The 44,044-nt window shown below is 72.0% G+C and carries 32 protein-coding genes and 2 pseudogenes (1 of these 34 running past the window's edge); 16 read left to right on the top strand and 18 right to left on the bottom strand.

Annotated features, from left to right (window positions below):
* Positions 1 to 57 precede the first annotated feature (57 nt).
* On the bottom strand, positions 58 to 1,248 hold the full coding sequence (locus ACFWVP_RS25755) for a glycoside hydrolase domain-containing protein (protein ID WP_384500095.1): 1,191 nt from the start codon (positions 1,246 to 1,248) through the stop codon (positions 58 to 60).
* A 117-nt stretch (positions 1,249 to 1,365) separates the two neighbouring features.
* On the opposite strand from ACFWVP_RS25755, the gene ACFWVP_RS25750 reads away from it, so the two are divergent.
* On the top strand, positions 1,366 to 2,544 hold the full coding sequence (locus ACFWVP_RS25750; RefSeq protein WP_384500094.1) for a DMT family transporter: 1,179 nt from the start codon (positions 1,366 to 1,368) through the stop codon (positions 2,542 to 2,544).
* Here ACFWVP_RS25750 and ACFWVP_RS25745 read toward each other — a convergent pair.
* Complete coding sequence (locus ACFWVP_RS25745; protein ID WP_384500093.1) at positions 2,514 to 3,833, bottom strand: peptidoglycan DD-metalloendopeptidase family protein; 1,320 nt, start codon at positions 3,831 to 3,833, stop codon at positions 2,514 to 2,516. The genes ACFWVP_RS25750 and ACFWVP_RS25745 overlap by 31 nt on opposite strands.
* Positions 3,834 to 4,057: 224 nt before the next feature.
* On the opposite strand from ACFWVP_RS25745, the gene ACFWVP_RS25740 reads away from it, so the two are divergent.
* From ACFWVP_RS25740 to ACFWVP_RS25730, 3 genes are all read left to right on the top strand, one after another.
* Positions 4,058 to 5,161, top strand: a complete 1,104-nt coding sequence (locus ACFWVP_RS25740; protein ID WP_384500092.1) for a LacI family DNA-binding transcriptional regulator — start codon at positions 4,058 to 4,060, stop codon at positions 5,159 to 5,161.
* Positions 5,162 to 5,466: 305 nt separating this feature from the next.
* Positions 5,467 to 5,844, top strand: coding sequence for a hypothetical protein (locus ACFWVP_RS25735; RefSeq protein WP_384500090.1), 378 nt, complete (start codon positions 5,467 to 5,469; stop codon positions 5,842 to 5,844).
* Positions 5,845 to 6,113: 269 nt separating this feature from the next.
* On the top strand, positions 6,114 to 6,422 hold the full coding sequence (locus tag ACFWVP_RS25730; RefSeq protein WP_384500088.1) for a UBP-type zinc finger domain-containing protein: 309 nt from the start codon (positions 6,114 to 6,116) through the stop codon (positions 6,420 to 6,422).
* Between the two features lie 955 nt (positions 6,423 to 7,377).
* Here ACFWVP_RS25730 and ACFWVP_RS25725 read toward each other — a convergent pair.
* The 5 genes and pseudogenes from ACFWVP_RS25725 to ACFWVP_RS25705 all read right to left on the bottom strand — a co-directional run.
* Complete coding sequence (locus ACFWVP_RS25725; protein WP_384500102.1) at positions 7,378 to 8,511, bottom strand: S1 family peptidase; 1,134 nt, start codon at positions 8,509 to 8,511, stop codon at positions 7,378 to 7,380.
* A gap of 388 nt (positions 8,512 to 8,899) precedes the next feature.
* Entirely contained in the window at positions 8,900 to 10,414 is a 1,515-nt protein-coding gene (locus tag ACFWVP_RS25720) for a carboxylesterase/lipase family protein (RefSeq protein WP_384500087.1), read from the bottom strand.
* Positions 10,415 to 10,543: 129 nt separating this feature from the next.
* Positions 10,544 to 12,028 carry a UDP-N-acetylmuramoyl-L-alanyl-D-glutamate--2,6-diaminopimelate ligase gene (locus ACFWVP_RS25715; protein WP_384500085.1) on the bottom strand — a complete coding sequence of 495 codons (1,485 nt, stop codon included), beginning with the start codon at positions 12,026 to 12,028 and terminating at the stop codon, positions 10,544 to 10,546.
* 365 nt (positions 12,029 to 12,393) lie between these two features.
* Complete coding sequence (locus tag ACFWVP_RS25710) at positions 12,394 to 12,852, bottom strand: hypothetical protein (protein WP_384500104.1); 459 nt, start codon at positions 12,850 to 12,852, stop codon at positions 12,394 to 12,396.
* Positions 12,853 to 13,069: 217 nt separating this feature from the next.
* Positions 13,070 to 13,390, bottom strand: a pseudogene (locus ACFWVP_RS25705) (MFS transporter); the annotation flags it as partial.
* 215 nt (positions 13,391 to 13,605) lie between these two features.
* Between ACFWVP_RS25705 and ACFWVP_RS25700 the strand changes: the two are divergent.
* From ACFWVP_RS25700 to ACFWVP_RS25675, 6 genes are all read left to right on the top strand, one after another.
* A complete protein-coding gene (locus ACFWVP_RS25700; protein WP_384500083.1) occupies positions 13,606 to 14,079 on the top strand; it encodes a DUF5709 domain-containing protein in 474 nt (157 codons plus the stop codon).
* A gap of 121 nt (positions 14,080 to 14,200) precedes the next feature.
* A complete protein-coding gene (gene gndA, locus ACFWVP_RS25695; RefSeq protein ID WP_384500082.1) occupies positions 14,201 to 15,643 on the top strand; it encodes an NADP-dependent phosphogluconate dehydrogenase in 1,443 nt (480 codons plus the stop codon).
* 94 nt (positions 15,644 to 15,737) lie between these two features.
* The gene (locus ACFWVP_RS25690; protein WP_384500080.1) at positions 15,738 to 16,502 is read left to right on the top strand and encodes an encapsulin; all 765 of its coding nucleotides are present in this window, start codon (positions 15,738 to 15,740) and stop codon (positions 16,500 to 16,502) included.
* 46 nt (positions 16,503 to 16,548) lie between these two features.
* Complete coding sequence (locus ACFWVP_RS25685) at positions 16,549 to 17,925, top strand: diaminopimelate decarboxylase (RefSeq protein ID WP_384500078.1); 1,377 nt, start codon at positions 16,549 to 16,551, stop codon at positions 17,923 to 17,925.
* A gap of 50 nt (positions 17,926 to 17,975) precedes the next feature.
* Positions 17,976 to 18,443, top strand: a complete 468-nt coding sequence (locus tag ACFWVP_RS25680) for a MarR family winged helix-turn-helix transcriptional regulator (RefSeq protein ID WP_384500100.1) — start codon at positions 17,976 to 17,978, stop codon at positions 18,441 to 18,443.
* Entirely contained in the window at positions 18,440 to 18,868 is a 429-nt protein-coding gene (locus ACFWVP_RS25675; RefSeq protein WP_384500077.1) for a hypothetical protein, read from the top strand. Before ACFWVP_RS25680 ends, ACFWVP_RS25675 begins: the two co-directional genes overlap by 4 nt.
* Positions 18,869 to 19,249: 381 nt before the next feature.
* Here the strand turns inward: ACFWVP_RS25675 and ACFWVP_RS25670 are convergent, their stop codons facing one another.
* Positions 19,250 to 19,606, bottom strand: coding sequence for a GNAT family N-acetyltransferase (locus ACFWVP_RS25670; protein WP_384500075.1), 357 nt, complete (start codon positions 19,604 to 19,606; stop codon positions 19,250 to 19,252).
* Positions 19,607 to 19,644: 38 nt separating this feature from the next.
* Positions 19,645 to 20,070: an aspartate 1-decarboxylase gene (gene panD, locus ACFWVP_RS25665; protein WP_384500073.1), complete on the bottom strand. Its 426-nt coding sequence runs from the start codon at positions 20,068 to 20,070 to the stop codon at positions 19,645 to 19,647.
* Between the two features lie 643 nt (positions 20,071 to 20,713).
* Here panD and ACFWVP_RS25660 point away from each other — a divergent pair.
* The 4 genes from ACFWVP_RS25660 to ACFWVP_RS25645 all read left to right on the top strand — a co-directional run bounded on the left by ACFWVP_RS25660 (position 20,714) and on the right by ACFWVP_RS25645 (position 24,423).
* On the top strand, positions 20,714 to 21,028 hold the full coding sequence (locus ACFWVP_RS25660) for a hypothetical protein (protein ID WP_384500071.1): 315 nt from the start codon (positions 20,714 to 20,716) through the stop codon (positions 21,026 to 21,028).
* A 38-nt stretch (positions 21,029 to 21,066) separates the two neighbouring features.
* On the top strand, positions 21,067 to 21,483 hold the full coding sequence (locus ACFWVP_RS25655; RefSeq protein WP_384500070.1) for a tail fiber domain-containing protein: 417 nt from the start codon (positions 21,067 to 21,069) through the stop codon (positions 21,481 to 21,483).
* A gap of 462 nt (positions 21,484 to 21,945) precedes the next feature.
* Complete coding sequence (locus tag ACFWVP_RS25650) at positions 21,946 to 23,079, top strand: cellulose binding domain-containing protein (protein ID WP_384500068.1); 1,134 nt, start codon at positions 21,946 to 21,948, stop codon at positions 23,077 to 23,079.
* A gap of 249 nt (positions 23,080 to 23,328) precedes the next feature.
* Positions 23,329 to 24,423, top strand: coding sequence for a lytic polysaccharide monooxygenase (locus ACFWVP_RS25645; protein ID WP_384500066.1), 1,095 nt, complete (start codon positions 23,329 to 23,331; stop codon positions 24,421 to 24,423).
* A 266-nt stretch (positions 24,424 to 24,689) separates the two neighbouring features.
* Here ACFWVP_RS25645 and ACFWVP_RS25640 read toward each other — a convergent pair whose 3' ends face one another.
* Entirely contained in the window at positions 24,690 to 25,802 is a 1,113-nt protein-coding gene (locus ACFWVP_RS25640) for an alkene reductase (RefSeq protein WP_384500064.1), read from the bottom strand.
* A 117-nt stretch (positions 25,803 to 25,919) separates the two neighbouring features.
* Between ACFWVP_RS25640 and ACFWVP_RS25635 the strand changes: the two genes are divergently transcribed.
* Complete coding sequence (locus ACFWVP_RS25635; protein WP_384500063.1) at positions 25,920 to 26,273, top strand: ArsR/SmtB family transcription factor; 354 nt, start codon at positions 25,920 to 25,922, stop codon at positions 26,271 to 26,273.
* Between the two features lie 382 nt (positions 26,274 to 26,655).
* Here ACFWVP_RS25635 and ACFWVP_RS25630 read toward each other — a convergent pair.
* The 6 genes and pseudogenes from ACFWVP_RS25630 to ACFWVP_RS25605 form a co-directional block, all read right to left on the bottom strand.
* A pseudogene (locus ACFWVP_RS25630) lies at positions 26,656 to 26,876 on the bottom strand (transposase); the annotation flags it as partial.
* An 83-nt stretch (positions 26,877 to 26,959) separates the two neighbouring features.
* On the bottom strand, positions 26,960 to 27,727 hold the full coding sequence (locus tag ACFWVP_RS25625; RefSeq protein ID WP_384500061.1) for a thioesterase II family protein: 768 nt from the start codon (positions 27,725 to 27,727) through the stop codon (positions 26,960 to 26,962).
* 116 nt (positions 27,728 to 27,843) lie between these two features.
* Positions 27,844 to 28,488: a response regulator gene (locus ACFWVP_RS25620; RefSeq protein ID WP_384500059.1), complete on the bottom strand. Its 645-nt coding sequence runs from the start codon at positions 28,486 to 28,488 to the stop codon at positions 27,844 to 27,846.
* Positions 28,452 to 29,696 carry a sensor histidine kinase gene (locus tag ACFWVP_RS25615; protein WP_384500099.1) on the bottom strand — a complete coding sequence of 415 codons (1,245 nt, stop codon included), beginning with the start codon at positions 29,694 to 29,696 and terminating at the stop codon, positions 28,452 to 28,454. The genes ACFWVP_RS25620 and ACFWVP_RS25615 overlap by 37 nt, the downstream gene beginning before the upstream one ends.
* Positions 29,697 to 29,812: 116 nt before the next feature.
* Positions 29,813 to 32,323 carry an FtsX-like permease family protein gene (locus ACFWVP_RS25610; RefSeq protein WP_384500057.1) on the bottom strand — a complete coding sequence of 837 codons (2,511 nt, stop codon included), beginning with the start codon at positions 32,321 to 32,323 and terminating at the stop codon, positions 29,813 to 29,815.
* Positions 32,323 to 33,126, bottom strand: a complete 804-nt coding sequence (locus ACFWVP_RS25605) for an ABC transporter ATP-binding protein (RefSeq protein ID WP_384500055.1) — start codon at positions 33,124 to 33,126, stop codon at positions 32,323 to 32,325. Before ACFWVP_RS25605 ends, ACFWVP_RS25610 begins: the two co-directional genes overlap by 1 nt.
* 638 nt (positions 33,127 to 33,764) lie before the next feature.
* Between ACFWVP_RS25605 and ACFWVP_RS25600 the strand changes: the two genes are divergently transcribed.
* Positions 33,765 to 34,013: a hypothetical protein gene (locus ACFWVP_RS25600; RefSeq protein WP_384500054.1), complete on the top strand. Its 249-nt coding sequence runs from the start codon at positions 33,765 to 33,767 to the stop codon at positions 34,011 to 34,013.
* A gap of 102 nt (positions 34,014 to 34,115) precedes the next feature.
* Here ACFWVP_RS25600 and ACFWVP_RS25595 read toward each other — a convergent pair whose 3' ends face one another.
* On the bottom strand, positions 34,116 to 38,003 hold the full coding sequence (locus ACFWVP_RS25595; RefSeq protein ID WP_384500053.1) for a type I polyketide synthase: 3,888 nt from the start codon (positions 38,001 to 38,003) through the stop codon (positions 34,116 to 34,118).
* A gap of 14 nt (positions 38,004 to 38,017) precedes the next feature.
* Positions 38,018 to 44,044: the final stretch of an SDR family NAD(P)-dependent oxidoreductase gene (locus tag ACFWVP_RS25590; protein ID WP_384500051.1), read on the bottom strand. It continues 9,444 nt past the right edge of the window; 6,027 of the gene's 15,471 nt are visible here — the last part of the coding sequence; the start codon falls outside the window, past its right edge — the gene reads right to left on this strand; it ends in the stop codon at positions 38,018 to 38,020.

Raw genomic sequence — 44,044 nt, 5'->3', positions numbered from 1 at the left:
CGCCCCGGCGGCGCCCCGCCCGTCCCGCGGGGCCCCGGGCGGGGCGCCGCTGTCCGTTCAGCGCGAGGCTGTCCGTTCAGCGCAGGGCGGGTAGGCGTCGGCGGGAGCCGTGCCCCGTGCGGAGGGTTCGCTGCCCACCTCGAAGGTGAGTGAGCGGCCCGCACGGATGTCCTCGGTGGTGAGGTACGTCCTGGACTGCTCGACCCCGTCGAGCCGGGCGGACCGGATGTATCGGTCGGTGTCCGAGGTGCCGGGTGCCCGCACGGTGAAGGAGCCCCGGGGGTAGTAGCGGCGGTCCAGCGTCAGGTCGACCCGCTCGAAGACGGGCGTGGACAGGCCCCAGGTGCCGGTGCCGGACTGGACCGGGAAGATCCCGATCGACGAGAGCACGTCCCAGGCGGACATGGTGCCCACGTCGTCGTTGCCGGTCATGCCGGTCGGGCTGTCGGTGAAGAGCGTGAGCGCGCCGTGGACCACGTCGGTCGTCTTCCACGGCTGCCCGGTCGACAGGTAGGTGTACGGGGCGATCAGGTCGGGTTCGTTCCGCGGGTTGTCTTGTCGGCGTTGTAGTAGTCGTACGGTCCGTTGACCCACACCTCGCGCACGGTCTTCGCCGGGTCGGCCAGCAGTTGTCCGTAGGCGAAGAAGGAGTCGAGGCGCTCGTTCGTCGCGGCCGTGCCGCCGATCAGGCCGACGAGGCCGGGGAGGCCCTGCGACAAGCCACTGGTACTGCCAGGACGTGCCCTCGTGGAAGCCCTCGCTCTTGGCGGGGTCGGCGGGTCCAGCGAAGGCGGCGTGCTCGTCGCGGGAGCGGAAGAAGCCGTTCGAGCTGTCGAAGATCCGGTGGTGGTTCTGCGCACGCTCGCGGTAGCGACGGGCGTCGTCGTCGTGGCCGAGGTCGGCGGCCATCTCGCCGAGCATCGCGTCGGACAGGGCGTACTCCAGGGTGGCGGAGCCGCCGTGGTCGTAGTCGGAGTCGCCGGGCTTGGCGTGCGGACGGCCCTTGACGTACGGGACGAATCCGTCGGCCAGGTACTCCTTGTTGGTCTCGCGGCGGACCGCCGCGGAGTCGGGCGGGCGGAACGCCGTCGGCGTTCTTCCAGGTGCCGGAGTCGGCGAAGGGGCGGTGGAACCGGGTGACGGTGTAGAGCGTGTAGCCGGGCCGATTCCTTTCGGTTTCGGACACTCGGCGCAAGGGTGCGACAGCGCGGCGTGCCCTGGGGCGTCATCTTCTGAGGCCTGGAGCAAGGAGGACTACCGTCGGGAGGAGGACGTAGGACCGAAGAACGTACTACCGGAGCAGTACGCCGAATCGCTGCCTCAAGGACGACGACGCGGTGGCTCCGACAGGACATCGTGGTGTACATGAGTTCCCTCGCGCTCTCCGTGCTCCTGTCACTGGTCTCCGCGGTCGCCTACGCGGCCGGGGCGATCGTCCAGGAGCGCGTCGCCGCAGCCGGTGACGGCCGCCCGTACGCACCGCTGCGCAACGGCGTGTGGTGGGTGGCCGTGGCTCTCAACGGGGTGGGCGCGGTGCTGCACGTGGTGGCGCTGGCGTACGGACCGCTGAGCCTCGTCCAGCCGCTCGGCGCCCTGACGATCGTCTTCGCGCTGCCGATGGCAGCCCTGTTCGTCCGCCGCAGGGCTGGGCGGACCGCCTGGCGAGGCGCCGTCATGGCGACGGTCGGACTGGCCGGGCTGCTGGCCCTCACGGGGAGCGCCGGGTCGCACACGCTGGCGGGGCCGGAACAGCTGATGCTGGCGACCACGACGGCGGGTGCGGTGGTGGCGCTGCTCGTACTGGCCAAGGGACTGCACCGGCCGATGCTGCGCAGTGTCGTCCTGGCCACGGGCGCCGGGATCGCGTTCGGTATCGCCTCGGTGTTCACCAAGACGGTGGCGGTGGAGTGGACGTCGGGCGCGGTGACCTCGGGGCTGCCGACCCTGCTGGTGATCGCGGGCCTCGCCGCCGCGGGGCTGCTGCTGTCGCAGGCCGCGTACCGGGGCGCCGGACTGACCGCGCCGCTGGCGACGGTCACCGTGGTGAATCCCGTGGTGGCCGCGGCGGTGGGCCTGACTCTGTTCGGCGAGCAGTTCCGCTACGGCCTCACGGGCACGCTGTTGGCGCTCGCGTGCGGCGCGCTGGCGGCGGCCGGGCTGGTCCTGCTGACCACGGAGCGGGTGGGTGCGGAGCGGCGTACGGCCGAGCTAGCCGCCGCCGAGCGAGGTGCCTCGCCTGCCGGGGAGGCCGGCGCCGAGACCGGTGAGGGCCCTGACGCCGACGGTGCGCCCCGGGCGTCCGTGATGCTGCCCGGGCCGGTGCAGCGGCGGGCGGCCTCCTCCGAGGTGGAGCCGCCGGACCCGTTTCCGGCTCCGACGGCGCTTTCGCTGCCCCTGATCGCGCCGCTGCGGCACGGCGCACGGCGCGTGGAGTTCAGCGGGAAACGGCCCACGGGCGGGCCGGTGCGCCGGGGAGACTTAGCGGCCCCGGGCGCCGGACCGGACGGGGTCGTTCAGACGCTGACACCGCCCGCCCTGAGGTAGGCCAGCGGGTCGATGTCGGAGCCGTAGCCGGGGCCTGTGCGGATCTCGAAGTGCAGGTGCGGGCCGGTGCTGTTGCCCGTGGAACCCGAACGCGCGATCCGCTGACCGCTGCCGACCTGCTGGCCCTCGCGCACGTGGAGCGACGAGAGGTGTGCGTACTGGCTGTACCTGCCGTCGTTGTGCCGGATGACGACCTCGTAGCCGTACGCCCCGGCCCAGCCCGCCGAGACCACCTTTCCGGACGCCACGGCCTTCACCGAGGTCCCGGTGGGGACCGGGAAGTCGACGCCCGTGTGGTAGCCGCTCGACCACGATCCCGCCTGGTGGTACGGCGTGCCGGTCCGGGCGGAGACGGGGGCGGTGAAGCCCGATTGCGGCTTGGCGGCCTGCTTGGGCTTGGTGGCGGGCTTGCTGTCCCGCTTGGCCGCCGGCCTGCTGTCCGGCTTCGCGGCCTGCTTGTTGTCCGGCTTCGCCGCCGGCTTGCTGTCCGGCTTCGCCGCCTCGGCCTTCGGCGCCTGTTTCGGAGCGGCCTGCTCGGGAGCTGTCCGCTCGCGGGCCGTCTTCTGCGTGGCCTTCGGAACCGTGCCCGTCTTCGGCACCCCGGCGGTGTCCAGGGTCAGCCGCTGCCCGGGCAGGATGAGGTCGGGGTCCGCGCCGACCACGGTGCGGTTCGCCGCGTACAGCTTCTGCCAGCCGCCCTGGACCCGCTCGGCGGACGCTATGCCGGACAGGGAGTCACCGCGCGCCACGGTGTACGACTCGCCCGCGCCCGGCACGGACGTCGGTGACGCGGAGGCCTTGCCCGCCTTCGCGTCCGCGGCGGTCTTCCGCGTGCCGGTTTCCGGCGCGGTGGTCCTGGCCTCGGCGGGTTCGCTGCGCTCCGCCTGCGGGGCGATGTCGGGTGCGTCGCCGCCCCGGGTCAGTCCGGCCCGTACGGAACAGGTCGGCCAGGCCCCCGGACCCTGGCCCTCCAGCACCTTCTCGGCGACGGCGATCTGCTGGTCCTTGGTCGCCAGATCGGCCCGTGCGGCGAAGGTCGTCCCGCCGTACGCCGCCCAGGTCGAGCCGCTGAACTGCAGGCCGCCGTAGTAGCCGTTCCCCGTGTTGATGTGCCAGTTGCTGGTCGACTCGCACGCGGCGACCTTCTCCCACACGTCGGTCGAGGCAGCGCCTGCCGACGCCGCGGTGAGCAGCGGCAGCGCGATGCCCGCGCCGCCCGCCGTCACCGTGAGCGAGGCGCGGTTGATCCGACTGGGCTGATATCTGCGGTGCCGTCCGTTCGCGGCCATGATCCCGGCTCCCCCCACTCGCAGTGAAACGCATCGCAAGCGGCCAACTTATGGGCATGCAAAGGGTGGTGACAAGTGAACAATCGGCGCGTGCTACACATGCGCCCCGGCGCACGTCCCGTGCGACGGCGCACCCCCTTCCGGTGACACCGTGAGGAGACAGCATGGAGGACAGTGCGGAGAGCGCTCTCCGTCGGCCCTTTCCTGATGCTATAAAGGCGCCCATGACGGATGCTCTGCGATCGGCCGGTGCCGCACCCACCCTGGAGGACGTGGCGCGGGCGGCCGGGGTCTCGCGCGCCACGGTGTCGCGGGTCGTCAACGGGGTCCGCAACGTCGACCCGGCGATCCAGGAGGCCGTGCGGCAGGCCGTCTCCGTGACCGGCTACGCGCCCAACCGTGCGGCCCGTTCTCTGGTCACCCGGCGCACGGACGCCATCGCGCTCGTGGTGTCGGGCGCGGGGGCGGGGGCGAAGGACGGGGCGGGGGACGAGGAGGCCACGGGGGACGGGGCGGGGGCCGCTGACTCGGGGTCCTTCACCGCGAGGGTGTTCGCCGACCCGTTCTTCGGCCGGGTGGTGACCGGCGTCGTCAACTACCTGCGCCCGCGCGGGAGGCACCCCGTGCTGATGTTCGCGGAGACCTCACCGGCCCGCGACGAGGTGGTGTCCTATCTGCGCCAAGGCAGCGCGGACGGCGCCCTGATCGTGTCGACCCACGCGAAGGACCCCCTTCCGGGACTGGTCACGGATGCGGGACTCCCCGCCGTGCTCTACGCGCGTCCCGCCCGGCCGCTGCCGATCAGCTACGTCGATCTGGCGCACCGGGACGGTGCGGGGCTGGCCGCCGGGCACCTGCTGGCGCGCGGCTGCCGCCGGATCGCCACGATCAGCGGGCCGCTGGACGTACCGGCCGGACGGGAGAGGCTGGAGGGGTTCCGGGACACGATGGCGCGACGCGGCCACCCGTACGTACCGACTGCCGAGGGGCGGTTCACCCAGGAGAGCGGTGAGGCGGCGATGGAGCGGCTGCTGGCCGGACATCCCGATCTGGACGGGGTGTTCGCGGCGAACGACCTGATGGCGATGGGCGCCTGCCATGTACTGAGGGAACACGGCAGGCGGGTGCCCGAGGACGTGGCAGTGGTCGGCTTCGACGACAGCAGCGCGGCCTCCGCGTGCCGGCCGCCGCTGACGACGGTGCGGCAGCCGGTGGAGGACATGGCGGCGGAGATGGCCCGGCTCCTGATGGACCGGCTGGCGGCGCCGGACCGGCCGGCGACCTCCGTGATCTTCGAACCGGTGCTGGTGGTACGGGATTCGGCGTAGGGATCAGCGAGCCCGCCCCGCCGCCGAGCAGGATGCGTTCGGGGGAGGAGGTCGGCCGTAGGCGGCGCCGACGCAGGCGGCCGTCCCTGCCGGGATCGCCACGGCCCCCGGCCCGGTACGGGCCCTGCGGGGCCCGGACAGGCCGCGGGCCGGCCTGAGCCCCTCCCCCGGGCACTCGCCCGAGCCCTCGGCGCGGCGTCCCCACCTGCCCGCGTCCGGGGGCACCTGCCGCCCGGGCCGGGTCACGTCCGGAGTCCCGCCGGACGTGATCAGGACCCGGGGGGTCCGGCACATATGCTCACCGTATGGAGCAGAGCGAAGTCCTCAAGCGAGTGATCGGCATCCTCACGGAAGCGGGCGAGATGCAGCGCCAGGCCGAGGAGGACGACGGGAGCGACCCGGAGGTGGGCGGCAGTATCGTGACGAGCCTGCTCAACGAGACGATGCCGCACATCGCCATTCCCGGTGACGCGACCGTCGAGGAGATGGCCGCGCTCGTGGGCCGCGAGGTCGGCGGCGCCGTCGAGCAGTTGGTCGGTGCGTTCACCCTGGCCTTCATCGCGCTCGCGCAGATCCACGACTCGGGGCAGCAGGACGTGACCTCCGCCGATGTGCTGCAGGACCTGGCGCTGCGCGCGGAGGAACTGAGCTCGGACGACGACGGCCCGGAGGACTCCCTCTAGGGAGCCGGGCCCGCGGCGGACCACCGCGGGCGCACGGTGCGGGCTTCTCGCCGGCCGGCCATCGGTTGACACGCGGCTGCCCGGTGGGAAGGTGGAGAGAGCGTGCCAGGCCCGTACGGGAGACCGTGTGGCCCACGCTCGGGTGTGCTGCGCCGGACCGCGCCGGACCGCGAGCGGCTGCGAGGACGGTTGGACAGACGCCGTTCCCGGCCCGAACGCCTCGGCGGAGCGGCGCCGAGGGCTGCGACCGACACGAAGGAGGCTCCGCCATGGCGGGCGAACCGACGACCCCGATCTGCGGTCACCTCGACCAGGTACGGCGCGTCACCCCGGACAGCACGGACTCCTGCCCGGCATGCGTCGCGAACGGAGACACCTGGGTCCATCTGCGCGAGTGCCAGACCTGCGGACACATCGGCTGCTGCGATTCCTCCCGTAACCAGCACGCGACCGCCCACCGCACCACGACCGGTCACCCGCTCATCCGCTCCTACGAGCCGGGCGAGACCTGGTGGTGGTGCTACGAGGACCAGATCTCCTTCGACGTCGAGGGGACCCCGCCCGCCCGCGCCGCCTGAGCACCCGCGCGCGGCGCTCAGGCTGTCCTACACGTGGCCGGCCGCACGGGGCTACGCGCCACATGGCCGCACGATTCCGCGGTGGGCCGCGGAGATTTGTGGCCCACCGCGGCCTTCTGCCGCGACGACAGCGGGGGGAAGGACGGCGCGGCGGGTCCTTCGAGCGGTCGGCTCCGGTAGAGGACGCCGAACTCGTAGAGCGGGTAGCCGCCGGGCGCCCTACGATTCCTCGGCCTTCACCCACACTTCCGGCGGCCTGGGCGACGGCTACGGGCAGGGCGGCCGCACCGGCGACGACGAGGGCCGCGACGGCGAGGCGTGCGGTGGTCCGTCCGCAAACGCGACTCCACCCGGTGGAGCTGGATGGTGCACCACGAAGGCCGCCCGCCCGGTGCGCCGTGAGCCCTTACGGACGCCCGGGCGACACCTATGGGGGAGCGCTCCCCTAGACGGTGTCGGTGTCACGTCGCTGCCGAGTACATGCCAATAGTTGGCGGCCGGTGCGCCGTGCGCGAGTAGTTGGGGCCCTGTGTCGGCGGGAGGATTCAGCACTCCCCGGCGGAAGACTCGGGAGACGCGTTTCCGCCGGCCCCCTGCTCCGCACCCGCGGCCGGGCGGGCCCGCCTCGCTCGCGACAGAGAGCCCGAGGGCGGGAGGCGCGGAGGGCGGGCCGCCAAAGGTCGTACCCAAAACCCTCGGTGGACGGGGCCGGGGACACGTCACCCGTACCCACACGCCCGTGCCGACCACGCCCCGCCGGGCGAGGCGCCGGCATGACCCGGGCAGGGCTCGGGTTCGGGTTCGGGTTCGGGGCGGGGAGGACCACGAGGTCTGCTGCGACAGAGGGCTGGCCTTCTGTCGCAGCAGACCGGTCACATGCCGCCCGACCACCGGGTCACCGGGATCGGGCGTCATCGCACGTCGTGCCGGGTGGAGCGCTGAACCACCTGGAGCGTCAGGCGGTATGGAGCGTCAGCCCGTAGCGGTTGAGGATCTCGTTGACGGGCTGGTACCAGGTCTGACCGCCGCTGCTGCAGTTGCCCCAGCCGCCCGAGGTGACACCCTGCGCCTGGTCGCCGCTGATGAACGAGCCGCCCGAGTCGCCACCTTCCGCGCACACGCTGGTCTTGGTCATCTGGCGGACGGCACCCTGGCTGTAGTTCACGGTCTCGTTCTTCGCCAGCACGTTGCCGCAGTGCCAGCGCGTGGTGGAACCGGAACGGCAGATCGAGGCGCCGATCGGCGCCTCGTTGGAGCCGCGGACCAACTGGTCCGACACGGTGCCCCAGCCGAGGACGACCGGTACGGTCCACCAACCGCTGCCCACGTTCACCCAGGCGTAGTCGTTCTCCGGGAAGGACGACCCCTGGAAGTTGCCGATGGCCGAGCCGTCCCACCCCCTGACCGACGCGCCCGCCTGGCCGCAGTGCCCGGCGGTGACGAATCCGCCGTGCACCGAGAAGCCTATGGAGCAGCGGACGTTGCCGGTGTAGTACGGGTCGCCGCCGACCGTTCCGGCGGCGAAGGTCTGCGGGGCCTCGGAGGTCTGCTTGACCGTGACCGGCCCCGCCTTGCGGGCCTTCGCGACGAACGCGCGGACATCGTTGTCACCCCGTTCGGACGCGACGACGTTCACCACGACGGTGCTCGCCCGGGGGTCGACGTGCCAGCTGCTCACACCGCTGGGTGCCGGGAGTGCGTCTATCCGCGCCTTCGCCGCGTCGAGCTGCCGGGCGGTGTGGTCGACCACACGGACGTCCGCGCCGGTCGCCCGGACCGAGCGGGCCTTCGCGCCGTCGGTCACGGCGACGGTCAGCTTTCCGCTGGCCGCGTCGAACCAGGAGCCGCCGAACGAGGCTCCGGCCGCGCTCCTGGCGGCGCCCTGCAGAGCTGTCGCCGCCTTCTCGGCGGTGATCCGGGCCTCGGCCTGACTCTTCGTCAGCCCCAGGTCCTTCTGCATGGCCGTGATCAGTCCGGCGGAGGCCTTGGGTTCGGCCGCCGTGGGGGAATCGGCAGCCGAGGCCTGGGTGAGGCCGGCGGTTGCCCAGGTGCCGATGATGAGCAGTGCGGAGAGTCCGGTCCGCACCATCGTCGTGTGTCTCAAGGGAGTGCCCCTTCTGTTGTTCCAGCATCGTGGGGGTGGAACAGAAAGCGTCCGGGAGCGCGGGAGAACAGTGGTTGAGAGCGCTCTCAGAAGAGTCGCAACGGACTGTAGTCCAGTTCGATAGGCAGGTCCATGCCAATGACCGTCCGGTTGAGTAGGTGCACTCATCCCGCGACCCCGTCAGCGGTCCTACTGTCACAGGAGAGACGCGCCGGAAACACCGCGAGGAGCAGGCAGTGGCCGGATCGCGCCGTAGGCAGCCGCGAGCCGGACTCACCACCGCCCTGGTCGGACCGCTCGCCCTGCTGCTCGGTGCCTGCGGGGTGCTGAGCATCGAGGAGTTGCCGTCGGCAGCCCGGGCCGCCGACGGCGCTCAGGGTGCGAGCAGCGGGAGCCCGGCGGCACGCCACCCCGCCCGGAACGCGTCATGCGCACCGTCGGCGTCCTCGCCGGCTGCCGTGTCCCAGATCCTCACCGCGCCCGTGGAGCCGCCGACCGCCGGCCAGCCGGGGTCACCGGTGGCGGCGAAATCGGCCCACGCACGCGTCATGCGCTTCGAGAGGTCGTGGTCGAAGCCGCCCGGCGGCCCTCCGACGAGGAAGTGGACGCTCTCCTCGTCGAGGTTGCCGAAGGCGAACGGGATGTCCGCGCAGTGCCAGGCCCAGACCCGCTCCCCCGAGCCGCCACGACGGCGGGCGAACCGGGACAGGAAGGTACGGCCGCCCGCGCGGGCGTGGGTTTCGGCGAGCCTGCTGCTGTACTCGCCGAACAGCATGTCCCCGTACACGGCGAGGAACACGTCGATGACCGGGGCGCCGGGCATGAGCTCCCGGTAGGCGTCCAGCAGTGCGGGGGTGAGCCCGAAGTCCGCCGCGAAGGCATTGAGTTGTTCCTCCGTGGTGATCTTCGCACTGCTGCCGACGGCGTCCAGCAGCCAGTACTCCTCGGTGGTGTGGCAGACCAGCAGGTCCACATCGGCCGCGCCGGGCCCGGCGGCCGCCGTCAGTGGGTCCAGGGGCAGGGTGTCGCCGCCCGCGATCGGCCCGTGGACGGCCGGGTCGTAGTGGCGCTGCCCCGATGCGGGGTCGCACCGGTAGCGGTCCGCCACGGCGTCCGAGGCGTCGACGAGGGCGCCCGGGGTGGCGGAGACCAGACCTTCGTACGTGGCCGGCACACCCGCCGCGGCGGCTACCTCCCGTGTGGTGCGGGCGGCGGACTCCGGCGTGGCGCAGGCGTTCACGGCGCTGTGCGCGACGGCGCGGCGGAACAGGCCCCGGGCCCGGTCCATCGCCATCAGGCAGGCCACCGCCGTCGCTCCGGCGGACTGCCCGGCCACGGTGACGTTGTCGGCGGCGCCGCCGAACGCGGCGATGTTGTCCCGCACCCACTCCAGCGCTGCGATCTGGTCGAGCAGGCCCCGGTTGTCCGGGCAGGAATCCCCGTCGGAGCCCGGCGGGACATGACCGAACCCCTCGAAGCCGAGACGGTAGTTGAGTGTGACGACGACGAGTCCCTCGCCGGCCAGGGCGGTACCGTCGAAGTCGGGCTGCGCCGAGGAGCCGAAGACGAAGGCGCCGCCGTGGATCCACACCAGCACCGGGAGTTCCTCACCGCCGGTGCCCGGGGTCCAGATGTTGAGGCTGAGGACGTCCTCGTCGCCGGGTGACCAGCTCGGCGCTCCGGGCAGTTGTGCCGACTGCGGGGCGACGGGCCCGAAGGCCACACAGTCCCTGACACCGTCCCAGGTGGCGGCAGGGCGCGGCGCCCGGAAGCGGCCGACGCCGAACGGCGGCGCCGCGTACGGGATTCCGCGCAGCACGAGGACCCCGGGGTCGCCTGCGGTCCGTCGTCCCCGGACCACTCCCGACCTCGTCCTGAACACCGTCATCCGCGCTCCCCCGTTGCGTCTTCCACCGCCCTTCGGACGGCTCGGGGTCAGCTTTTCACCGCGCGGCCGGTCCTGGCCAACACCCGGATCGCATCCGTTGACGCACTTCCGATGTGAATCACCGGACCGTCACAGCAGCCCCTTCGCCCGGGCGATCTCGCGCACGGTGGCCATGTCGCTGAACGGAAGCAGCTCGTCGCCGACGGTCTGGTGGGGCTCGCTGCCCTTGCCTGCGATCAGCACGATGTCGTCCGGTCCCGCCTCGGACAGGGCGAAGTCGATGGCCTGGCGGCGGTCGACGCATCGTTCGAACGGGGTGCCGGTCGCCTCGATGCCGGGTGCGACCGCGTCCAGGATGGCCTCGGGGTCCTCGTGGCGCGGATTGTCCGAGGTGAGGACGCACAGGTCGGAGTGGGTTCCGGCGATCGTCCCCATCTCGACCCGCTTGGTGGTGTCCCTGTCCCCTCCGCAACCGAAGACGGTGATGACCCGGCCTCGCGCGAAGCCCCGGATGGTGCCGAGAACCTTGTCCAGGGAGTCCGGGGAGTGCGCGTAGTCCACGATCACCGAGGTGCCCTCCGCCGTCGTCAGCCGTTCGAACCGGCCCGGGATCTGCGGCATCCGTTCGAGCGCGGCGACCAGTCCGGCCAGGTCGTGGCCCAGGAGGTGGCAGGCCGCGACCGTGGCGAGGGCGTTGGCCACCGAGAACCTGCCCGGGGAGGGGATCGCCGCCGGGTACTTACGGCCGTCGTGGTGCAGTGTGAAGCGGGTGCCCGAGGCGTCCACGGCCAGGTCGGTGGCCCGGTAGTCGGCCTCCGTATCGAGGGCGTACGTGGTCACCGCGCCGGGCATCATCGCCGGGATGGAGGCGCCCACCGGGTCGTCGGCGTTGACGACGGCCCGCTCGCACAGCCCCTGGAAGAGCCGGAGCTTGGCGTCGCGGTAGTGCTCCATCGTGCCGTGGTCGTCCAGGTGGTCCTGGCTCAGGTTGGTGAAGACCCCCACGTCGACGAAGGTGCGGTCCACCCGGTGGTTCAGCAGGCCCATCGACGTGGCCTCCAGCACGACGCTGCCCACGCCGCGGTCACGCATGCACCCCAGCAGGTACTGCAGGTCGGGCGATTCCGGCGTGGTCAGCACCGACTGCGGCATCGGGATCAGCTCGTCGCCGATCCGGCTGCCCGCCGTGCCGATCACCCCGGCCTTCGCGCCCTCGGAGATCCGCAGCACGGACTCGACCATGTACGAGACCGAGGTCTTCCCGTTGGTGCCGGTGATGGCCACCACGTCCATCTGCCGTCCCGGCTCGCCGAAGTAGCGCGAGGCGACGACCGCGGCTGCCGTACGGGTGTCCGGTACGCGCACGACGCAGACGTCCGCCTCCACCGTGGGGAGCACGCAGTCCTCGTCCACGACGACCGCTGTCGCGCCCCTGGCCACGGCGGGCGCCACCGCGTCGGGACCGCCCTCCACGTGTCCGGGGACCGCGATGAACAGCGATCCCGGCACGACCCGGTCCGCGTCGAAGGTGGTTCCCGCGGTGATCCACGTCTTGTCCGGGTCGCCCTGGAGGATGTGGTGGGCCTCCCCGGCCAGCAGCTCGCTCAGCTTCAAGATGATCCCTTCGAAGGGCTCGGGCCGCGGGCGGCCGTCGCCGGAGCACAGCTACGGCGTGCGCCGGGGCTGTGGTGGTGAAGTGGAGCGCGTGCGATGTGTGACGGGTCGCGTGGGTGAGGTGCCGTGTGCCGGGCGATGCGCGTGGCGGGAGCAGCGGGACGGGGCCGTGCCCCCGTCAGGAACCGCTGAAGACCGCTAGCCGTGCCCGTGCAGGGCGGTGCGGCAGTTCGCGGGCGCGCCGAGGACGGCCTGGTGCAGGCACGTCCTGATGACATCGATGCGACCCATGGGCCGAGTGTACGTCCGGTGGGGTGGTCCGGATTCCGCTTCGGGCGGGGGTCCGCTTCGAAAGCGGTTCCGCCTCAGGGGCGTACGGCGGCTCCCCAGCGGGTGGACGCCCTGAGCAGGGAGACGGTGAACGGGTGCTCCGGAGCGGTCAGGATCCGGTCACTGTCCCCCTGTTCGACCACCTCGCCGCCGTCCAGCACGGCGATGCGCGTGGCCGGGGCGGCGGTGTCCAGGTCGTGGGTGATCAGCACGACGCAGAGCCCGTCCCGCTGCCTGATCGGTACGGCGAGCAGGTCCAGCGGGGAACGCCGGGTGACCGGGTCGAGCCCGGAGGTGATCTCGTCGCACACCAGGACCCGGGGGCGGGCCGGCCCGGGCGAGGGCGGCACGCTGGAGTTCGCCGCCGGACAGCCGGCCGGGGGTCCGGCGTACGAGGTCGTCGCCCGGTCCGAGGCCCGCCAGGGTCTGCCGGGCCTCCGCCGCGTCGCCTCCTCGCGGCCCGCGCCGCGCAGCCGTACCGCTGTGCGCGCCACGCCACCTGGTCCAGGACGGGCCGGTGTTCGTCGAAGGCGGCCCCGGCGTCATGGAAGACGTACCGCACGGCCGCGAGCTGCTCACGGCTCCGGTCGCGCAGGCTGCGGGGCAGGGCCGCACCGTCGAGCAGCACCGGGCCGGCCGCCGAGCAGCACCTGGTCCAGCACGTCGCGGCCGACGAAGTCCGTGCCGAGCAGGTGGCCGCCGCCCGAGGTGGGCTCGGAAGTCGACGAGGAGGAGGGCGCCGCCCAGGAGTGGGCCTATGAGGGCGCCGGTGGTCGCGAAGACGTTGAAGAGCGCGAACGCCTCGGCCCTTCGCTCCTCCCCCGCCTCCTGGGCGAGGTAGGTGCGGACGGCGGGGTTGAACAGGGCTCCGGCCACTCCGCTGAGCACTGAGGCGGCGAGCAGGACCGGCAGTCCGTCGCCGAGCGCGAACAGGGCGAATCCGACGGTGCGTATCGCGCAGCCGGCGATGATGACGCCGCGGGCCCCGAGCCGGTCGGCGGCCGAGCCGCCTATGAGGAAGAGGCCCTGCTGGAGGGGGCTGTCCGGCCCGACCGGACACACGCTATCGATAAACATTTTCATTGCCATCTGAAACTCCGTCACGACCGCGCGGAACCCGCCTTCCGTTGCGCCCCCGGCAGGACCGGAGTGGAATTGCGTACAGGGACCCGGAAAGGGCGCGACCAACCCCGGCACCCCGCGACGCGGCGGCAGCCCCATCCACCCCGGACCGAAAGGGACACGCCATGACCGACACCGACCGCGGGGACGACGTCTACCAGCCCCAGGAACCGGAGGCCTCGGACCCCGCCGATCTGCTCGACGTGGAGGACACCCTGGACGACACCGGGGTCACCGATGTCCTCGACGAGGGCTACTCCCCGCCCGACCGCCCGTGGGCGGTCGACGACGAGGGCACCACCGCGTCGGAACAGCACACCGGCGAGACCCTGGACAGCCGCCTGACCAGGGAGGTTCCTGAAACCACCGCATTCCCCGACGACCCCGGGGACCTGGCCGACGGGGACGGGGAGCTCTATGACACGGAAGTGGGCATAAACCGCGCCGGGCGGCTCACACAGGGTGGCGACGGCCATGTGCCGGCCACGATGACCGCCCAGGACGTCGGGATCGACGGTGCGGCGGCGTCCGCCGAGGAGGCGGCGATGCACGTGATCCCCGAGGAGGAGGACGTCTTCGGGGAAGAGCCCCTGCGCTGAACGCACCACCGGCGGCGCACATACCCCTTACCGGCCACGCGCCCCCGACCGGCCTGTCCTCGTCCGGCCACCTTCCGGCACCCCGAACCGGCACCCCCCAACAGATTGCGGGAGCACACAGATGAGCGGCACTGCGCAGATCGGCGTCACAGGACTCGCGGTGATGGGCCGCAACCTCGCCCGGAACTTCGCCCGCAACGGCTTCACCGTCGCGGTGCACAACCGCACCACCGCGAAGACCGACGCCCTGGTCAAGGAGTTCGGCGACGAGGGCGCCTTCGTCGCCGCACACACCCCGCAGGAGTTCGTCGCCGCCCTGGAACGCCCCCGCCGCCTGATCGTCATGGTGAAGGCAGGCGAGCCGACGGACGCCGTGATCAGGGAGTTCGCCCCGCTCCTGGAGGAGGGTGACGTCATCATCGACGGCGGAAACGCCCACTTCGAGGACACCCGCCGCCGCGAGAAGGAGCTGCGCGGGCGCGGGATCCACTTCGTCGGCGTGGGCATCTCGGGCGGCGAGGAGGGCGCGCTGGACGGGCCGAGCATCATGCCGGGCGGCTCCGAGGAGTCGTACGCCTCACTCGGCCCCATGCTGGAGAAGATCGCCGCGAAGGCGGAGGACGGCACGCCCTGCACCACCCACATCGGGCCGGACGCGGCCGGTCACTTCGTGAAGATGGTCCACAACGGCATCGAGTACGCCGACATGCAGCTGATCGCGGAGGCGTACGACCTGCTGCGCTCGGTCGCGGGCTACTCCCCCGCGCGGATCGCCGAGACCTTCCGCGGCTGGAACACCGGCCGGCTCGACTCCTACCTGATCGAGATCACCGCCGAGGTGCTCGCCCACCAGGACGCGGCCACCGGCAGGCCATTCGTCGACATCGTGCAGGACCGGGCCGAGCAGAAGGGCACCGGCCGCTGGACGGTGCAGATCGCGTTGGACCTGGGCGTCCCGGTGTCCGGTATCGCCGAGGCCGTCTTCGCCCGCTCCCTGTCCGGCCACGCGGACCTGCGGGAGGCCGCCCGCGGCCTGCCGGGGCCGACGGCGAAGCCGCTGGGCGAGGACGAGGCCGCGGCCTTCGCCGACCGGGTGGAGCAGGCGTTGTACGCGTCCAAGATCGTGTCGTACACCCAGGGCTTCCACCAGATCCGGGCCGGCAGCGAGGCGTACGACTGGGGCATCGACCTCGGGGCCGTGGCGGCGATCTGGCGGGCCGGCTGCATCATCCGCGCGGCGTTCCTGGACCGGATCAGGGCGGCGTACGACAGCCGGCCCGACCTGCCGGGCCTCCTCTCCGACCAGCAGTTCGCCCAGGAGATCGGTGCGGCGCAGGACGACTGGCGCAGTGTGATCGCCGAGGCCGTACGGCAGGGGGTGCCGACGCCCGGCTTCGCCGCCTCGCTCTCGTACTACGACGGACTGCGTGCCGACCGGCTGCCGGCGGCGCTCACCCAGGGCCAGCGGGACTTCTTCGGCGCGCACACCTACCGGCGTACCGACCGCGAGGGCTCGTTCCACACGCTCTGGGGCGGCGACAGGTCGGAGACCACCGCCGGCTGACGGCTGGTGCGGGGCCTCTGCGCCCGGGCCGGACCTCGGCCGGTCGGGGCGCCCGGGCCGGACCTCCCGGGGTGCGGCCGCGGGCGCGTCGTGGATGAGTGGCAGGGAGTCCTGTCCACCACACAGGCAGTGCGCGCATGCCCGACGCCGTCGCGGTCCAGCCCGTGGTAACCCGCTGACCGGCGCACTGGTCGAGGTCTCCACGACGAACCCGGCGGCGAATCAGCCGTGCGTGAGGTGCTGCCCGATCTCGCCGCGTTCGCCCGTTCGATCGGGTTCCGGTTGCCGGGTCGGCGTGTGTGACGGGCTTCGGTTCGCAGGCGTGGGACAGGCTGTCCTCCGGCCCCGCCCGGCGGACCTCGACCCCTTCCAGGAGTTGCGAGGTCCGCGCCACCGTGCTCCGGCCACCCCGGGTGACCTGCTCTTCCACGTCCGGGTCGAACAGATGGACGCGTTCACCGACATCGAGCTCGCCGACGACGTCAAGCCGGCCGACTCCCATGCAGCCCTGACCACGATCACCGACCCCGACGGGACGGAACACGGCATCCTGCGCACCGACACGCCCTTCGGCAGCTTCGAACAGGGCGCGTTCACCGAGGCCACGGAGACCTCCGGCCACGGCCACCCGGTCGCCACCCATCTGGTCCGGCTCCTGGACGAGCCGGTCCTGCGGGCGCCGGCCGTCACCGGCGGGGTGCTGCTGTCCACCCGTGGCGGCGACTTCGAACTGCGCCTGGGCCAGGACCTGTCCATCGGCTACCTGGACCACGACGCGACGAGCATCCGGCTCTACTTCCATCAGGCCTTCACCTTCCGGATGCTGACGCCCGAGGCCGTGGTCCCGATCATCGCCTGAACCGATACGCCGGACCGACGCGGCCCTTCTCACCGACACTGGCCGTATGACTTCGACACCTTCCGCACGTGACCTGGTCTCCTCGTCCGCCCCCTCCTCCGCCGTCGCCGACACGGTCCGCAGGGCCGTCGCCGAAGGACTGCTGGGTGAGGAGCAGCCCGTCGCCGGTTTCCTGGACGCCGACGGGGTGCGCGGCTCCGTCACCGCGCTGCGTGAGGCCTTCGCGGCAGTGCCTGGCGTACGGGTCCTGCACACCTTCGCCGCGAAGGCCGCCTCTCTCGTCCCGGTGCTGCGGCTGCTCGCCGACTGCGGGATGGGCTGCGAGGTGGCGAGTCCGGGCGAGCTGCGCCTCGCCGTCGAGGCCGGTTTCGCCCCGGAGAGGATCGTCCTGGACTCGCCCGCGAAGACCCGTGACGAACTCAGGACGGCCTTCGCGCTCGGGGTGGCCGTGAACGCCGACAACTTCGGTGAACTCCGCCGTATCGACGAGCTGCGCCCGCACGGATCGGCGTCCGTCGTCGGTCTGCGGATCAATCCCCAGGTGGGCGGTGGCTCCATCGGGGCGATGAGCACGGCGACGGCCGCCTCGAAGTTCGGTGTGGCCCTGCGCGATCCGGGGGGCCGCGAACAGATCGTGCGGGCGTTCGCCGAGCGGCCCTGGCTGACCCGGTTGCATGCCCATGTCGGCTCGCAGGGCTGCCCGCTGGAGCTCATCGCGGAGGGCGTCGCCGAGACGTACCGGCTGGCCGAGGAGATCAACGGGGCGGTGGGCGGCCAACAGATCACCAGCCTCGACATCGGTGGCGGGCTGCCGGTCAACTTCGCCGACGACGAGGTCCGCCCCTCGTTCGGCGACTACGTGGCCGTGCTCCGGGCCTCGGTTCCGGGGCTGTTCGACGGACGCTACGACCTGGTCACCGAATTCGGCCGGTCCCTGCTCGCGAAGAACGGCTTCATCGGGGCGCGCGTGGAGTACACCAAGGAGGCGGGCGGGCGCCGCGTCGTACTCACCCACGCCGGCGCGCAGATCGCCACCCGGACGGTCTTCATGCCGGAGGCCTGGCCGCTGCGGGTAGGCGCGTTCGACGCGGAGGGGCGTCCACGGGTCGGTCCGCCGATGGTCCAGGACATCGCGGGGCCCTGCTGCTTCGCCGGGGACGTCGTGGCGCACGGCCGGGAGCTGCCCGAGCTGCGGGAGGGTGACTACGTGGTCCTGTACGACACCGGCGCGTACTACTTCTCTACGCACTGGGCCTACAACAGCCTGCCCCGGCCGGCTGTGTACGGCTTCGCCGCAGGCGCCGGCGGGAACGGCGTGCGCTTCGTCCCGGTGCGTGACGCGCAGTCGCTCGACTCGCTCGCGGAGGAGAGCGGGCTCGGTCACGCGGACGCGCTGACGGGTCTGGGGGGCGACACTATTTAGTAGCCATGGACATAATATCCATGTACTTTACTTTCATGGACAGCCCACCCCTGAGCGGCACCCCCGAAGGACCGACGCCCGGCTTCCTCGTCTGGCGCCTCTCCATGAAATGGCGCGTCGCGGTGGACAGGGCGCTCGCACCACTGGGCCTGACCCATGCGCAGTATTCGCTGATGGGATCGCTCCTCGGCATGCGCGAGGCCGGCGAGCGCCCCAGCCAGCGGCGGCTCGCGGACCACACGGGGCTCGAAGCCCTGTACGTGTCGAAGCTGGCCCGCTCACTGGAGTCGGCCGGCCTCGTCGAGCGCACACCCGATCCGGCCGACACCCGCGCGGTCCAGCTGGCCCTCACCGACGAGGGGCAGGCGGTAGCCGTGCGTGCGGTCGCGGTCGTACGGGAGCTCATGGACCGGCTGCTGGCCCCGCTGGGCGGGGCCGGGGGGGCGGGAACCGAGGCGTTCGTCCGGGAGCTGACCGCACTGCTGAACGAGCCATCACACCCTGAGGAGCAGCCATGACCACCACGACCGTCAACGGCCAGATCATCGGCCAGGCGCACTACGCCACGCGAGCCGTACTGGAAAGCCTGCTGGCCAGGTCCGGGACCACGTTCCACCAGGCCGTGGCGCTCAACGCGACCGCCGACGGCGCCGGGGCGACGAAGCGGGCGCTCACGGACCGGATGACCTCCACGCTCAAGATCGAGACGGGGACCGCCGAGGCGGCGGTCGACTCGCTGATCGACGGCGGCCTGCTGGCGGAAACCGGGGCAGGCCTGGAGCTCACGGCTTCCGGCCGCGCCCGCCAGGACGGGATCCGGACCGGAACGGCCCGGATCACCGCCGGACTCTACGCGGATCTGCCTGCCGAGGACCTGGCCGCGGCCGGCCGCGTCCTGACCGTGCTCACGGAGCGGGCGAACGTGGTCCTGGCCGCGGGATAGCTCCTGACCGGCGGCTCATCCGGCAGGCTGGGGGGAGGGTTCCGGCTCGGGCACGGGCTCCGGGTCCGGGCTCGGCGGCTGCGGTATCGGGTCCGGCGCCGGACCGGGAGGCACGGGCCCCGGCGGCACGGGCGGCGGGGAGGGCACCGGCGTCGGCGGTCCGGGCGGGGGCGTCGGCGCGGGCGGTACGGGGTCGGGGTACGGATGGGTCATCTCGGGCCTCCAACAGCGGCGAAACGTGTACGTGGATCTCTTCTCCACCGTCTCCCCGTGCGGCTGCCCGCGCCTGCCGAATCCACACGTCCTGCCGTACCGCCCGGCGGCCTCCGCCAGGCTTCAAGAGCCTTCGGCCCGCCAGGCCTCAGCGGCCTCCGCCAGTCGTCAGAGCAGCTCCGGATGCGAGTCGAGCTGCCGAAGTGCTTCCTTCACGAGCTCGTCGGGAGCTACCGGAACCTTCTCGGGGTGGCGCTGGGCCCACTTCACGACGTACGGGCAGAGCGGGACGACCGGAACGCCCTCCCGTGCCGCCATGCCGTAGAACTCCGTGGCCAGGGCACCCGCGATGCCCTTGCCCTCGTGCGCCGGCTCGACGACGGTGTGCACGGGGACGAGGGCGCCGGGCTCGGGAGTCATCACGAAGTACGCGATGACTCCGGCGGCCGCACCACCCTCGTACGCCACGAGCTTGCCGTGCCCCCGGTCGTCACGGATCTCGAAGGTGAGGTTCTCTGCTGCCATGACGGCTCCCTTGCTGGGTGGACGCGATTACGAGGGAATCAGTCGCGCGTGGGAACGGCGTGCGGGCTCCGCTCGGTGCGGGTGCCCGGCACGGGGGCCGACGCGTCGGCCCCCAGGGCCACGACGCGGTTCCCGGCGTCGACGTGCACGACGCTCGGCACCAGCGCACGGGCCTCGGCATCGTCGACCTGGGCGTAACTGATCAGAATGACCAGGTCACCGGGGTGCACGAGGTGGGCGGCCGCGCCGTTGATCCCTATGACGCCGGAACCGCGCTCCCCCTCGATGACGTACGTCTCGAGCCGGGCACCGTTGTCGATGTCGACGATGTGGACGAGCTCACCGGGCAGCAGGTCGGCCGCGTCCATCAGATCCGCGTCGACCGTCACGGAACCGACGTAGTGGAGGTCGGCCTGGGTCACGGTCGCCCGGTGAATCTTCGACTTGAACATTGTACGCAACATCAAGGCACTCCCACGAGTAGGCTCCCTGCCTGCGTTTTTGCAGGTCAAGGGCTGTTTCGACACCCTATAGCCAGTCCCACGTCCGGGCAGCTCCCCCCAGGCTTTCCAGGACTCATGCTGACCACTTGCCGACTTTCCTGACACTCCGTCAGGCGATCGGAGAAGGGCCACACCCCCTCACGGACCCCACCGCGGCGGCCCAAGCCTACGCAGCACCGGCGAAGGACGTCCGTGACCACGGTCACACGTACGGGCTGGCCGGAAATCGGGCCACGCACCCCGAAGGCCACCTGCGGCAAGTCCTTTCGCGCCCTGTCCTGGGGGAAGGTACTGACAGGCCCATGCCCTGAGTGATCATCCACGCGACGAGGGGCTGACGCTGCGGCGCCTCCTGCCCTCGGCCCCCTGCCCGACTGCTGTTGCGACAGCAACGATATGACGCACGTCACCGCGCGCGGAGGCACAACGCGAACGAGAGATGGGGACTGCTGCTCGTCCTCGACGTCGACGGTGCGCCGGGTGGGGCGCCGATCGTGCTGCGAGCGTGGGCCAGGGGAGCCGCGGAAACCTACGTGCCTTTTAAGGCAATAGGCCGTTAGGGGTGTCGCGGACGCACTCGGCGTCCCGGTTGGAAGGATGCTGGATGTCCACGAAACGCGTTGCCCGCCGCCTACTTGTGCTGACAGCTACGGCGGCTGCCGGTACGGGGGCATTGAGCGTCCCGGCCGTCGCGAGCACGAACGTTCTGGCGGCAGGCAACGCCGCTTACGACACCACGATGATCAACAAAGACCGTGTGGTCACGGCGGTCGGCGCGACGGCTCACAGCAGCGGGATGGGTAGCGGTCTGGTCCAGCTTCCGGTGAACAGTCCGCAGAACCGCGGTGGCGGAGGCAGCCTGCTCTTCTCGGATCGTGAGCTGAAGACTGAGGTCACCGCGGTGGTCTGGGAGCGATGAGCTACCGGCGGTTGAAAGGATCCTTGGCCAGGACAGGTATGTCGGTACTGGTCAGGATGCGCCTGCGTCAGAGGGTTTCTGCGGCTGGTCTGGCGTCCGGTGCCGTGTCGGGTGCCGTACGCGGTAGCGGTCCGGTCAACGGTTACCAGGTACTGGAACAGGTGGTGCAGCTGCCGGTCAGCACGTGGCGGTACCACTGGGACCCGCCGCACGTACGTCATCTGGGCCCCATGGCGCAGGACTGGTGGAAAGCGTTCGGGGTCGGTGAGAACGATCGGACGATCTGCTGCACCGATGCCAACGGGGTGGCCATCGTCGCCATCCAGGCACTGCACCGGGAACTGACCGAACTGCGGGGCGAAGTCGCAGCCCTACAAGCCGGAAGTTCACGGCAGACACAGCCGAGCCGTGTATCTGCGCGCACGAGATCTGAGAAGGCCGCAGATCAACCGTAGAAGCACCTGCGTGTCAATTGGGCTGCTCAGTGGTGACACCCCAGCAGCACGGAGTGCCAACTGGGCTGAACAGTCTCAGTAGACGGCTTCGTGCCACGAGATGCGGGAGGCGCGCAGGGCCCGGCCCTCCGGTGGAGGGCCGGGCCGGCTGTTTACGAGTCGGCCCGAGCCGCCTTCGCGCACCCTGCCGATGGCCGGCGGACCGGCCCGGTGTGGAGGCGCCGGAGCTCTCATGGCGCCCCACCCCGGGAGCGCTCCCAAAGTCGTGCGGCTCAACCCCTGCCCCTGACCTGCCCCTTGGAATCCGTTTGCCGCATTCCGTCCCGATGGGTTGTCAGGGAGACACCGACGCTCCTACAGTCCCCTACGAACCGCGGGTGGGAGCGCTCCCAGTCAAGACGGCTGGGGCGCTCCCGATTCCCTGATCGCCCCACCCGGTCATCCCTCCTGGAGAGGCCCCGCATGCGAGCGTCACCCCACGGCCCCAGAACCTCGCGCAGCCTGCTCCGCACGCTGCTCCTCGCTCTCGCCAGCGTGGCGGCCGTCCTGGCCGCTGCTCCGGCGGCCCACGCGGACACCCTGGTCTGCGAACAGTACGGTTCGACGACGATCCAGGGCCGCTACGTGATCCAGAACAACCGCTGGGGCACCAGCGCCCCCCAGTGCGTCACCGCTACCGACAGCGGCTTCAGGGTGACCCAGGCCGACGGCTCCGTCCCCACGAACGGCGCCCCGAAGTCCTATCCCTCGGTCTTCAACGGCTGTCACTACACAAACTGCTCGCCCGGGACGAACCTCCCGGCGCAGGTCAGCGGTATCGCCAGCGCCCCCAGCAGCATCTCCTACGGCTATGTCGGCGACGCGGTGTACAACGCGTCGTACGACATCTGGCTGGACCCCACGCCCAAGAAGGACGGTGTGGGCCGCACCGAGATCATGATCTGGTTCAACAAGGTCGGCCCGATCCAGCCGATCGGCTCGCAGGTCGGCACCACCTCCGTGGGCGGGCGCACCTGGCAGGTGTGGACGGGCTGCAACGGCTCCAACGACGTCATCTCCTTCGTCGCCCCGTCGGCCGTCGCCGGCTGGAGCTTCGACGTCATGGACTTCGTCCGGAACACCGTCTCCCGCGGCATGGCCCAGAACAACTGGTATCTCACCAGTGTCCAGGCCGGCTTCGAGCCATGGCAGAACGGTGCCGGGCTCGCGGTGAACTCCTTCTCCTCGGCCGTGAACCTCGGGACTCCGGGCACCGGCGATCCGAGTGGGCCCGGGGACCCGGTGACGGCCTGCAAGGTGACCTACGCGACGAACGTCTGGACCGGCGGCTTCACCGCCGACGTCACGGTCGCCAACACCGGTTCGACGCCCGTCGACTCCTGGAAGCTGTCCTTCACCCTGCCCTCCGGGCAACGCGTCACCAACGCGTGGAGCGCCACCGTCAGCGGGCCGTCCGGAGCGGTGACGGCGACCGGCCTCGCGCACAGCGCCCGGATAGCGGCCGGCGCCAGCCAGACGTTCGGTTTCCAGGGGACCTACAGCGGCACGTTCTCGCAGCCGTCCGGATTCAGCCTCAACGGCGCCCGCTGCGCCTGAGTCCGGCGCACGACCACGGGCCCGCCCCCTCACCTCCCCGCACGTACGGGGCGGGCCCCGCGCTCCCCGCCCGCCTCGCCGCCGAACCGCCCCGGGTTCACCGCCGCCCCGGTCCGCGTACGGCACCCCCAGACCCCTCGCCCATCAAGACGGGCGCCTTCCCCGCAGGGCGAGGGTTCCCTCACCGGACGGTGACAGAAGGAGACAGGCGCAATCGGAAGAAGTCCCCACACAGGCACAGGAGACACCATGGCTCGACGCAAGAGACAACTTGTTTCCCTGGCAGCGGTGTTCGCGACCCTGCTCGGCGGAATCGCCCTGACCCTGCTGGGCCAGGGCAACGCGCAGGCGCACGGCGTGACGATGACTCCGGGCTCGCGTACCTACCTCTGCTGGCTGGACGCCAAGACCAGCACCGGCTCCCTGGACCCGACCAACCCGGCGTGCAAGGCCGCGCTCAGCGAGAGCGGCTCGACGGCGCTGTACAACTGGTTCGCCGTGCTCGACTCCAACGCGGGTGGACGAGGGGCCGGTTACGTCCCGGACGGAAAGCTGTGCAGCGCCGGCGACCGGTCGCCGTACAACTTCACCGGATACAACGCCGCCCGCTCCGACTGGCCCCGGACGCACCTGACAGCCGGCCGGACGATCCAGGTCAAGCACAGCAACTGGGCCGCGCACCCGGGCTCCTTCCGGGTGTACCTGTCCAAGCCCGGCTACTCGCCCAGCACCGAGCTGGGCTGGGACGACCTGGACCTGATCGAGACCGTCACCGACCCGCCCCAGACGGGCTCCCCGGGCACGGACGGCGGCCACTACTACTGGGATCTGGACCTGCCCTCGGGCCGCTCGGGTGACGCGGTGATGTTCATCCAGTGGGTGCGCTCCGACAGCCAGGAGAACTTCTTCTCCTGCTCCGACGTCGTCTTCGACGGCGGCAACGGCGAGGTCACCGGCATCCGGGGCTCGGGTGGCACCCCGAACCCGACGCCCACACCGACCCCGGACCCGACCCCCACGCCGACCGACCCGCACAGCGGGTGCATGGCCGTCTACCGCGTGACCAACTACTGGAGCGGCGGATTCCAGGGGTCCGTCGAGGTCATGAACCACGGCACGACGGCGCGTGACGGCTGGGCGGTGAAGTGGACACCCGGCGCCGGAGCCAAGATCAGCAGCGTGTGGAACGGCGCACTGAACACTGGGTCCGACGGCACGGTCACGGTCAGGAGTCTCGACTACAACCGGTCCATCCCACCGGACGGCAGCGTCACCTTCGGATTCACAGCGACATCGACCGGTAACAACCTCCCGGTCGGCTCGATCGGCTGCGTCAACCCGTAGCCGCTGACAGAGGCAGCGCCGGCTCCCGCATCTCGGGGAGCCGGCGCTGTCGTGCTTCCCTGCTGACAGGGCCACCGTGGCGGCGGCCGGCGGGCGACACCGCCGCTACCGCCGGTCAATGGCGTGAAGCTCCTGGTGGACCCCGTACGCGCCTCACCGGCACTACGCCTGACGAGCGACGGCCGGGACGGCTCCCCCGCGGCCGCAGGCCGACTCTTCGGTCGCGGCCAACCCGCGGCCGCGTGGGGAGCCCGTCGTCAGACGCTTCAGCTCGCCCGGAGGAAGGGATAGTCGGTGTAGCCTTCGGCGCCCGTCGCGTAGAACAGTGCGGGCCGCTGTTCGTTCTCCGGGTGCTCACCCTGCCAGCGCTCGACCAGGTCGGGGTTGGCGATGACCGCGCGGCCGACGGCTACGGCGTCGGCGTGGGCGGCCTCGATCAACCGCGCCGCCTCGTCACGTGTGGTGACCGAGGCGAAACCGCTGTTGGCGATCACCTTGCCGCCGAAGCGTCGGCGCAGCTCCTGGGCCAGCTGCCCTTCCGGTTCCTTGTGCAGCACGGAGAGGTAGGCCAGGCCCAGCGGGCGCAACTGATCGAGCAGGGTGCCGTAGGTGGCCAGAACGTCGTCGCGGTCGGTCTCCAAGGCATCCTGGATGTTGTGTTCAGGCGAGATGCGCAGCCCGACGCGCCCGGCGCCTACGGCGTTCGCCACAGCCGTGACCACCTCGACGACGAAGCGAGCGCGGTTCTCCGGTGAACCGCCGTACTCGTCGGTGCGCCGGTTGGACGCCGGGGAGAGGAACTCGTGCAGCAGGTAGCCGTTGGCGCCGTGAATCTCGACACCGTCCATTCCCGCCTCTACGGCCCTGCGGGCGGCGGCGACGAAGTCCTCCAGGGCCGTCCGGGCCTCCTCGACGGTCAGCGCTTCCGGCACCGGGTAGGGCTTCTTGCCCGTCTCCGTGTGCGTCTCGGCGTCGATCGCGAGCGCGCTGGGGGCGACGACGCGGCGGCCGCCGTTGATGTCGGGATGAGTGGCACGTCCGCCGTGCATGAGCTGCATCACGACGCGGCCACCGCGGGCGTGCACCGCCTCGGCTACCCTTCGCCAGCCGGCGACCTGCTCATCTGTGACCATGCCCGGCTGTCCGACGAAGGCCTGCGATTCGTGGCTGGTGTAGGTGCCCTCGGTGATGATCAGCCCGATACTCGCCCGCTGCCGGTAGTGCTCGACCACCAGGTCCCCCGGAACCCCGGAAGAGCCGGACCGCGACCGGGTCAGGGGCGCCATGACGACGCGGTTGGCGAGCACGATGTCACCGAGAGTAACCGGCGAGAAAAGGGAGACAACGTCTGAAGCCGGTGCGGCTGACGAAGAGGTCATAAACAATGATTCCTTACTTAAAGGCCCTTAATGGAACAAGATGCCCCCCGCATCGCTACTGTAGTCTATGTACGCGCACACGCGAACATAGGGTTGAGTGGACAGTATGCTCGGACCATGGCCAGCCGCACGTCCTCCCCGCTCCTCCATCCGGACGAAGAAGAACTCGACCTGTTCAAGATCATGAGTGCGCTGGCGGACCCGGTCCGGCTCGGCATCGTGATGACCCTCTCCTCGCGCCCGGGCCTGGCTTGCAGCGGCTTCTACCAGGACGTCACGAGATCAGCCCTCACCCGACACTTCCGCATCCTGCGCGAGACCGGCCTGATCCGGCAGCACGATGTCGGCACTCGCCGCATCAACACCCTGCGCAAGGAAGAGCTCGACCGCCGCTTCCCCGGCCTGATCGACCTCGTGATCAGGGAAGGCACCGACCATGTGCCCACCGACCCGGGGGCCACGCCCGCCTGACACACCGCGTACCGGCACGCGCCGGCCCTGGATCAGGGGGTAGGTGACGGTGGTGGCGTCCCCGTCCGCACGGAGGTATCCGTTGGGGTCGGTGTCGAGGAAGGCCGCACTTCCCGGCCTGAGGTGCCGTCCGATGGCACGGAGGAGATCGATCTTCTCCTCGTGGCTCTGGGCCAGCACGAACGTGTTCTTGGACAGGGTGACGACGTCGAACGGGGAATCGCGCTGAAGATCCCGGAAATCGGCTTCGACCGCGTCGACATCGCGGTCACCGCGCCTGCCCTCCAGCGGGTCCGACGAGGGCGTGGGGCGTCGACGGCCACGACCTGCGCACCGACGTCGGCGAGCGCGAACGACGACACACCCATTCCTGCCCCCAGATCCAGAACGGACCGCCCGGCCGGCTGCGATGGCGTTTCCAAACGGTCTCCCACGGCCGGACCGCTCCGGTAGATCCCTCCACCGCACGCCCGTCCGGACCCGGTAGAGCACCCCGTTGATCACCCGACGGTGGTCACTCCCCCGGCCCCCGCGGGCACCACCGGGAGGCAGGAACGACTCCAGCCGGTCCCACTCCGCATTCGTCGGATCCCCACGGCCCATACAGACAGCCTGGCCCCGACACCCCCGCACACGTCAGGAGATCCGGGAGGGATCGCCCAGACGACTCCTCGCCGGCAGGCCGGTCAGCCCGTGCCCACCGGTACGGCCGCCCGTTCGGCGATCATTCGGAGGATCTCCTGCTGGTGCGCGACGAGGTAGAAGTGGCCGCCTCCGAAGACGCGGAACTCGAAGGCCCGTTCCGTGTGCCGCGACCAGGCCCGTGCCTCGTCGAGGGTGACCTTGGGGTCGTTGTCGCCCACGAGGCTCCACACCGGGCAGTGCAGCGGGGGGCCCGGCTCGTAGACATAGGTCTCAGCGGCGCGGTAGTCGGCGCGGATCGCCGGCAGGGCCATGCGGATCAGTTCAGGGTCGTCGAGGATGGCCGATTCCGTACCGCTCAGCAGCCTCATCTCCTCGACGATGCCGTCGTCGTCCCGCAGGTGAACGGTCTCCGTGCGCGGTGCGGCGGGGGCCCGGCGCGCGGAGGCGAACAGGGCGTGCGGCACGACGCCGTGGTCGCGCTCGAGGCGACGCGCGACCTCGAACCCGAGGGTCGCTCCCATGCTGTGCCCGAACAGGACCAACGGACGGTCCGTCCACTCCAGGAGTACGGAGGTAACCTGGTCGGCCAGGGCGGCGATCGTGGCGACGCAGGGTTCGGCCCGCCGGTCCTGACGCCCCGGATACTGCACGGCGAGCACGTCCGTGTCGGCGGGCAGGCCGGCCGACACGGACCGGTAGAAACTCGCCGACCCGCCCGCGTGTGGCAGGCACACCACCCTGACCGCCGCGTCCGGGCGGGGGTGGTAACGGCGGATCCACAGGCGGTTGAGCTCGGCCGACGTGGTCATGGAGTGCGGTTCCCCTCGTGGCGGCGGCGCGGACCGGGCGTGCCCCAGCAGTCTCACCGGCCGGGTGCGCGGGCCACACCCCTACCGCCCCCAGACCCGGGGACGGCGGGCGGGACTCAGGCGTTGAGGTAGGCCAGGACCGCCAGGACGCGGCGGTTGCTGTCGCTCGACGGGGGGAGCATCAGTTTGGAGAAGATGTTCGAGATGTGTTTGGCCGCCGCGCCCTCGGAGACGGTCAGCCGTTGGGCGATGGCGGTGTTGGAGCATCCCTCCGCCATGAGTTCCAGCACTTCGCGTTCCCGGGCGGTCAGCGCGGACAGCGGCTCGTCGCGGGAGTGGGAGGTCATCAGCTGGGCCACGACGGTGGGGTCCATGGCCATGCCGCCGGCCGCGACCCGGCGGACGGCGTCGATGAACTGCCCGTCGTCGAGGACGCTGTCCTTCAGCAGATAGCCGATGCCGCCGGTGCCGTCGGCCAGCAGTTCGCGGGCGTACATCTGCTCGACGTGCTGGGACAGGACGAGGATAGGCAGACCGGGCTGCTCGCGGCGGGCGAGCAGGGCCGCCTCCAGGCCCTCGGTGGTGAACGTCGGTGGTAAGCGGACGTCCACCACGGCCACGTCGGGGCGGTGTTCCGCGATGGCCCGTCTCAGATCCGTGCCGTTGTCCACGGCGGCGACCACCTCGCAGTCATAGGCCTCCAGCAGTTGGATGATTCCCTGCCTCAGGAGGAAGAGGTCTTCGGCGAGGACGACACGCACGGCAGCTCCATTTTCATGACGGTCGGACCGCCCGGGGGACTGTTGATCTCCAGGACGCCGTCAAAGGATGCCAGCCGCCTCCGGATGCCCTCCAGACCGCTCCCGGCCGACATCTCGGCGCCCCCTCGGCCGTCGTCGGTGACCTGCCCGTGCAGGGCGCCGTCCGCGTACCGGAGAGCCACCTCGACCTGTCGGGCATCGGCGTGCTTGAGCGCGTTGGTCAGCAGCTCCGATACCGAGAAGTAGACCGCGGACTCCACCGGATCGGGCAGTTTCCCGGGCAGGTCCGCCGTGACCGTGACGGGCAGCGGGCTGGCCAGGCCCAGAGCCCTCACGGCGTCGGCGAGTCCACGCTCGGCCAGCACCGGGGGATGGATGCCCCGGACCAGGCCGCGCAGCTCACGCAGCGCCTGTACGGAGGAGCTGCGTGCGTCGTGCAGCAGGCGGCGGGCCTCTTCGGTGTTCCGGTCCAGCTGCCGGTCGACGGCTCCGAGGGTAAGGCCGAGGCTGACCAGCCGGGCCTGGGCGCCGTCGTGCAGATCGCGTTCGATGCGGCGCAGTTCGGCGGCCTGGATGTCGAGCGCGCCGGAGCGCGTCTCCGCCAGGTGCCGCACCCGGGATGCCAGACGCCCGCGCTGGGTCGGGCCCAGCAGGAACAGGACGAAGTAGGCGTAGCCCTTGAGCACCCAGGGGCTGAGGTGGAGCCAGCCGGCGAACACGACGAGTGCCGCCAGGGCCGCGGCGAGGGCGGCAGGCCAGCTGTCGACGGTGATGAACGTATACCAGCGGCCCACGCCGTCGGCGGCGACGGGCCGCCACAGCCCGCAGGCCAACGCCAGCCCCTCCCCCGCGTAGTACAGCATCGCGGCCGGAGCGCAGCCGAGCAGCAGGCCGACACCGCTGTTGAGGAGCAGCCACAGCAGGTCCCGCCAGGTCGCCGGGTCGGCCAGGATCCACTTGCAGCGGCGCACCCATCCGACGATGTCCCGTTCGATCTCCTCGGGTGCCGGCCGGTACGGCCGCTCCACCGGGACCCCGGAGCGGGCGGCGGCACGCCGGTTCAGGTCGCAGACCCGGCGCACCGCGGTGGTCAGGTGGGGCAGGGCGAGGAAGCCGATCCCGATGAGGCACAGGATGACGAAGTACGTGGTCGTGACGAACAGGACGACCGAGGCGAGTGCTCCGACGGCGATCAGCGCGCCGACCATGGTGTCCTGGGCGGACCGGACCAGCCGCGCGCGCCCGCCCTCCCACCTGTGGGGAAGGGCGGGGGAAGGGCCGTCCCCGTACGGGGGTGCCGGGGACGGCCCGGTTCGGATACGGCTCACGCGGCCTTCACCGTGTCGACGGCGGGCGTGCGCATGCCGCGCCACGAGGGCAGGAGCGTGGCGCCGAAGACCAGCACCAGGGACCCGCCGACGATGGCGAGGTAGATGCCGGGGGACCCGGAGGGCAGATACGAGTCGGACTTCACCATGCTGTAGGGCACGATGGTGGTCGCGGCGGCGATCGTGCCGAGGACGGTGGCGATGATTCCGATGAGTACGCCCTCGACGGTCAGCATGCCGAGCACCTGACGGCGCGTCGCCCCCGTCAGCTGCTGGAGGCCGAACTCGGCGCGGCGCTTGCGCGTCACCGCCACGAGGGTGTTGACGACGGTGATGGCGGCGTATCCGACGATCATGGCCACGATCGTATAGTTCGCGGCGACCAGGATCTGCTGGATCTGGTTGTTCCGGCCGGCCAGTGAGTCGCCGTCGTCCAGCTCGGTACCCGGCACGCTCGCCGCCAGCCCGGCCAGTGCGTCGCGGACTCCGTCCGGGCCACCCGGTCCGGAGCGGACCAGGATCTGGAGCGGGAGCCCCTCACTCGTGTGCGGAGCCAGAGTCGCCACGGGCAGGGTCACGTACTGCTGCTTGGGGTTGTCGGTGTAGAGAGCGACGACGGTGGGGCGTACGGCGGTGCCGTCGCCGAGGCGCAGCGGCAACCGGTCGCCGACCCCCACGCCGTATTCCTCGGCCTTCTTGTCGGAGAGCGCGACGGTGTCGCCGCGCAGACCGGACAGCGACCCGGCGACGGGCCGCAGATCGAGGCTCTGCCGCACGCCGTCGGCGGACACGCCCCGCAGTTCGGCGTCGGCCGGCCCGTCGGGGGCGTCGACGAATCCGCGGCTGGTGACGAACTCCGAGGCCGCGGCCACGCCGGGGGTCGCCCGGACCCGGTCGACGACGCCGGGGGCGAATCCGCCCGTGGTGGAGTCGAGGACGTAGTCGGCCAGGACGTTCTGGTCGTAGGAGCTCTGGGAGACGTGGTCCTCGGTCGCCTGCATGTAGAGGGTCCCGGTGGCGATGCCGATCAGCAGGACGATGGGCGCGACGGCCCCCGCCATACGGACGTTGGCCGTGGTGGCGTTGCGCAGGGCGAGCATCCCCGGGATGCCGGAGAAGGCGCGCACCGGGAGCTTCAGCAGGAAGACCATCGCCTTGGTGATCCCGGGGGCGAGCAGCGCCAGACCGATGCAGAACAGCACGGAGGCGGGCCCCGCGGTACTGGCGAGCGTGGGGCCGTCCTCCATCACCGTGGCGGTGGCGACGGCGAGGCCGACGCCGTTGGCGAGGAAGAACAGGGCGATCAGCAGCCGCGGAACGCTGAACCAGCGGGTGCCCACCGCGCTCTCGGCCAGGGCGGCGACCGGCTCGGTGCGGGCGGCGCGGCGGCCCGCGAAGCGGGTGGCCCCGGCTGCGGCGAGCACGGTGACGACGGCGCCGACGGCCATCGGCATCCAGCCCGCGTGGTAGACGATCGCCGACGAGACGACGCCGCTGGAGGTGAGCACGCCGAAGAGCAGCCGGCCGAGCAGATATCCCGGATACAGGGCGAGCAGTACCGAGCCCACCGAGAGCACCGCCGTCTCGGTGAGGATCATTCGGCGCAGTTGCTGCGAGGTGGAGCCCACGGCCCTCAGAAGAGCCATCTCCCGGGTGCGCTGCTGGAGCGACAGCCCGAGGGTGGAGGCGACGCCGAACATCACGATCAGCACCACGGACGAGCCGAAGATCGCCGCCAGGATCACGACGGTGCGCTGGCTGGAGAGGGTGCCGGGCAGTTCCGCCAGGCCCCGCCGCTCGCCGGTGAGCACCTCGGCCCGGTCGCCGACGGCGGACCGCACCACGTCGGCGACCGCCGCCGTGTCCGCGCCCTTCTCCGGCAGTACGCCGATGGAGTCGATCCGGCCGCCGGCCAGGCTGCGGGCCTGCTCGTCACTGAAGAACACCGCGGCGTCCGGGTTGTCGTCGCCGCGCCGGCCGGCGACACCGCTGACCGTGAACCGCCGGGTGTCGCCGTTGACGACGATCTGGACGGCCGAGCCCGGGCGTGCGCCGGCGCGCTCGGCGAGTCCGGAGTCGAGGACGACCTCGCCGCCGGTAACGGGGGATTCACCGGCGGCGAGGGTATAGGGGGTGAGCCGGGCACCGGCCCAGCCATGGCCGTACGAGGCGTCCTCACCGGTCAGCGCCTTGCCGTCCTTGAGGACGGTGGCGGGGAAGGACACGTCGCCGACGGCATCGCGGACGCCCTTGGTCCGGGCCACCTCATCGACCAGCGCGGGGTCGATACGGTGTCGTTCCGTCAGGGCGGCGCCCTCGTAGGTCTGTTCGCCGGTCACCACGATCGGGGCGCCGTTCAGGCGCAGCGGGTCGGCGGCCATCCGGACGCCGGTCTCCATCAGGCCTCCGCAGCCGATGACGATCGCGGCGCCGAGGAACATCGCGAGGAAGGTCGCGACGAAGCTGGTCCGCCGGAACCTCAGGGTGCGCAGGGCGAGCCGCCACATCAGTACATCCCTCCGGACGTCATCGGTGCGGCCTGCACGCGGTTCTCGTCCTCCCAGGCGCCGAGCCGTGTCATCCGTGCCGCGACAGCGTCGGCCGTCGGCCGGTGCAGTTCGCCGGCGAGGGCTCCGTCGGCGAGGAAGACCACGTGGTCGGCGTACGAGGCGGCCACCGGGTCGTGGGTGACCATGACCAGGGTCTGGCCGGCCGTGTCGACGGACTCGCGCAGCAGGGAGAGCACGGCCGCCGCGGTGCGGGTGTCCAGGGCGCCGGTGGGCTCGTCGGCGAAGACGACCGCGGGCCGGGTGACCAGGGCGCGCGCGATGGCGACGCGCTGCTGCTGGCCGCCGGACAACTCGGAGGGCAGGTGGCCGAGGCGGTCGGCGAGGCCCACGCGCTGCACGACGTTCTGGATCAGTTTCTTGTCGGGCCGCTTCCCGGCGAGTTGCAGCGGGAGGGTGATGTTCTGCATCACCGTCAGTGCGGGCAGCAGGTTGAACGACTGGAAGATGAAGCCGATCCGGTCGCGGCGGAGCACGGTCAGCTGGGTGTCGTCCAGGCCGGCGAGGTCGGTGCCGCCGACGGTGACGGTTCCGGAGGTGGGCCGGACCAGGCCTGCGGCGCAGTGCAGGAAGGTGCTCTTGCCGGAGCCGGAAGGTCCCATCACCGCGGTGAAGGTGGCGTCGGCGAAGCTCATGGAAAGTTCCCGGAGCGCGGCCACCTGACTGTCCGCTCGTCCGTAGATCTTGGACACGGTGTCCAGCCGTACCGCCTCCGACCGGCGGAGGTCATGTGATGTGTGCATCGGGCTCCCCAATGAAATGACGCGCTTCGAACGCGGTGTCTGCGGATCAGATTAGGAGGATCGGGACCGCCGCACATTGGCCTTATACCGTCGATTCGAGGTAGAGGTTTCTCTACCCCCGCACCGCATGTATGTGGAGTCGTGCGAAGGTTTTATGTCATGGCGCATATCGCGTGGTGTTGCCGGTGTCGAGCCGGACGCGGGTGTCCCCGCACTGCGGATGATCCGGGCCGACCGGGCCCGGCGGCTGGAGGAATCCGTCACCGGTGGGCCCTGACAAGGTGTTGACGGGCCAGGAGGCACCCTGTCGGCTGCAGCGGGACGCCGTGGGAATCCCCGCCCGCCCGCGACGGACACAGGTCGGAAGAACAATGGTGCAGCGCATTTCTTCGCAGATATTACTGACGCTCTGTCAAGGTGGCAGAAATACCCGTAGGACAGTACATCTGCCGGCCCCCTGTCCGAATCGTTTACCCCACCGTAAAAATGCGGTCACCGCGAGTGCCACAGTGTGGATGAACGGGTAACGTCGAAGTATCCGAAAAACCGTCGAGGGATGGGATTCTCTGTGTCCAGGACAGCCGGCCTCCCCACGGCCGAGAGGCATTACGGCACCGCACACGCAAGGCCGGTGCGGCATGGGGCGTGACCACGGGCTGATCGCCAGCGTGCAGCCCGACGGGTACCTGGAACTCTTCGTACCGCTCACCGGAAAACGCCACAGGTGCGGCCCTCGCGGCACGACGATGTGGCTGGCCCTGCAGCGCAGTGATTGGCAGACGGAAGTGGCCGCGGAGGAGATCGCCGTGCGATTGGGTCTGGATCCGGACGGTATCCGCTGCGATATCGAAGCATGGATGTCGCATTTCCGTGAGGCGGGTGAGTGACCGAGCCGCGGGGCGGGGGCCGTTCGGCCGCCGCCCCGCGGCGGGTTCGGTGGCTGTCGCCGGCGCCACACGGCCGACGGTCGCCTTCCGGCGCTCTCCGTGTCAGGGCACCGCGATGCCGGACAGCCACTTCTCCACCGCTCCGGCGGTGGACCCGGCCCTGTCCTCCATGATCGTGAAGTGCGTGCCGGGCACCTCGGCGAGTTCGTGCGTGCCGTCCCAGACCGCCTGCCAGCCGTCGAGGCCGGGCGCGAAGGGCTCCTCCGGCCGGACGAACAGCACCGGAGCGGTCAGCGCGCCCGGCAGGCAGTGCGGGATCAGACCGCTGTAGCGGCTCATCGCGGCGAGGCGCGCGGTGCCGAAGCCGCCCACCGACGATTCCCGGTCGAGCATGCCGTTGAACATCTCGCGCCGGAGCTGTTCGGTGCCGTCGTCGGCGAGCAGATAGGTGTCCAGCAGGACCACCCCGGAAGCCGGCCGGCCGGCCTTCTCCATCGCCTCGGCCGCCGCGTGGGCGAACTGCCCGCCGGAGGAGTATCCGAGGAGCACGTACGGCCGGCCGTCCGCGCAGGCCCGCTGGATGCCCTCGACCACGACCTCCACGACCGCCTCGACGGAGCGCGGCAGCGGCTCCCCGGGAACGAAGCCGGGCACGTCCGGTACGAGGACGTCGCGTCGACCGTGGAAGTGCCGGGCGAACCGCACGTACTGGTGGGCTCCGCCCAGCGCCATCGGGGAGGGCAGGCAGAACAGGCGGGGCCCCTCGTCTCCCGTGGACAGGCGCACGGGATCGCTCACGTCGCCGAACTCGGCCGCCGAGGAGAAGCCCGGCAGGATGTCCGCCGCGCTGTGCAGCAGCGTCATGGCTCGTTCCCAGGCGCCCCCGGCCGCCGCGCGCCGCACCAGCCCGCTGACCGATTCGATGTCGTCGTCCGCCGGCTCGGGGGCGCCTCCCCCGGCGAGGTGCTCGCGCAGGTGGCCGGCGAGCGCGACGGGTGTGCGGTGGTCGAAGACGGCCCCGGCCGCGACGGTGACGCCGAGGGCCTTGCCGAGGGCTCCGCGCAGTTCGGCCGCGGAGACCGAGTCCAAGCCGATCTCCAGGAAGGCGTCGTCGGGTTCGACGGCCTCCGGTCCCTCGTGTCCGAGGATCGTGGCGGTCTGGGCGCACACCAGGTCGGCCAGCAGGGCATCCTGCTCGGTCTCCGGGGCCGCCGCCAGCCGCTCCCGCAGACTCCGCGCGTCCGGGGCCGCGGCGGGTCCGCCGGGATGTGCGGCGGCCGGCTGCGGAGTGGGCCTGTCCAAGGTGAGGGGGACATCGGCGTTCAGCCAGAACCGTTCGTGCCGGAACGCGTAGGTGGGCAGCTCGGCGCGGGCCGTACCGGGGAAGAGCGCCGCCCAGTCCAGAGGCAGGCCGTCGGCGTGCAGCCGGGCGAGCCCGGACAGCAGGACCGTCGGTTCGGCGCCGTGGCGCCGGCCCAGGGCCACGAACGCCGCGTCGCCCTCGCCGACGCACTCCCGGCCGAGCCCGGTCAGGACGGCGTCGGGACCGACCTCGACGTAGCGGGTGACGCCTGACCCGGCGAGGGCGGCGACGGCGTCGGCGAAGCGGACGGTGCCGCGAGCGTGCCGTACCCAGTACCGCGGGTCGCGCAGCTGGTCCCCGGTGGCGGGACGTCCGGTGAGCGCGGAGACCACGTCGACGCGGGGTTCGTGGAAGGTCAGCCGCTCGACGACCGTGTGGAAGTCGTCGAGCATGCCGTCCATCAACGGGGAGTGGAAGGCGTGCGAGACGCTGAGCCGCTTTGTCCTCTCGAACGTCGCGGCGGCGGAGAGGACCGCCTCGCGCTCCCCGGACAGGACGACCGCCGCGGGTGCGTTGACCGCCGCCAGGCCCACCCTTTCGTCCAGCAGCGGGCGGACCTCGTCCTCGCCCGCCTGCACGGCCACCATCGCGCCGCCCTCGGGGAGAGCCTGCATGAGCCGGCCGCGTGCGGCGACCAGGGTGCAGGCGTCGGCCAGGTCCAGCACTCCGGCGACGTGGGCGGCGGCGATCTCGCCGACGGAGTGCCCGGCCAGCACATCGGGCTGTACCCCCCAGGACTCCAGCAGCCGGAAAAGGGCCACCTCGTAGGCGAACAGGGCGGTCTGCGCGTACTGGGTGCGGTGCACCACCTCGGTGTCGTCGCCGCTCAGCACGCCCGCCAGGTCCAGGCCGAGGCGAGCGTCGATCGCGTCGAACGTCTCGGCGAACACCGGGTAACGAGCGCGCAGTTCGAGCCCCATGCCGGGACGCTGCGCCCCCTGCCCGGTGAACAGGAAGGCCGTGCGGCCACCGGCGCGGGCCCGGCCGGTGACGACGGCGGCCGACGGACGTCCGGTGGCGAGGGCGTCCAGGCCGGCCCGGAGCTGCTCGCGGTCCCCACCGACGACGGCGGCGCGGTGGCCGAACGCCGCGCGCCGGGTGCCCAGGGCCCTCGCGACAGCGGTCAACGGCAGGTCGGGACGGGCGTCGAGGAAGTCGCGCAGCTGCTCGGCCTGTGCGGGGAGGGAGCGCGCGGAACGGGCGGAGAGGGGCAGTAGCACGGCCGGTGCGGGGGGTTCGGCCTCGGTACGGGGGGAGGTGTCCGAGGTGTCGTCGTCGGGGGCCTCCTCCAGGATCACGTGCGCGTTGGTCCCGCTGATCCCGAACGACGACACCCCCGCACGACGCACCCGCTCACCCCGCACCCACAAACGCTCCTCCTCCAGCAACCGAACCCGCCCCACACCCCACTCCACCTTCCGCGACGGCACACCCACACCCAACGTCCGGGGCAACACACCCTCCCCCAACGCCAACACCATCTTCATCACACCCGCCACACCCGCAGCCGCCTGCGCATGACCGATATTCGACTTCACCGACCCCAACCACAACGGACGCCCCCCCGGCCGATCCTGACCATACGTAGCCAGCAACGCCTGAGCCTCGATCGGATCACCCAACTCCGTCCCCGTACCATGCCCCTCCACCACATCCACATCAGCACCCGACACCCCCGCCGACACCAACGCCTGCCGCACCACCCGCTGCTGCGACGGACCATTCGGCGCCGTCAGACCATTCGACGCACCATCCTGATTCACCGCACTACCCCGCACCACCGCCAACACCCGATGCCCCCACCGCCGAGCATCCGACAACCGCTCCAACACCAGCACACCGAGGCCTTCGGAGAACCCGGTGCCGTTCGCGTCGTCGGAGAAGGACCGGCACCGGCCGTCCGGGGAGAGAGCGCCCTGCCGGCTGAACTCGACATAAGTGCCGGGTGAGGCCATGACCGTCACTCCGCCGGCCAGGGCGAGGGTGCACTCGCCCTGGCGCAGCGCCTGCGCGGCGAGGTGCAGCGCGACCAGCGACGAGGAGCAGGCGGTGTCGACGGTGAGGGCGGGCCCCTCCAGACCGAGTGTGTAGGCGACCCGGCCCGAGACGACGCTGCCGGAGCCGAAACTGCCGAAGTAGTCGTGGTACATGACACCCGCGAACACCCCGGTGGGGCTGCCGCGCAGCGACGTCGGGTCGATGCCGGCGTGCTCCAGCGCCTCCCAGGACCCTTCCAGCAGGAGCCGCTGCTGCGGGTCCATGACCAGTGCCTCGTGCGGGGAGATGCCGAAGAAGGCGGCGTCGAAGTCCCCGGCGTCGTAGAGGAATCCCCCCTCGCCCGTGGAGGAGCGGCCCGGGGTGCCGGGCACCGGGTCGTACAGGTCCGGGTCCCAGCCGCGGTCCTCGGGGAACGTGCCGATGCCGTCGCGGCCCTCGGCGACGAGACGCCACAGGTCCCCGGGCGAGCGGACTCCGCCCGGGTAGCGGCACGCCATGCCCACGATCGCGATCGGTTCCCGGGCCGCGGCGGTCTGGGTCCTGTTGCGCTCCCGCAGCCGCTCGATCTCCTTGAGCGAGGCGCGCAGCGCCTCGACCATCCTGGTGTCCGGCTTCTCGGACTCGGCCATGGTCTTCTTCCTTCTCACGGGGCGTCGTCGTCGCCGACGAGGTCGTCGAGCGCCAGGGTGATCAGGCTCTCGGCGTCCATCGCGTCGATCGCTGGGCGGCTGGGCGCTTCGTTCGCGGACTGCTCCCGCGCGGGCCGCAGCCCGGCGAGTTCGAGCAGGCTGTCCAGCAGTCCGGCTTCGCGGAGCCTGGCCACCGGGAGGGCGGCCAGGGCGGCGCGGACGGTGTCCTCCTCGCGCGGGCCGTCGGCGGCTGCCGGCGTCAGCTCCGCGGCGAGGTGGTCGGTGAGGGCGGCCGGACTCGGGTGGTCGAAGACGAGCGTGGCGGACAGCCGCAGCCCGGTCGCCTCGTTGAGCCGGTTGCGGAACTCGACGGCGGTCAGTGAGTCGAAGCCGAGGTCCTTGAAGGGCAGCTCAGCCTCGAACTCCTCGGTCCCGAGCACCTGCCGGGCCTCCTCCCGCACCAGTTCGAGCAGCAGCGCGGTCCGTTCCTCCGGCGTGCGGGCGGCCAGGTCGCGGCGGAGCGCCGCCGAGGCCACGGACGCGGTGGCACCGGTGCGTCGGGACGCGCGCACCAGGCCGCGCAGCAGCGGGGCGATACGGCCGGCGTCCCGCGGGGCACCCAGGTCCAGGCGGGCCGGCAGCAGGACCGGCTCCTCGCGTCCCACCGCGGTGTCGAACAGCTCCAGACCCGCCGACGTGTCCAGGGGGAGCACTCCCCCGGATGCCATGCGCCGCGTGTCGGTGTCCCTGAGACGGTCGGCCATGCCTCCGCCGCCCGCCCAGGCGCCCCAGGCGAGCGAGACGGCCGGCAGCCCCAGGGAGCGCCGGTGCGTGGCGAGGGCGTCGAGGAAGGCGTTGCCCGCGGCGTAGGCGGCCTGGCCCGGGCTGCCGAACAGTCCGGCCGCGGACGAGAACAGCACGAACGCGGTCAGCGGACGGTCCGCGGTGAGTTCGTGCAGATGCAGGGCGGCGTCCAGCTTGGGCCGCAGCACCGTGTCCAGTTGCCGGGGCGTGAGGGAGGTGAGGACGGCGTCGGCGAGGACACCGGCGGTGTGCACCACCGCGGTGACGGGGTGGTCGTCCAGGACTCGGGCGAGGGCGGCGCGGTCGGAGGCGTCGCAGGCGACGAGGGTGATCCGCGCGCCGAGGGCGGTCAGTTCCTCCCGCAGTTCCGCGGCGCCGGGGGCGTCGGCTCCGGCTCGGCTGAGCAGGACAAGCCGCGTGGCACCGTGTCGGGTGACGAGGTGGCGGGCCACCTCCCGGCCGAGAGCGCCGGTTCCGCCGGTGATCAGCACGGTGCCCGTCCAGTCGGCCGGGGTGTGCCCGTCCCGGCGCGGGGCGCGGATGAGCCGGGGGGCGGCCACCGTTCCCTTGCGGAGCACCAGTTGGGGTTCGCCTGAGGCGACGGCGGAGGGCAGCAGGCGGCGGGATGCGTCGGTGTCGTCGAGGTCGGCGAGGACGACCCGGTCGGGGTGCTCGGACTGGGCCGAGCGGATCAGGCCCCACGCGGCGGCGGCACCGGGGTCGGTGACCGCAGCGGCATCGGGGCCGGCGGCCCCCCGGGTGGTGACGACCAGGCCGGTGCCGGCGAACCGCTCGTCGGCCAGCCAGTCGCGGACCACGGCGAGCAGCCGCCGGGCCCCGGCCCGGATCTCCTCGGGGCCCCGTCCGCCGGGGTGCGGGACGACCAGGGTGTCGGGCGCCTGGGCGGCTGCCTCCGGCATCCCGGTGACGGTCGTGACCTCGGCTACCTCCCCGGTGAGCGCGGCGGCCAGTTCGTCGTGGCCGGATCCGAGGACGGCCCACCGGCCGGCCTGGGGGGCGGTGGGCACGGTGACGGGCACCCAGTCCAGGGCGAACAGGTCCTCGTGCCCACCGGCGGCCGCCGCGGCGATCCGCGCGGGGTCGACCTCCCGCAACGTCAGCGACGCGACCCGGGCCACCGGCCGGCCGTCGGCGTCGGCGGCGTCGATGCGTACGGCGCCGGAGTCCAGCGGCGCGATCCGCACGCGCAGGGCGGTCGCTCCCGTGGCGTGCAGTTCGACGCCGTTCCAGGCGAACGGCAGCGCCATGTGCTCCGGGGCTCCGGCGCGCAGTCCGATGGCGTGCAGCGCGGAGTCGAGCAGCGCCGGGTGCAGTCCGAACGCGACGCCGTCGGTGTCTACGGCGACCTCGGCGTACACCTCGTCGCCGAGGCGCCAGGCCGCGCGCAGGCCCTGGAAGCGGGGTCCGTACTCGGCGCCCAGCGCGGCGAGCCGTCCGTAGACGTCGTCCAGGTCGACGGGTTCGGCGCCGGACGGCGGCCAGGACGTCAGGTCGTGGGCGGGTGCCGGGTCCGCGGGGCGCAGCGCACCGGTGGCGTGGGTGGTCCACGGGTCGTCGTCGGCCGTCGCGGCGTACACGGTGAAAGCCCGGACGCCGCCGGCGTCCGGTTCGCCGACGGTGCACTGGAGGCGGACGCTGCCGTGCGCGGGCAGCACCAGCGGTTCGGCGATGGTCAGTTCCTCCACCACGGGGCAGTCCAGTCCGGCACCGGCGGCGAGGGCCATCTCGACGAACGCCGTGCCCGGCAGGAGCGGCACACCGCCGACGGCATGGTCGGCCAGCCACGGCTGGGCGGAGAGCGAGAGCCGGCCGGTGTGCAGGGCCGCGTCCGCGTCGGCACGTTCGACCGCGGCGCCCAGCAGCGGATGGCCGACTGCGGGCCCGGGCTGCCCCGGGTTGCCGGTCATCCAGTAACGGTCGCGCTGGAAGGCGTAGGTGGGCAGGTCCGAGCCGTCGCGGTGGGGCAGCAGGTCCGTCCAGTCGACGGTGACGCCGTGCACGTGCAGCGCGGCAAGCCCGGTGACCAGTGCCTCGGTCTCCTCACGGTCCTTGCGCTGGAGCGCGACGACGGCGGCCGTGTCCTCGGGCAGGCAGTCACCGGCGGCGGCGGTGAGCGCGCTGCCGGGGCCGACCTCGGCGAAGTGCCGGGCGCCCGCGTGGTGCAGGGCGGACACGGCGTCGGCGAAGCGGACCGCCTCGCGGGCGTGCCGCACCCAGTACTCCGGGGTGGACAGTTCGTCGGCGGCCGCTGGGGCGCCGGTGAGGGTGGACACCAGCGGGATGCGCAGCGGCCCGTACGACAGCGACTCGGCGACCTCGCGGAACTCCTGGAGCATCGGTTCCATCAGGGCCGAGTGGAAGGCGTGGCTGACGGCCAGTTCCTTGCTCCGGTCGAAGTGGGCGGCGAGGGCGCGGGCCGGGCCGGCCGGGCCGGAGACCACCACGGACCCGGGTCCGTTGACGGCGGCGAGGCCGACCCCTTCCCCGAGCAGCGGCGTGACCTCGTCCTCCGCCGCGCGTACGGCGATCATGACGCCGCCGGTGGGGAGGGCCTGCATCAGTCGGCCCCGGGCGGCGACGAGCCGGCAGGCGTCCTGGAGGCCGAGGACGCCCGCCACGTGGGCGGCGGCGAACTCGCCGACGGAGTGGCCCGCGAGGATGTCGGGCCTGACGCCGAACGACTCCAGCAGCCGGAACAGGGCCACCTCGAAGGCGAACAGGGCCGGCTGGGTGTACTCGGTGCGCTCCAGCAGTTCGGCGGAGCCGAGTACGTCGCCGAGCGGCCGGTCCAGCAGCGGGTCCAGGTGCGTGCGGACCTCGTCGAAGGCGGCGGCGAAAGCGGGGAACGCCGCGGTGAGCCGGGCACCCATGCCGGGCAGTTGGGAGCCCTGGCCGGAGAAGAGCAGGGCCAGCTTGCCGTCGGTCGCCGGGCCGGCCGTGCCGACGGGAGGTGTGCGGCCCTCGGCCAGCGCCCGCAGCCCGGCGGTCAGGTCCTCGTCGGTGTGCCCGACGACGGCGGCTCGGTGGCCGAGTGCGGTACGGGCGTGGGCGAGGGCGCCGGCGATCCGGTGCGGGTCGGCGTCCGGGTGGCCGGTCAGGTGGTCCAGGAGCCGGCCGGCCTGGGCCCGCAGCGCCTGGGGCGTGTGGCCGGACAGCAGCCACGGCACGACGCCCACCGCGGGCCCGGCGGGCGGCGCGGCGGGGGCGGGCGGCGTGGCGGGCGGCGCCTCCACGATCACGTGGGCGTTGGTGCCGGAGATCCCGAAGGAGGAGATGCCCGCGCGGCGTGGCCGGCCCGGGTCCGGCCACGGCAGGGACTCGGTCAGCGGCCGGACGTTGCCGCCCTCCCACTCCACGTGCCGCGAGGGCTGGTCGATGCCGAGGCTGGCCGGCAGGGTCTCGTGGTGGATCGCCTGGACCATCTTGATGACGCCGGCGACACCGGCGGCGGCCTGGGTGTGGCCCAGGTTGGACTTGACCGAGCCGAGCCACAGCGGGCGTTCCTCGGTGTGCTCCGCGCCGTAGGTGGCGATCAGGGCCTGGGCCTCGATGGGGTCGCCGAGGGTGGTGCCGGTGCCGTGGGCCTCGACCACGTCGACGTCGGCCGCGCCGACGCCCGCCGCCTCCAGGGCGCGGCGGATGACGCGCTGCTGGGCGGGGCCGTTGGGGGCGGTGATGCCGTTGGAGGCACCGTCCTGGTTGACGGCGGTGCCTCGGAGCACGGCGAGGATCGTCCGGCCGTTGCGGCGGGCGTCACCGAGCCGCTCCAGCAGCAGCACGCCGGCTCCCTCGCCGAACCCGGTGCCGTCTGCGGCGTCGGCGAAGGGGCGGCAGCGGCCGTCACCGGAGAGGCCGCGGTGCCGGCTGAACTCCACGAACGTGCCGGGGGTGGCCATGACGGTCACTCCCCCGGCGAGGGCCAGGGAGCACTCGCCCTGGCGCAGCGCCTGGGCGGCCAGGTGCAGGGCCACCAGCGAGGAGGAGCAGGCGGTGTCGACGGACAGGGTCGGCCCCTCCAGGCCCAGGGTGTAGGCGACCCGGCCGGAAACGACGCTGCCGGAGCCGAAGCTGCCGAAGTAGTCGTGGTACATGACACCCGCGAAGACACCGGTGTCCGATCCGCGCAGGGTGGCCGGGTCGATGGAGGCCCGCTCCAGGGCTTCCCAGGAGGTCTCCAGCAGCAGCCGCTGCTGGGGGTCGGTGACGAGGGCTTCCTCCTCGTCCATGGCGAAGAAGGCCGGGTCGAAGTCGGCCGCTCCGTAAAGGAAGGCGCCGTGCCGGGTGTAGCTGGTGCCCGGCCGGTCCAGGGTCGGGTCGTGGAGGGTCTCGACGTCCCAGCCGCGGTCCGCGGGGAACTCCCCCACGGCGTCGCGGCCTTCGGCCACGAGGCGCCACAGGTCCTCCGGGGAGGAGATGTCGCCGGGGAAGCGGCAGCCCATGCCGACGATCGCGATGGGCTCGTCGGCGGCGGCCCGTGCCGGGGTGGCGGGCGCCGCCCGGTCGAGTGCGCCGGTCAGTTCGCCCAGAAGGTACCGGGCGAGTTCCGCCGGGGTCGGGTGGTCGAAGACCAGGGTGGCGGGCAGGCGCAGTCCGGTCGCGGCGGCGAGCCCGTTGCGCAGTTCGACCGCGGCCAGTGAGTCGAAGCCGAGTTCCCGGAAGGGCAGCGTGCGGCCGACGTCCTGGGCGGAGCGGTACCCGAGGATGGTGGCGACCCGGCTCTGCACGAGTTCGGTGAGGAACGGTTCGCGCTCCGGCTCCAGCAGTCCGGCGAGCCGGTCGCGCAGCGAGTCGGCGCCGCCCGCGGCCGCCTGACCGGCGGTGGCGCGGCGTACGGGTACCAGGCCGCGGAAGAGCGGGGCCAGGGCATCCGCCTGGCCGCGCAGCGCCGCGATGTCCAGCCTGACCGGGAGGACGATGGGTTCGGTGCCGCGCAGGGCGGCGTCGAACAGGGCGAGTCCTTCCTCGGTCGGCAGCGGGGCGACACCGCCGCGGGCGATGCGTGCCCGGTCGGATTCGTCGAGGGTTCCGGTCATGCCGCTCGCCTGGGCCCACAGGCCCCAGGCCAGGGAGTGCGCGGGCAGGCCGAGGGAGTGCCGGTGGGCGGCTAGGGCGTCGAGGTAGGCGTTGGCGGCGGCGTAGTTGCCCTGGCCCGGGGAGCCGAGGGTGGCGGCCGAGGAGGAGAAGAGCACGAACGCCGACAGGCCGAGGTCCGCGGT

The sequence above is a fragment of the Streptomyces sp. NPDC058637 genome, assembly GCF_042717325.1.
GTDB lineage: Bacteria > Actinomycetota > Actinomycetes > Streptomycetales > Streptomycetaceae > Streptomyces.
Note: the sequence above shows the minus strand (reverse complement) of the source record. Positions and strands in the feature narration are given on the sequence as shown.

Excerpts from the sequence above, each read along its gene's own strand:
- ACFWVP_RS25750 (WP_384500094.1), top strand. The coding sequence starts at position 1,366 with ATGAGTTCCCTCGCGCTCTCCGTGCTCCTGTCACTGGTCTCCGCGGTC.
- ACFWVP_RS25735 (WP_384500090.1), top strand. The coding sequence starts at position 5,467 with ATGGAGCAGAGCGAAGTCCTCAAGCGAGTGATCGGCATCCTCACGGAA.
- ACFWVP_RS25615 (WP_384500099.1), bottom strand. The coding sequence starts at position 29,696 with ATGGTCGGCGCGCTGATCGCCGTCGGAGCACTCGCCTCGGTCGTCCTG.
- ACFWVP_RS25645 (WP_384500066.1), top strand. The coding sequence starts at position 23,329 with ATGGCTCGACGCAAGAGACAACTTGTTTCCCTGGCAGCGGTGTTCGCG.
- ACFWVP_RS25740 (WP_384500092.1), top strand. The coding sequence starts at position 4,058 with ATGACGGATGCTCTGCGATCGGCCGGTGCCGCACCCACCCTGGAGGAC.
- gndA (WP_384500082.1), top strand. The coding sequence starts at position 14,201 with ATGAGCGGCACTGCGCAGATCGGCGTCACAGGACTCGCGGTGATGGGC.
- ACFWVP_RS25675 (WP_384500077.1), top strand. The coding sequence starts at position 18,440 with ATGACCACCACGACCGTCAACGGCCAGATCATCGGCCAGGCGCACTAC.
- ACFWVP_RS25655 (WP_384500070.1), top strand. The coding sequence starts at position 21,067 with ATGTCGGTACTGGTCAGGATGCGCCTGCGTCAGAGGGTTTCTGCGGCT.
- ACFWVP_RS25725 (WP_384500102.1), bottom strand. The coding sequence starts at position 8,511 with ATGGTGCGGACCGGACTCTCCGCACTGCTCATCATCGGCACCTGGGCA.
- ACFWVP_RS25610 (WP_384500057.1), bottom strand. The coding sequence starts at position 32,323 with ATGTGGCGGCTCGCCCTGCGCACCCTGAGGTTCCGGCGGACCAGCTTC.
- ACFWVP_RS25690 (WP_384500080.1), top strand. The coding sequence starts at position 15,738 with ATGAGTGGCAGGGAGTCCTGTCCACCACACAGGCAGTGCGCGCATGCC.
- ACFWVP_RS25625 (WP_384500061.1), bottom strand. The coding sequence starts at position 27,727 with ATGACCACGTCGGCCGAGCTCAACCGCCTGTGGATCCGCCGTTACCAC.
- ACFWVP_RS25640 (WP_384500064.1), bottom strand. The coding sequence starts at position 25,802 with ATGACCTCTTCGTCAGCCGCACCGGCTTCAGACGTTGTCTCCCTTTTC.
- ACFWVP_RS25595 (WP_384500053.1), bottom strand. The coding sequence starts at position 38,003 with ATGGCCGAGTCCGAGAAGCCGGACACCAGGATGGTCGAGGCGCTGCGC.
- ACFWVP_RS25730 (WP_384500088.1), top strand. The coding sequence starts at position 6,114 with ATGGCGGGCGAACCGACGACCCCGATCTGCGGTCACCTCGACCAGGTA.
- ACFWVP_RS25685 (WP_384500078.1), top strand. The coding sequence starts at position 16,549 with ATGACTTCGACACCTTCCGCACGTGACCTGGTCTCCTCGTCCGCCCCC.
- ACFWVP_RS25605 (WP_384500055.1), bottom strand. The coding sequence starts at position 33,126 with ATGCACACATCACATGACCTCCGCCGGTCGGAGGCGGTACGGCTGGAC.
- ACFWVP_RS25720 (WP_384500087.1), bottom strand. The coding sequence starts at position 10,414 with ATGACGGTGTTCAGGACGAGGTCGGGAGTGGTCCGGGGACGACGGACC.
- ACFWVP_RS25650 (WP_384500068.1), top strand. The coding sequence starts at position 21,946 with ATGCGAGCGTCACCCCACGGCCCCAGAACCTCGCGCAGCCTGCTCCGC.
- ACFWVP_RS25660 (WP_384500071.1), top strand. The coding sequence starts at position 20,714 with ATGTCCACGAAACGCGTTGCCCGCCGCCTACTTGTGCTGACAGCTACG.
- ACFWVP_RS25670 (WP_384500075.1), bottom strand. The coding sequence starts at position 19,606 with ATGGCAGCAGAGAACCTCACCTTCGAGATCCGTGACGACCGGGGGCAC.
- ACFWVP_RS25600 (WP_384500054.1), top strand. The coding sequence starts at position 33,765 with ATGGGGCGTGACCACGGGCTGATCGCCAGCGTGCAGCCCGACGGGTAC.
- ACFWVP_RS25745 (WP_384500093.1), bottom strand. The coding sequence starts at position 3,833 with ATGGCCGCGAACGGACGGCACCGCAGATATCAGCCCAGTCGGATCAAC.
- panD (WP_384500073.1), bottom strand. The coding sequence starts at position 20,070 with ATGTTGCGTACAATGTTCAAGTCGAAGATTCACCGGGCGACCGTGACC.
- ACFWVP_RS25700 (WP_384500083.1), top strand. The coding sequence starts at position 13,606 with ATGACCGACACCGACCGCGGGGACGACGTCTACCAGCCCCAGGAACCG.
- ACFWVP_RS25635 (WP_384500063.1), top strand. The coding sequence starts at position 25,920 with ATGGCCAGCCGCACGTCCTCCCCGCTCCTCCATCCGGACGAAGAAGAA.